The organism is Streptomyces sp. NPDC058464, from assembly GCF_042721035.1.
Lineage (GTDB): Bacteria > Actinomycetota > Actinomycetes > Streptomycetales > Streptomycetaceae > Streptomyces.
In genome coordinates this window covers 86,441-141,738 of sequence record NZ_JBHXMA010000032.1, presented here as the reverse complement: position 1 = coordinate 141,738, position 55,298 = coordinate 86,441, and the positions used below count along the sequence as shown (strand labels likewise).

The following is a 55,298-nucleotide window of genomic DNA, read 5'->3' as shown; positions in this document are numbered from 1 at the left end:
CCCAGCAGTCGTGGCAACAGCCCTCGCCGCAGGCCGGTCCCTACGGCCCGTACGGCGGCCAGGGGGGTCAGGGTCCCTACGGCGGCCAACCCCCCCCCCCCCCCCCCCCCCCCCCCCCCGGGCGGGGGGGCGGGGGGGCGGGCCCCGCCCCCCCCCCGACCGGTCAGGACATCATTCGGATCCGGATATCCTGCGCCACATCATCTGGCCGAAGTCCTCGGCATCCTCTTCGGTTCCGGTGTCCCCGAAGCCGGCCATGCGGTATTGGTGGTACGTCTCGTGGAAGAATGTCACCACGGCTTCCTTGATGCTCCGCAGGCCCTTGTTTGAGATCTCGATGATCGGCAGACCGTTCCGGCCGAGATGGGGGCGGTCGCTGTACTTGGGTGCAGGGCCCAAAGAGTGCGGGCTGTTCCCCTCGGCCAGGCCACCCGTGTTCTGATCGATGATCCGCTCTTTGTGAACGACATCGTACTTGTCCCACTCGGAGGGGTAACCCGCCCGGGCCAGCGTCTCCTTGAGCCTGCCGAGGCTCACCACCGGTCCCTGCGGGTACTCGTTCGGCTTCTTGTCCGGCTTGCTGCGATAGGCGTTGCCCTGCTTCGGCTCAGACCCCGGGCTCGGCTCGTCCCCGCTCCGGGCGCCGGATTTCCCGCTGCCCCCCGGCTCCTTGCCGCCCTTGCCGGTGCCGGATTTCGGCGTCGACGGCGCGTCGCCGGCCTTGGGCGTGGTGGGCGCCGGGTCGGCCGGGGTGGTGGTAGGCAGGTCGCCGGAGAGGAGTCCCTTGACCGCCCCTACGAGGTCCTCGCCCTCCGACATGGCGGCCTTGACCGCCTTGACGGCCTTGATTCCGCCGCTGACCGCCTTGTAGGCGCCGTAGCCGTCGGCGGCGAAGGTGCCGACCACGCCGGTCCACTGGCCGGCGACGTAGGAGGTCGAGCCGGTGTCGACGCCGAAGAGGTTGCCCAGCGGGTGGTCGTCGACGTAACCGGTGTGGCCGAGCTGGAACGGGGTCTCGTTCGAGTACCCGGTCCAGCCGTTGAAATACTGGTTGTCGCCGTTGACGATGCCGGCGAACCCGTTCCACCCGTCGGAGAGGGTGTTGACGCTCCACTGCCACGGGTCGCCGACGACGCTGTCGCCCACACCGCAGAAGAAGCTGCCGACCGCGCCGCCCCAGTCCGAGTACCAGGCCAGGCCGTTGGGGTCGCTACCGGAGACAGGGTTTCCGGCCGCGTAGCCGTAGCCGCCCATCTGGTTCGGGTCGTCGTTCTCGAAGACCGGGTCGACCGACAGGAAGCGGCCGTTGACCGGGTCGTAGTTCCGTGCTCCGAGGAGGCTCAGGCCGGAGTTGGCGTCGGCGGGCTTGCCCAGGTAGCCGTGGTTGTCGGCCCACCCGGTCGGAACGGCGCCGCGCGGGTTGCCGTAGGGGTCGAAGGCGCGCCGGGTGATGGCCAGCGTGCTGCCGTCCACCTGGAGCTGGGCAGTGCCCTGCGGGGTGGTCGGCTGGTAGCTGATGCCGCCCTTGCTGGAGCGGACCGTCATGGTGCCGTCCGGAGAGCAGTAGTAGCGCAGTCCGGTCACGGTCTTGGTGGCGGTGTCGAGGCTGAGCTGCTCGTTGCCGCCGAAGAGGTAGAGCGTGTTGCCGCCCGGGCCGCGCTGGATCAGCAACTGGCCATCGGCGTCGTAGAGGTAGCCGGTCTTCTTGCCGTCGGTGGTGGTGGCGGAGGTCAGGCCCTCGTCGTTGTACTCGATCCCCTGACTCCCCGGTCGGGCTCCGGTGGTGGTCCGGGTCTTGGTGTTGCCCGCGTCGTCGTACTCCGGGGTCAATACGGAGGTGCCGGTGGTGGGGTTGCGGGTGGTGACGGTGGAGACCGCGTTTGGCCGCTTGGCGGGAGTTGTGCCGGCGCCCGGGTAGGCGAGCGTCTGGGTGGTGTCCTTGGCCGTGTTGCCGGTGACGTCGTGCGCGACCTGCTGGGTGCGGTCACCGAGCTGGTTGAACTGCCAGTCCGTCCAGTACGGGGCCGGTCCGCCGACGGTCGAGGGGGACGGGGCCGACGTGGCGCATCGGGCGAGCTGGCCCGCGGTGGCCTGGGTGAGGCCCTTGGTGTCCGTCCAGGCCGTGGTCAACCGGTCCTGCGCGTCGTAGGCGAAGCACTGGGTATCGGCGGACCGGTCTGCGCCGCCGCTGGAGCGGACGTCGGAGACCGCGGTGATGTTGCCGGCCTGGTCGTAGCCGTAGGTGGTGTCCGAGATCGGGTTGGCTGTGTTGGTCTGGAGGGTGACCCGGTTGGTGGCCAGTCGCCCGGTCGCCTGGTCGTAGGTCTGCGCGGTACGCAGCTGCTTGGACGGGGTGCCGACGGTGGTCTGGAGGACTTCTCCGAGCGGGCTGTAGTTGACCGTGGCGACATACGGCCGGCTGGGCGAGCCCATGCTGACCAGGCCGCCTTCGAGGTTGTAGCCGTAGCCGACGGTCTCGGCCGGCAGTCCGCCGTCGGCGCCGTACGTGGTGGCCGCCAGCAGGCCGACGTTGTCGGTGTTTTGCGGCTTTCCCGTCGAGGTTCAGCCGGTGCTCGCCTTCGTCGCGGTGGCGCGGCTTCAGGTCGTGCCGTCACTCTGGGACGTGCGTGTCCTTCAGGAGCGCGACATAGCTGCGCTCAAGCACCTCAAGGCTGACTGGCGACCGGACAAGGTCGAGGCGGTGTATGAGGCGGCGCGTGATCGCCGTACGTGGATTCGCTCTTGACGGTTGGCCGGGTTACAGCCAACTTTCGCGGAATGTGGCCTGTTCACGTCATTACCCGCCGGTCCCTGTTGAGGGCGCCGCTTCTCTCCCGCATCCTGGAAGGCTTTCTGTCGAGCCATGATCTGGGGGGATAGATGTCTCTTCACTCTGCACTCCGTGCGAATGATCCAGAGTCGGTCCACCGAACGCGCCAACTCATCGAATACATGCGCGAAATTGTTCGCGGGTCGTACAAGCCGGTGCGGGACTGGCAGAAATATCCGGAGGTTCTCTGGCTCTCCGGGCTGCCGGACGACAAGCTCCGGCAACGCCCCGACAGCGACCGGACGCTGCTCAAGGTGGCCCACCGCCCGCCGCGCCCGGCTCCTGTCCTGCCCGAGGTGCTGGCGGGGTGGGTCGATCCCGAGGCCGCCGCCACCGCGACGCCAGAAGCCCCGCCGCTGGCCGAGTCGGGACCGGGCCAGGGCTGGCAGGAGGACGAGAACGGAGACCTGTTCGAGGTCTTCGAGATCCGCCGGGAGGACGCGCACGACGTGCTGCGCGCCTACGGGCGATGGCTCGACGCGTGGCGCAAGTGGTCGGAAAAAGAGCGTGTCGACCGGCCCTACCGGGAACTCCATCAGCAGCTGTACCGAATGGCGACCAGGGTTCAGCAGGACGGCGAGGAATACGAGGCGGTACTGGGTGCCGGATTCCTGACCATCGGGGCCGCACGTCCGTCCGCGCGTATCGCTCGGCACATTCTGACGGCGCCGCTGGTTCTCACTGTGAATTCGGCGGACATGTCCATCACCGTCGCAGTCGCACCCGGAGATCCCGCGCGGCTGGAAGACGGCGAGTTCCTCGGCGCTGACGAGGGCTACAGCACCCGTCTGCTGAGCCCGCTGCGGGACCGTGTCGACGCGGACGGATTCCATCCGTTGTCCCGTGACTGCCAGGACGTGCTCGCCGACTGGTCGGAGAGGGCGTTCGGCACCGATCGCGCGGCGGCGTTCCACCGTGGCTGGGGCCGCCCGTCCGCCGACCCGATGCTGCCGGTGCCCACGCTCGGGTTCGCGCCGGCGATCATTCTCCGCCAGCGGGGCCAGGGCGCCCTCGTGAACTTCTACGACGGCATAGCGAACCGCCTCGCCCAGCCCGGTGCCGTCGCTCCCCTGGGTCTTGCGCAGTTGCTGTACCAGCTGGAAGCGGAGGACCGCAGGCTGTGGGGTACGGCGGGGGGTCCTGACGTGCCGCCCGCGCTCGGCCCCGACCCGCTGTTCCCGCTGCTGTCGAACGAAGCCCAGCGGGATGTACTGAGGCGCCTTCAGACCGATACGGGCGTCGTCGTCCAGGGACCGCCCGGCACCGGAAAGACGCACACCATCGCCAACCTGGTTTGTGCCTTGCTGGCAGACGGCAAGCGGGTGCTCGTGACGAGCGAGAAGGGCCAGGCGCTGAAGGTCCTCCGGCAGCAACTGCCGGCCGAACTGCGCAGCCTTTGTGTCCTCCAGGGCGACCGGCGCCAGGACGGCAGCGACGACCTGGAACAATCCGTGCGCGCGCTCTCCCAGCTCAGTGCCACCCAGTCGAAGGAGCGTCTCGACGCGAGGATCAAGAGCCATGAGGCGCTGCGCTCGGAACTGTTGGACACCCGCGCGCGGCTCCGTGACGAACTCCGCGCTGTTCGTGAGGCGGAGTGGTACGAACACCCCGACGTGGCACCCGGTTACCGGGGGCGGCTCGCGGAGATCGTGGAGACCGTCACTGCCGGTGCACCGAAGTACGACTGGATGCCCACCCTGCCCGCCTCGGCACCCCGAGAACCTTCGCTGAGTCAGGACGAGGCACAGCGTCTGCTGGGGCTGGTGTCCCGGCACGGAGCCGGAGTGCTGGACGAGCATGCCGCCCGTTGCCCAGACCCCGCGGACTTCGTCGCCCCCGTGCTGTTCGAAGAGGCGGTCAACGCCCTGGACGTCGCTCTGCGTGCCTGTACCGGACCGTCGTCCGACCCGCTCGCCCTCGAACTCGCCGCTCAGGGAAGCGAGTTGATCACGACGCTGGTCGAGCTGCTGGACGCGGCGGAACACGCGCTGCAGAGCGAGGGCCTGCCGGGGGACCCGGCCGCTTGGCCGCCCGAGGAGTGGACCACAACTGCCTTGCAGGACGGGATGGCAGGCCGGCGACAGCAGTTGTGGGAGGGGGTACGCCACTCGTCCGCCCGTGCCTCAGATGTGCAGAGCGTGCTTCAGCACCTGCCCTTCGCCGTGCTCGACGTACCCGATGTGGCGCTTGCCGAAGAAGCGCGTCTGATCGCCGCTGGCAAGGACCTCGAACAGTACCTGCGCGGTGGCGGAAAGCTGCGCAAGCTGGCTCCGAAGTCGGTGCAGAAGGAAGCCGAAGTCCTTTTGCGGGACTGCCGGGTGGACGGGCGGCAGCCCAGCACGCCGGAGGAGATCTCCGCTCTGGTGGCCCATCTGGCGGCTCGCCAGTGCGTCCGGCAGCTGAACGAGCGCTGGCAGAGCGTTGGCGTGCCGGGGGCCGAGGGCTCCACGGAGGTGGCTCTGTCGCAGCTGCTGGACCGGGTGCCGACGCTCCGCGCGGTCGACGGGTTCACCCACTCCGTGCGTGAGCTGCACGACGTCCTGCTCAAGGCCCGGATCAAGGCCACCGTACGCACGGCACAGCAGTGGGACGACGTCCGTACGTCGGCGAACGGTGCGGAACAACTGCTCCGCGCCCGTGCGGTGGAGGAGAGGCTGCGTTCCATCGCCGAGCAGCTGCCGCGGCCCGATGCCCGCGGAGTGGCCGAACTGGCGGAGGTGCACCGGGCCGTCACCTTCCGAGATCCGCGGGCGTACACGTCCGCGATCGACGCGCTGACCGAGGCCTTCCACCGGGAGGCCGATCGCCGTCAGGCTCGCAAACTCCTGGACCGGTTGTCCGAGGACCATCCCGAACTGGCCCGGCGTTTCGCCGAGTCCCCGGCCGAGACGGCTTGGGAGACCCGCCTCATGGACCTGGACGGAGCCTGGGCGTGGCGGCGAGCGCGCACCTTCCAGGACACGGTGCTGGCACCTGGCAGGGAAGCCAAGCTGGAAGGAGAACTGCAGGCAGCCGAGACGCAGTTGGGGAGGACCGTAACCCAACTGGCTGCCGACCGGGCGCTGTACCACTGCCTGGACCGGATGACGGCCGGACAGAAACAGGCACTCAGCGCCTACGCGTCGGCCACGGCGAACGCGGGCAGGGGCATGACGGCACTCGGGAAGCGGCACCTAAAGGCCGCCCGCTCCGCGATGCGTGACGCGCGTGCCGCGGTCCCGGCATGGGTCATGCCGATCAAGCAGGTGGCCGAAATGATCGATCCCGAGCCGGACGCCTTCGACGTCGTCATCGTGGACGAGGCGAGCCAGGTCGGTCTGGACGGGCTGATGCTGCTGTGGCTTGCCCCGAGGATCATCGTCGTGGGCGACGACAAGCAGTGTGTCCCGTTCTACACGGGCGGCAAGCACGAGCGGCTCAACGAACTCCTCGACTCGCTCCTGCCCCATCTCACCGACTGGCAGCGGGACGGGCTCAGCCCCAAGTCCAACCTCTACGACCTGCTGTCGGCGCGCTTCAGCGAGACGATCCGGCTCACCGAGCACTTCCGGTGCATGCCGGAGATCATCAAGTGGTCCTCCGCCCAGTTCTATCCCGACAACGAACTCGTGCCGCTGCGCCAGTACGGAGCGGACCGGCTGCGGCCCCTCGAAGTCGTCCATGTCCAGGAAGGCCACTGCGAGGGACGGCGAGAGACTCTGGTCAACCGGCCCGAGGCCGAACGCATCGTCGCCAAGCTGCTGGAACTCGCGGAGGACGAGGCGTACGCGAAACGGAGTTTCGGAGTCATCGTGCTCCGTTCCGGACTCCAGACAAGGCTGTTGGAGAACCTCATCGACACGCGGATCGACTCCCCGATCCGGGACCGGCACAACATCCGTGTCGGCACGGCCGAACAGTTCCAGGGAGACGAACGGGACGTCATCCTGCTCTCGCTGGTCGTCGACGCCGACAACATACGGCTCGTGAACGGCCCAGGTGACGGGCGGCGGTTCAACGTGGCCGCCAGCCGGGCCAGGGACCAGATGTGGCTGTTCACCTCCGCTACACCGGATCAGCTGAACAGCAGGGACTTGCGCCACTCCCTGCTCACCTACATGCAGGCGCCGCCGGAACTCCAAGGCACCTCTCCCGGCCTGTCCGCCGTCTCGTCCGACGAGCCGTGCGATCCGTTCGAGTCCCTCTTTGAGCAGCGGGTCTTCCGCAGGATCAAGGAACGCGGCTACCACGTCGTCCCCCAGTGGAAGGTCAGTGGCAAACGCATCGACCTCGTCGTCGTCGGAGAGACGGGCCGCCTCGCCGTGGAGTGCGACGGCAGTCCGTATCACTCCACGCCCGACCAGATCCGCGAGGACTACGAGCGGGAGCGCGAACTGCGCCGGGCCGGCTGGCAGTTCTGGCGCATACGCAGCAGCGAGTTCGCCCTGTCCCCGGAGGATTCGCTGACCCCGCTGTGGAAGCGCCTCGACGCTCTCGGCATCCGGCCCGGAGTCACCGAGGAGGTCCAGGGTGATGCGGGAAGCAGCTGGGCCCCGGTCGAGATGGATGAGGCCGACCCCACCACCGACGAACTCGACGCGATGCCCGATGAGGATGCGTCCGTGTCTCTCGAAGGAGCCTGAAGTGACCGAAATCTTCGACGACAGCACACTGACCGAGATCGCCCACCTGATCTGCGGGGACGAGCCGCCGCTGCTCTACCGGAAGGGCTACCAGATAGCCGAGTTCTTCCAGCGCGCGGGCTGGGACGACGTTCCGGAGTATGCCGGCACACCGAGGCACAAGTGGGCCAAGGACCTCCTGAAGGAGCGTCAGGAGGACGGCACGGACGAGACCGAGCGCGCCATCCTGCGCCTGGCGAACCGCCTTGAGTACTACAACCAGCAGCAGGAGTACCAGGCCACGCTGAAGCGGCTCAACGAGATACTCGTGCTCGACGGACGCCGCATCGGCGAGGAGGGAGGCCAACTGGTCCTGGTCCGCTGCGAAGCAGGATTCGAGGACGAAGTACGACAGCTGGCGCGTGTCGAGCTGAAGGTCTCCGTGACAGAGGTCGTGAGCGACCCGGAACTCGCCGCCACCGTGCAACTCCGGCTGGACGAGGCACGCACCTGCTACGAGCACGGCGCCTACACGTCGGCGGTCATCATGCTGGGCAGTCTTCTGGAGGGCGTACTCGCGCATGCCGCGCAGGTCCGCGCCGCGGGCGTACGCATGCCCAAGCCGTTGGGGAAAATGGGGCTGAACGACTTCGTGGAGTTCGCGTACGAGAACAAATGGATCGAGCACGACGCCAAGCTGGCCTCGGAGCTTGTCCGGCACTACAGGAATCTCGTCCATCCCCTGGCGGAGAAACGGACCGGACACGTACCGAACCGCGACACGCTCGATATGTGCTGGCCGGTGGTGAACGCCACGCTGAACGATCTCGCGGCGACGGCAGCAGCGCCTCCCGCTCCGCCTACTCCGCGTGCCCCCGCAGAGCGAGGTCGTGGTCGCAATCCCAATGCCTCCCCACAACGCCCAACACCGGCCTCTGTCGCTCGTCGCCATCCGGGTGGTGGAACGACAGCGGGCGCATGAACCGGGGGTGCGCTCGATCCAGCGTGGGCGGAGAAAGCGCGGAGTGGCTGACGGTGCCTCCTCCGCCCGCGCAGAACATAGAACACTGAGACTGAAGGCGGGTTACGTCGAGGCGTCCTCAGTGCTCGTGCTCTTCCTTACGAGTTGGCGCGTGATAGCGGGTGAGGCGTGTTTGGCCTGGTCGTGGCCTGTTTTCAGGTAATGGTGGGGTCGGAGACGAGGCCGGCGATCGCGCGGTAGGTGTCGGGGAGGCGGTCGCGGCGGTGGGTCCAGCGCGTCAGTTGCTTCCAGCGTTTGTGAGACCCGGCCGGGACCGAGTCCTCTCGCTTGCGATCCTCATGCTGGACGCACATGGTCGTCAGACGGGGGAGTTCTCCACCCTCCTCAACCCGGGCTGCGACCCCGGCCCCGTGCACATCCACGGCCTCACCCCGGCCCGTCTCGCCGGCGCTCCCACCTTCGAGGAGATCGCACCGCAGGTGGGGGCGCTGCTCGGCAAGCGCGTCCTGGTCGCCCACAACGCGCAGTTCGACTACGACTTCCTGGCCCACGAGTTCGCCCACGTCCGTTCCTGGGTGCCGGTCAGCAGACGGCTGTGCACGCTGGCCCTCAACCGCCTGGTCGGGCCCGCGACGCCCGATCTCAAGCTGGGCACGCTCGCCGCGCACTACGGCGTGCGCCAGGAGAAGGCCCACGACGCGCAGGACGACGTACGGGTGCTCTCCGGCATCCTGCGCGGCTCGCTGAGCGCGGCCGAGCGCCTGGGCCTGTCCCTGCCGCTCCTGGACTGCCCGCCCCGCCAGAACTACAAGCCGTACGTCCCCAAGACACCCTGCGCGTACCGCAATCCGGGCCCTCTGGAACCGGGCGGACTCCTGGTACAGGGCATGAAGGTCGCCATCACCGGGGACACCAAGGTCTCCCGTGAAGAGTTGGTCGCCCGCTCGGTGGCGGCCGGGCTGAACATGATGACCTCGGTCAGCGGTCAGACCAGCGTCGTCGTCACCAACGATCCCCGTGCCGCATCCGGGAAACTGCGTCGCGCCGCGACCGAGGGTGTCCCGCTCGTGGATGAGCCGGCCTATCTGCGGCTGCTGGAGAGTGTGCAACCTGGCCAGGCCAAGGGCACCGCTCGGCAGCGGCCTGTGGCGGAGACTCCCGTGCGCCCGCCCACTGCACCGCCCGGGTCGACGCCGAGCGTGCCGGCACAGCGGACAGCCCCACCGACCGTATCCGCTGCCGGCGAGGACCAGTCGCTCACCGGGCGCCGAATCCTGGTCGTGGGAGGCACCCACCAAGAGGCCGCAGAGGCACGTGCGCGTGCTGTCGGCCTCGGAGCCTCCGCGGCGGTCAACCTCTCCGCCAACGTGACCGACGTCGTCGTGCTGCCCGGTGGCGCAGCGGACCGGCGCATGACGCGCATCACCGCCCTCGGCCTCCGTGTCCACGAGGCCGACTGGCTCCGCGCACCCACGACCACGCCGATGCCCGCGCCGGCACAGAGCACGGCCGAAAACCGGCCTGGCACGGCAGCGGCACTGGTCAGGGGGGCGGTCATCGACCTGTCCGACACCGGAACGGCCTGGACAGTGGCCGCGACATGGCGTCAGCAGACCGCCTACGACCTGGACGTCGTCGCCTTCGCGGTCGACGCCCACGAACAGGTACGAGGAGACGAGGACTTCGTCTTCTACGGCGCACCCGAACACCCCGACGGCACGCTGCGGCTCGCCACGGACGGTCCGACGGAACAGACCGTCACCGCCGAACTGGAGCGCCTGCCCCTGGAGATCCACCGGATCGTCATCGCCGCTGCGATCGACGGTGCCGCGACCTTCTCCGACGTCGGGGCCGTCGAGATCACCGCCACCTGTGGGATCGGCGCGGCCCCGAAAGCCCAGGCCACCCTCGACGCCGCCACCACCGAGCGCACCATGATCCTCGCCGAGCTCTACCGCCGAGGGGAGGGCTGGCGGCTGCGTGCCGTCGGGCAGGGTTACGACCACGGCCTGGCCGACCTTGCTCGCGGCTACGGCGTCGACGTCGCCGAGTGACCGATTGTCCCCTTCGAGGGCCGGGCCCTGAGGGAGCTATCACCCGTCCGTGTCATTGCAGGGGGCGACGGAGCGGTGTGGGCTGCTCTCATGCATCGCTGGTCCTCTTTGAACGAACGGCAGAGCGCACTACTTGGCTGACTCGCCGAAGATCCCGGAGGCTGGGATCCGGGTGAGTGGCGGTCGGCCTACGCGTTGCGTGACCGGGGACTGTTGACGGTCAGGCGCAGCGGACACGAAGCGCATCTACTGGTCACCGAGGCCGGGACGTTCTATCTCCGGAACGGCCATCACCCGGACCATCCCGCGCGCGGCCAGCGTGCGACAGAGGACGCGCCAGGCGGAAAGTCATCGTCTGGTCCGACTCCGCACAGCGAGCGCCCGGTCGCTTGTGCGCGACGTGCGAGGGCGACCGAACTCGTCGAACGACTTGTGGCCGAAGGGCGCGTGATCGTGAGCGATCCCGATGAGGGCGAGGTCACAGAGTGGCGGCGCGTCATCAACTGTGCCAAGCGGCACGGTCTGGAACCCCAGGGAAAGCGCATCGAGAGGAGGAGCCTTGGCCGGAGCGGACTGGAGATGTACTTGGCGACGCGCCGCAGGACGAGGGGCAGGGCGTGTGCCGAGGTGGTCGACTGATCCAGTGGATCGTCAGGGGTGTGACTGTGCCGCCGGACGGGTGGCGCGGGTCCGTGGCCGTGTGCTGGTCAGCCCCGTTTCCATGGCGGAGAGCAGGGTGAGGGCCGCGTCGAGGTGGGTGGTGTCGTGGCCGGCGGCCGCGGAGACGGCCGCGGCCCATTCCCGGCGGACGAGGGCGTAGTTGGCGCGTCCGCGCTCCGTGGTGTGGACCGTCACCCCGCGGCCGTCACCGGGGTCGGCGCGTCGTTCGACGAGGCCCTTGCGCTCCAGGCCGCCCAGGACGGTGGAGAGATTGGTGCGCTGCAGCCCGGTCGCGGCGGCGATGCGGCTGGGCGGCGCGGCGTGGTCGTGCTGGAGGTGGCGCATCACCATGCCTTCGGACGGCGACAGGGGGATGGCCCGTTCGTCGGTATAGCCGCGGAACTGGATCTCCCGGCTGATGATCAGCACGAGGTCGGCGAGCTCGGCCCACCTCCGGTCCTCGTCCGTTCCGGCCGTCGGGCTCGTCTGATGCGTCTGGTCCTCCGTCACGGCTCCAGGGTACGGGCTTGCCCGTAAGTGGTTATGAGGCCATACTCCTTATGTGCTCATAGTTATGAGCACATAATCTCATCGCTCTCTGGAGCTGTCATGACGACAACCACTACCTCCGGGCGCGCCGCCACGGCGACGCTGTCGCCCCGTTCCGCGGCCCGCGCGGGCGGCCTGCACCCGGTCGGGGTGTTCATCCTGCTGGCGGGCGCCTTCCTGCCGATCATGGACTTCTTCATCACCAACGTGGCGCTGCCCAGCATCGACGCCTCGTTGCACGCCTCGGCGTCGTCGCTGGAGCTGGTGATCGCCGGGTACGGCGTCGCGTACGCGACCCTGCTGGTCCTCGGCGGCCGGTTGGGGGACCGCTACGGTCGCCGCCGGATCTTCCTCGGTGCGCTCGTCGGCTTCGTGCTGGCGTCCCTGGCCTGTGGCCTCGCCCCGGGTGTGGCCACGCTGATCGGGGCCCGCATCGTCCAGGGCGCCACCGCCGCCCTGCTGATCCCGCAGGTGCTGGCGACCTTCCACCATGTCCTCGAAGGGGAGCGCAAGGCCCGTGCGGTGGCCCTGTACGGGGCGACCTCCGGTATCGCCGCCGTCGTGGGACAGCTGGTGGGCGGCCTGTTGGTCGGTGCGGACATCGCCGGTACCTCCTGGCGGCCGATCTTCCTGGTCAACGTGCCCGTCGGCGTGGTGGTGCTGTGCGTGGTGGCGCGGGTCGTGCCCGCCACCCGCTCGCACCACCCGGTCGGCATCGACCTGCCCGGCACCGTGCTGTTCGCCGCCACCCTGACCGCCCTGCTGGTCCCGCTGACCGAGGGCCACTCGCTGGGCTGGCCGTGGTGGACCTGGCTGCTGATCGCCGTCGCGGTCGTCCTCGGCGCGGCCACCTACGCCGTGGAGAAGCGCACCGAGCGGCGCGGCGAGGTCCCGCTGCTGCCGCCGTCGCTGCTGCGCCTGCCGTCGATGTCCCGCGGCCTGGCGATGGTGTTCGCCTTCAGCATCGGCTTCGGCGCGTTCATGTTCGTCTTCGCCCTCACCGTCCAGAACGGCCTGCACGCCGACGCCCTGCACGGCGGCCTGGCCATCCTGCCGATGGCCCTGCTGTTCTTCGCCGGTTCCCTGCTCGCCCCGCGTCTGCTCACCCGGTTCGGCAGGGCCGCGCTGTCCGCCGGCGCCGTCGTCCAACTCGCGGGGCTGGTCTCACTGGTGGCGCTCCTGCTGGTGAAGTGGCCGCACGTCAGCCTGTGGGCCATGGCACTGCCGCTCGCCCTCGTCGGTGCTGGTCAGTCGATGCTGTTCGCCGGCCTGTTCCGCAGTGTCCTCGCCGACGTCCCCACCCACCTCGGCGGCATCGGCAGCGGCGTGCTGATCACCCTGCAGCAGAGCGGCCTGGCCCTCGGCGTGGCCACGCTCGGCACCCTCTATCTGACCCTGGCACCGCACGGCGTCCAGCACGCCTTCGCCGGTGTCGAGTACGTGCAGATGGGCATCGTTGCCCTGCTCGCGGTCGGTGCGGCCGCCCTGCCGCGCTTCTCCCCGGCCGCGGCGTCCGCCACCCCCGTCGTCGACGCCTGAGGCCGGGCATCTCGGAAGGGACCAGTGATGAGTCTTCTCGACTTGTCGCGATGGCAGTTCGCCATCACCGTCATGTTCCACATGACCTTCCCGGCGATCACCGTCGGCCTGTCGATCTTTCTGTCGGTCGTCCACGGCCTGTACTGGCGTACCGGCAAAGCGGTCTACCTGCAGATGTTCCGGTTCTGGCGGCGCATCTTCGCCGTCGGCTTCGCGATCGGCGTGGTCGCCGGAGCCGTCATCACCTTCCAGATGGGCCTGAACTGGGGGGTGTACGGGGCCAGAACCGGCCCGGTCATCGGTCCGATCATCGGCATGGAGGTTGTCACGGCCTTCTTCGTCGAGGCGGGGTTCATCGGCGTCCTGCTCTACGGCGAGGGGCGGGTGCGCAACGGCACCGTGTTCCTGTCCACCGTCATGGTGGCACTGGGCACCGTCCTGTCGTCGACGTGGATCATCGCGGCGAACTCATGGATGCAGACCCCGGCCGGCTACCAGGTCGTACACGGCCGGTTCGAGCCCACGGACTGGATGCGGGTGATCTTCAACCCGTCCTTCCTCTGGCGCTGGCCGCACATGCTGGCGGCGGTGCTCATCTCGGCCGCTTTCTTCGTCGCCGGGATCTCGGCCTGGTATCTGGTGAAGGGGCGCGCGAAGGGCTTCGCCCGCCGCTCGATGTCGATCGCTCTCGGCGTCGCCGCGCTGCTGATGCCGGTCCAGCTCTACCTGGGGGACAACGTCGCCGGACACCAACTTCCGCACCAGCTGTCCAAGTTGGAGGCGATCGAGGGCAACTGGGGCAACGGCGACACCGGGTTCGTGCTGTTCGCGATCCCCGACCAGCAGGCCGCGCGCAACATCGCCGAACTCGGCATCCCGTGCCTCGGCAGCTATATCGCCAAGGACCTCACCTGCGGGACGGCCATGCCCGGTCTGAAGCTCACCCCGGCAGCCGACCGGCCGGACATGGCCGCGACCTTCTGGGGCTTCCGCGTCATGTTCCTGGCCGCAGTGCTGATGTTCGGCACCGTGTTCGCCGCCACCGTCCTGCGCATCCGCAACCGCCTGTGGACGGCGAGACGCTTCCACAGGTTCGTCCTGTGGACCACGCCGGCGGGCATCCTGGCCATCCTCGGCGGCTGGGTCACCGCCGAAGCGGGACGTCAGCCATGGATCGTCTTCGGCCGCCTGCGCACCTCGGACGCGGTCTCCCACCTGGCGCCCGGCGAGGTCCTGTTCTCGGTGATCGGCTTCTCCGCGCTCTATCTGTTCATGCTGGCGGCGTACGTCGCCTACATCGTGCGCACCCTGCGCATCGGCCCTGAACGCGACGACCCTCGAAACGAACCCTCACCGCAGGACGGTCCCGTTCCGGTCGCCGAACTGCCCACACCGCTCGCCCCGAGGGAGGTGGCGGCGCGATGACCACCACTCTCTGGTCGCTGACCGTCCTGCTGTGCCTGGTGATGTACGTCGTACTCGACGGGTACGACCTCGGCATCGGCGTGGCCACCCTCTTCGAACGCGACCCCGCCCACCGGCGGCACCTGCTGGAATCCGTCGCGGTGGCGTGGGACGGCAACGAGACCTGGCTCATCCTCCTCGGCGTCGCGCTGTGGGCCGGCTTCCCGCTCGCCTTCGGCACCCTCCTGCCGCACGCCTACCTGCCGATGACGCTGATGCTCTTCTCCCTCGTCGTGCGCGGCGTCGCCGTGGAGATGGCCTCCCAGGCACCGCCGGCACCCCGCTGGACGACCGCCTTCGGCGTGGCCTCTCTGCTGGCCGCGTTCGGTCAGGGCTTCGCCCTGGGCACCTTGACGTCGGCCGTGCACCTGCGCGGGGACACCGTCACCGGGCCGGCCTTCGGCGCCTTCAGCTGGTTCTGCGCGCTGTCGGGGGCCGCCGTCACGGCCGGGTACACCGCCCTGGGCTACGCCTACACCAGGCTCAAGTCGGCCGGGCTCCTGCGGGAGTCGGCGGCCCGACGCGGTGCGGTGGCCACGGCGGTCGCGGGAGTGCTGCTGGCCGCCGTCCTCTTCGCCCTCGACACCACCGACGCACCCCTCGACCTGCGTACCCCGGCACGCGCGTTCGCGTTCGCCGGTCTGCTGCTCTTCGCCGCCGGAGGTGGCGCCACCGCACTGGCCGCGTTCCTGCGCAAGCAGCGGTCGACGGCGGCGGACGCCCTGCCGCTCGGCGGACTCGTGACCGCCACGGTGTCCGCGCTGCTCGCCCTGGTCGTGGCCCGCTACCCGGTGGTCGTGCCCCCGGACCTCACCGTCGGCAGTACGGCCGGGCCCCACACCACCATGGTCTTCGTCCTGGTCGGCATCGGACTGAACATCCCGCTGGTGCTGGCCTACAACGTCTTCGCCCACCGGGCCTTCGCCGGGAACTCCCACGCCGGGGAACCTCCGGCTCTCGTCACAGGAGCACGCTCATGACCATCCGAAACCCCGGTGGTACGGCGCCCCCGCCCGCGCCGGTCCGTGTCCTGCTGCGCGTACTCGCCGCGGTCGTCTGGACCGTGCTGGGCCTGTTCGCCTACTTCGTGTGCCAAGGGATGTTCGGCGGCTACCGGGAGATCCACTCCGGGCTGCTGACCACCCTGGGCATGGTCGCCATCGCGGTCACCGGCGGTATCGCGTGGATCGTCGACGAACGGCGCCCTCATGGCGACGAGTGAGACGAAGGGGCCGGACGGCGGCGAGTGGCTCACCGTGTGTGCCGCGCCCGGACGGCACCTGTTCGACCTGTCCGGTGCCCTCCTGACGTTGGAGGCACTGTTCACGATCACCCGCTGGGGCGCCCTGGCGTGGCTGGCCCAAGGGGTACTTCGAGGGCGAGCCGTACAACAGCAGCAGGCCCTCGTGGCCTTCGCCGTCGCGGGCACCTTGGCCGCGGTCGCCGCCTGGGCGGCCGGCGGCCTCGCCGACCGGGGCGCGCGTGCCGTCGCCACCGGGGTGCGGCAGCGGCTGACGGGCGCCCTGCTGCCGACCGCCGCTCGGACCGGCGACGTCGGCCCGGCCGACGCCGCGTGGGCGATGGTCGAGCTGGCCGACGACATCGCCGACCACCACGCCCGGACCGCACCGCTGCGCCGGTCGGCCCCGCTGTCCATGCTCGCCGTCCTGGCGGTCACCGCCGCGGTGCACTGGCCGGCCGCGGTCGTGCTCGTCCTGACGACCGCGCTGCTGCCCCTGAACATGCGCCTGGCCGGGCTGTTCGCGCAGGCCGGCGCGGACCGGCAACTGGCCGCGACCCAGCACCTGAACGCCGTGGTTCTCGACAGCTTCCGCGGTATCAGGACCCTGCGCGAACTCGGTGCCGTCGGCCGGCGCGGCCGGACTCTGGGCACGGCGGCCGAGAGCCTGAACAAGGCGACGATGAGCGTGCTGCGCCGTGCCTTCCTGTCCGGGATGGTCATGGACGTCGTCATCACGTTCTCCATCGCGGTCAACGCCACCTACATCGGGCTGTCCCTGCTCGGTTACGTCCAGGTACCGCACGCCCCACGACTCACCCTGTTCTCCGGGCTGCTGGTGCTGCTCGTCTGTCCGATGTACTTCGCCCCGATGCGGGCGCGGGCCGCCGCCTTCCACAGCCGGGAACGCGCCGCGACCGCGGCCGCCGCGATCCGCGACATGGTGCGGGCCACTCCGGTCGAGACCCACCGGGCACCCCGCCCGGGACCGACGGAGTCCATCGGGGTGTCCCTGACAGCTGTCCGGTTCCGCCACAGCGGCGCCGACCATGACACCGTCACCGCCGACACCCGCTTCGCCCCCGGCACCTGGACAGCGATCACCGGTGCCTCCGGTTCCGGCAAGAGCACGCTGCTGTCCCTGGTCGCAGGTCTGCGCGCCCCGTCGGCCGGACAGGTCCGGTGGCACACCCCGTCCGGGTGGCAGGCACCGGTTCTCGGCGGCTGCGCCTGGATCGGGCAGCGGACCGTACTGCTCGACGCGACGGTCCGCGACAACATCCGCCTGGGCCGCCGGGACGCCACCGAGCGGGACATCCGGCGGGCGATCGACGCCGCAGGGCTGAACCCCGTGATCGGACGCCTCCCCGACGGGCTGGACACCAGGCTCGGCGAGGGCGGCCGGGGCGTCTCGACCGGAGAGGCCCGCCGGATCGCCATCGCGCGCGCCTTCCTGCGCGGCGCCCGGCTCTGGCTGCTCGACGAGCCGACCGCCCACCTCGACACGGACAGCGAGCGCGCCGTCGTCGCGGCCCTGCGGCGAGCCACCGAGGACCGCACCGTCATCGTCGCCACCCACTCCGTCCCGCTGGCCGCCGCGGCCGACACCGTGCTCGCCATCGAGGACGGCCGCCTCCTGCCCGACGCAAGGCCGGTGAACGCGTGATGAGCAGCACGAACGTCCCTGGGCGGGGCGCGCGTTCCCGCGCGGCCGCCGGGCTCGCGCTCGCCGTCGTCGCCGAACTGTCCGCCACCGGACTGCTCGGCCTGTCGGGCTGGTTCATCAGCGCCTGTGCCGTCGCCGGCGCGGCCGCCTTCAGCTCGTTCTCCTACATCGCCCCCAGCGGTGGGGTACGGGCCTTCGCCGTGGCCCGTATCGGAGGCACCTACGGCGGACGGCTGGTACTGCACGCGGCCGCACTGCGCCGCGTGGCGGCCGCCCGTGCCGGTCTCTTCGACCGGGCGGCGACCTCCGACCGGGAACAGCTCGACCGGCTGTGGTCCGGCGAGCTGCTCGATCGCACCATGGCCGACACCGAGAGCACCGGGGTGGCGCTGATCGAGTCCACGGCGCCGGTCCCCGTCACCGCCGCGATGACCCTCGGCGCCGCCCTCGCCGTGGCACTTGCCACGTCCATCACACCGGCGGCCGTACTCGCAGCCGGAGTCGTGATCATGACGGTCGTCGCCCATCGTCCCCCCGGCACGGCAGGCGGAGCCGAAGCGAGGCTCCGCAAGGAGCTGCGCGCCGAACTCGTCACGGCCGTCGACGCATGGCCGGAGATGGCCTCGCTGGGCGCCGCCGAACAGCTCGCAATCCGTACGACGGCGAAGTTCACGCGTCTCGACGCCGCGCGGGCAGCGGCCGGGCGGCGCAGACTGCGTACCGGGCTGGCGATCGCTCTGGTCGGCGCGACCACCTTGACCGCCGTCACCGCTCCCGGGATCGGCAGCGCACCGGATCCCGCCACGTTCGTGTTCGTCGCCCTGCTGGCGCTGGGCGTGCTGGCCCAGGCCGAACAGTTGGGGAGCGCCGCCGAAGCCCGGGGCACCGCGGCGGCCGCACACCGCAGGCTCACGGCGAGCACGCGGCCGGACACCGCAGACGTGCCCACCGCCGCGCCGCCGATACGGTCCTGGTCCACCGGCGAGGGCATCGGCTTCGCCGACTACGCCCTCCCGCCGATGCCCTCGCGACCGGGCCGGGTGCTCGGTGCGATCGTCCGCCGCGGCACGATGCTCGTCGTCACGGGCCGTTCCGGCAGCGGCAAGAGCACTCTCCTGCACGCCCTCGCCGCGTCGCTGCGACAGCCGGCCGACGGCGATGACAGCCGTCCCGCGGTGGTCGCCGTCGCTGCCGACGACTACCTCTTCACCGGCACCCTCGGATCCAACTGGCGCCTCGCCGACCCGGCCCTGACCGACGACGAGATCGACCGACGCCTCGCCGAACTGCGCCTGACCGACAACGGACTGACCGCCGCCACCCCCGTCGGCCCCGGCGGAAGGCAGGTCTCGGGCGGCGAACTCCGCCGGATCTGCCTGGGGAGAGCCCTCGCCCGCCACCCTCACGTCCTGATCGTCGACGAACCAGCCACCGGCCTGGACGACCACACCGCCCGGCACGTTCTCGGCATCCTCGCGGGCCTGCGCGACACCGCCGTCGTCATCGCCCTGCACCACATGCCGTCCAGCCTCGCGGGCGCCGGTCAGGTCGTGGAGCTGCCGCTGGACGCACGGGAACCGCCCGGCATCCGGAGCTGACGTCAGACCGCGAAGACGCTCGCAGACGAACCGTCGCACCCCGCAGGAGAAAGCATGATCACCACAGACCCCGTCGCGGAGCAGCAGGCCGGCTTCGAACCCGCCCTGGAGTTCCTCGCTCCGCTCTACTCGGCCGCCCTCCGGATGACCGGTCGCCCCGTCGACGCCGAGGACCTGGTCCAGGAGACGTACGCCAGGGCCTACGCCTCGTTCCACCAGTTCCGCCCCGGCACGAACCTCAAGGCCTGGCTCTATCGCATTCTCACCACCACCTTCCTCAACTCCCGCCGAGCACACCGGAGTCGACCGTCGCTCGACACCACGGCGGAGATCGAGGACTGGCAACTGGCCCGCGTCGGGTCGCACATGCCGACGGGGCTACGCTCGGCGGAGGCCGAGGCACTGGACCTCCTGCCGGACGCGGACGTCAAGGCCGCGCTCCAGGCACTGTCCGCCGGGTGCCGGATCGCCGTGTACCTCGCCTACGTCGAAGGCTTCACCGTCCGGGAGATCGCGGACATCATGCGGACGCCCACCGGCACGGTGCTGTCGCGGCTGTACCGGGGACGCAGTCGACTGCGGTCGCTGCTGGGGTAGTCGCGCCGCCGTGACAGGCGCCGCCCGCCCGCCACCGCGTCGAGGCGAACGGACCGTCGGCGGCAGTCAGGGCCGGGTCAGCTCGAACCAGACCGACTTGCCTCGCCCGCTGGGGGAGTTGCCCCAGGACGCGGCCAGCGCATCGACGATGAGCAACCCTCGGCCGTGCTCCGACTCTCGGTCCGTCTCCCCGGAGGCGAGCACGGGCGCCGGCAACGGTGGCCGGGAATCGGAGTCGCGTACGTCCACGCGCAGCCGGTCGGCGTACTCGCGGAGCCGGACCTCCACCTCGCTGTCGGCGTGCACCAGGCCGTTGGTGACCAACTCGGTGACGGCCAGCTCAAGGTCGGGTGAGACGGCTTCCCAGTCCCAGGACCGTGCCCGCGCCCGCAGGAACCTGCGCACGTCGGCGACCGCACGAAGGTCGTGGCGCTGGACGAATGTCCGGGCCACTCGTTGGCGTCGGCCGGCACCCAGGCCCAGGAACCGGGCGATCAACACCACAGCGTCATCGTCGCGTCGGTCGCCCCTGCCCGTGATGCCGAGCAGACGGTCGGCCAGCACCTCCAGCCGCGGTTCGCCGGGCTCCGCGAGGCAGGCGTGCAGTGCCTCGATGCCGTCGTCGAGCGGCACAATGCGGGATTGGACCAGCCCGTCCGTGTACAGCACCAGGACCGTTTCTGGGCCAAGCGGCATCCGGACGGAGTCGTATGTGGTGTCGGGCCGGACCCCGAGGGGCGGGCTCTGGGGAGGCCCCGGCGGTGTCGCGAAGTGGCGCCCGGGGCGGCCGAGCAACGGTGCCGGGTGCCCCGCGGACGAGATTTCGACGGCTTCGGCTTCCGCGTCCAGCCACACGCAGCAGCAGGTGGCGAACAGGTCCGTCCCGAGATCGGAGAGGAGCCGGTTGGTGCGGGCGAGCACGTCCGCCGGGCGGTGGCCTTCGGCGGCGTAGGCACGGATCGCGCTGCGGATCTGGCCCATGACCGTGGCGGCGCGAGGCGTGTGTCCCTCGACATCACCGACGATCAGGCCGAGGGTGCCGTCGGGGAGGTCGACCACGTCGTACCAGTCGCCGCCGATGGTTCCGGTCGTCGCCGTGACGTAGCGGGCGGCGATGTCCACTTCCTCGTGATGCGGAAGAGCAGGGGGCAGCAGTCCCTGTTGCAGTTCCTGGGCCAGTCTGCGTTCGGTCTCGAACTGCCGCGCCCGGCTGATGGACTGGGCCAGCAGCTGTGCGGCCGTGGTCAGGGCGGCTCGTTCGGGGGCACTGAAGGTGTGTCGGTGGTCGAAGCCCAGGGCGAGGGTTCCGGTGTCGTGGTCGTCGATGGTCAGGGGCAGCAGGCAGTAGGCCGAGATCGGTTCGTCCGTGTCCACGGCCTCGAAGAAGAGTGGCCGGTCAGGGGGTGGCCGTGTGCCGGTGTTCGTCTCCTCTTCCAGTGTGCCCGTCGACGCGCCGGTGAGCCGCGCCGCGAGCGCGGGGCCGACTCCGGTGTGGCTGAGCAGCCGTGGTCGTCCCTCGTCGATGACCGACACGGCCAGGCACCGGGCTCCGAAGGGCTCCATGATCCGTGCGATCGCCGCCACGAGGACATCCCGGAGGCCGGGAGCCTGGCTGAGCTCGGCGGCGAGTCTGGCGATCTGGTACACGAGCGACAGGCTCACCGACTCCAGCGGAGCGTCCTCTCCCGCTGGAGGCGCCAGTACGAATCTCGGTGGTCCGGGACGGCTCCCTCGCGGGGACAGGCCGCCGCGGAGGAGCAGAGCATGAGAGAGCTCGTCCGCAAGACTCTGGCAGCGGTGCCCCATCCCGGCCGCCGCGGCTGCCCATCCGACCGGATCGGCCCACACGAGGACGACCACCCCGAAGGACCGCCCCTCGTCGTCGACCAAGGGAGTGGCGATGATCGCGTACGGGAACGGCATGTCCGGGTGGACACCGCCGGGTGTCTGTGTCCGGACCCGGACACACTGGCGGCCGGTGCGGTAGGCGACGGGTCCGGCGTACCGGTCGTCGTCGACCGGATGGCGGTCCGCCACCGTGAAGATCGACAGCGGGTCGCCCACCACGACGACGTTGGCCAGTGTCCGACCGTCTTCCAACGGGACCATCGCGGTGGCAGTGGTCGCCCGAAGTCCGTGCACAGCGCCCTCCAGCGCCGTGGCGAGCATTTGGTCCTCGGCGTTGAGAGCCATCACGGGGTTCGCCGCTCTCGCGAGACTTCCCTCGTCTTCCATGGCTGCTCCAGAGGGCTGATCCCCTCGTTCGAGGCTATACCGCGCAGTCTCGGCGTTCCCCTCGACCGGTCCCGCCCGTCGAGGCCCGGGCGACGGCGTCCGCGTGGCGCGTACGCGTCACCCTTCCCGGCTCTGTCCCGCCCCTGCGGCCGTCGCGGTCCTGCGGTGAGGGTAGCGCGGGGAAACCAGCTCTGACCTCGGTTGACGGAGCGTTTTCCGCGCACAAAGATGCGCCGGCTCGTCGTTGACCGGCGATCTGCGGCAGGGCCAGGGTGAGGGGGACATCGGATTCCGATCGTCTGTTTCCGGTCACCGAAAGCGTGCGGGAGGCCGCGATGCTCCAGACACCAACCGAGGAACACACGGAGTGCCCGAACGCGTCGGAAACGGCTGCCATCGACGCGACCCCGACGGGGACGGAGACCTGTCGCGTCCTCTGCTTCCAACGCTGCCTGTGGTGCCTCACCCCGGACTACCGTCGTTCGTTCTGCCGCGTCTGCGGATCCAGGGCCTTCGGCCGGGAGCGCAGCGCGGGCGCCGGCGGTGTGGTTCGCCGTGTCGGGCACAAACCGCACAACACCTGGCTCGTCGCGATGGACGAGGGCTTCACGGTGGTCTGCCAGGTCGTCTCCGCCGCGCCGGTCGTGGTCGCGATCGGTGCGAGGGTGCGGGTCGTGCGAGCCGTCGCTCCTCTCGATCGGGGGCTTCCCCGCGTCGAACTCACCTACCGGGCAACCTCCTCGGCTCGCTGGTGGTGAGGGCAACGGCTCCTCCCATGTCACGTCCGGGCAGGCGGCACGATCAGAGAGGAGGGTGCGTGGGCACCCAGTACAGCGCGTCGGGCCCCAGGGCCGGAGCGACCGACGGAGCGGGGCGCGGGGCGCTGGACGGTCTGTGCATCGCCGACTTCTCCAGGGTGCTCGCGGGGCCCTACGCCACGATGCTCCTCGCCGATCTCGGCGCCGACGTGGTGAAGGTGGAGCGGCCGGGCATCGGCGACGACACCCGGACCTGGCACCCCCCTGCGGACCAGGACGGCACGTCGACCTATTTCCTCAGCGTCAACCGGAACAAGAGGTCGGTCGTCCTGGACCTGACCACGGAGGCCGGCCGCGCACAGGCACGCGCTCTGGTCGCCGCGTCCGACGTGCTGGTGGAGAACTTCCGCCCCGGCACGATGGAGCGGCTGGGCCTCGGGCACAGGGAGCTCCGCGCACGGCGACCGGAGCTGATCTACTGCTCGATCAGCGGCTTCGGCAGCGGTGCCGGCGCCGCGATCCCCGGGTACGACCTGCTGGTGCAGGCTGTCGGCGGTCTGATGAGCGTGACCGGGGAGACACACGGGGAGCCGGTGAAGGCCGGCGTGGCCCTGGTCGACGTCATCACCGGCCTGCACGCCTCGCTCGGGATCCTCGCCGCCCTCCGGCACCGGGACGCCACCGGCGAGGGGCAGCTCGTGGAGGTGAACCTGCTCGGCTCGCTGCTGTCCGCGATGGTCAACCAGGCGTCGGCATTCGCCGTCGCCGGCGTGGTGCCGGGCCGCATGGGCAACGCGCACCCGAGCATCGCCCCGTACGAGACCTTTCCGACCGCCGACCGGCCGATCGCCCTCGCCGTGGGCAACGACCGGCAGTTCGCGGCGCTCGCCGACGTCATCGGGGTTCCCGGTCTCGCGCTCGACGACCGCTTCCGCACCAATGCGGTCCGGGTCGCCCACCGTGCGGAGCTGCGGGACGTCCTGACCCCGCGGCTCCGCGCCGCCGGCGCCGACCACTGGTCGGCCGTCCTGCTGGCCGCGGGAGTGCCTGCCGGGCCGGTCAACACCCTGGACGAGGCGTTCGCCTTCGCCCGGAAGCTGGGTCTTCCCAGCGTTGTCGACATCCCTGCCGCACCCGCTGATGAGGCAGCAGGCAGGCCGTCCCGCCAGGTCGCGCACCCCATCGCGCTGAGCACGACCCCCGCGCGGTACCGCCTGCCCCCGCCCCAGCTGGGGCAGCACACCACGGAGATTCTCCACGGCCCGTCCGGCCCGTCCTACGGCTCGCGCCGACCGCACCTCGAACGAACCCATGACCAGAACAACCCATCATGATCCAGGAGCCCCTTATGAGTAGCGGCAAGCCGCTGAAGGACCCCCTCGACCTGTTCGACCTCTCCTGCGTCCTCTCCGACGAGGAGCGGGAAATCCAGTCCACGGTCGCCAAGTTCCTCGCCGACCGGGTCCGCCCGCATCTCGCGGAGTGGTTCGAGAACGCCCACTTCGCCCGTGAACTCGCTCCTGAGCTCGGCAAGTTGGGTGTGCTCGGCATGCACCTCGACGGCTACGGCTGTGCCGGAACGAACGCCGTCAGCTACGGGCTTGCCTGCCTGGAACTGGAGGCCGCGGACTCCGGTTTCCGCAGCTTCGTCTCCGTGCAGGGTTCGCTGTCGATGTTCTCCATCTGGAAGTGGGGTTCGGAGGAGCAGAAGCAGGAGTGGCTGCCCCGGCTCGCCGCCGGTGAGGCGATCGGCTGCTTCGGCCTGACCGAGCCCGACTTCGGCAGCAACCCTTCCGGGATGCGCACCCGAGCCGTCCGCGACGGCGTCGACTGGATCCTCAACGGCTCCAAGATGTGGATCACCAACGGCTCCATCGCCGATGTGGCCACCGTCTGGGCGCAGACCGAGGACGGCGTCCTCGGCTTTCTCGTGCCCCGGGGCACGCCCGGCTTCACCACGCAGGACATCAAGCAGAAGATGTCACTGCGCGCCTCGATCACCTCGGAGCTGTACTTCGACAACGTACGGCTGCCCGACTCGGCACGGCTGCCGCTCGCGGAGGGCCTGCGCGGACCGCTGTCCTGCCTGAACGAGGCCCGCTTCGGCATCCTGTTCGGTGCCGTCGGCGCCGCTCGCGACTCGCTCCAGACGGCCATCGAGTACGCCGACTCCCGCGTGCAGTTCGACAAGCCGATCAGCGCCTTCCAGCTCACCCAGAAGAAGCTCGCCGACATGACCGTCTCCCTGGGCAGCGCCGCACTGCTCGCCCTCCACCTGGGCCGGCTGAAGGACCAGCACCGCATCCGGCCCGAGCAGATCAGCGTCGGCAAGCTCAACAACGTCCGGGAAGCGATCGCCATCGCCCGGGAGTGCCGCACGATCCTCGGGGCCAACGGCATCTCCCTGGAGTACTCGCCGCTGCGCCACGCCAACAACCTGGAGTCCGTGCTCACCTACGAGGGCACCGGCGAGATGCACACGCTGGTCGTCGGCCAGGCGATCACCGGCTACCCGGCGTTCCGGTGAAGGTGGGCCATTCGGCAGAGGCGGGCTGCTCGCCCGTGTAGGTTCCGATCTGACCTGTCGGCCGAGACCGTGTTGACAAGGGGACTTCGGACCTCGCGACGGCCAGGAGGTGCCGCGCGAAACGGGAGAAAGCGGACCGCCATGACGCGCTATCTGCGGCCACGTGCCCTCCTGCTCGGTGCCGTGCTCGTCCTCGCCCAGCTTTTCCTGGGCCCGTCGACCGCCCGCACCGTGACCATCGGGTCCGGTGTGGACTGCGACCGGATCTGGCAGACGCCGGAGGGCAACGGCACGTTCTACGAGACCAACCGCACCCGTATTGATCCCCGTCCGGGCCATGACTGGCCGGTCGGCTCCCCGCGGTCGGTCGGGATGGACGCGGCGGTGCTGGAGGCCGGCCTGCACCGGCTCGGCCGGGAGCGGTCGGTGTTCAGCGCGTTGGTGGTGCGGCACGGCAGGCTGGTGGCCGAAGGGTACTTCCACGGCAGCCGCCGCGACCACAGCAACAACGTCCACTCGGTGTCCAAGAGCGTGCTCCAGGCCCTGATCGGGATCGCGGTGCGGCGGGGTTTCATCGGCAGCATCGACGACCCCGTGCACCGGTACCTGCCGGAGTACTTCGCCGACGCCCCGGCCGAGGCGCGGCGGATCACACTCCGGCACCTGCTGACCATGACCGCCGGGTGGGAGTGGCAGGAGGACGAGACGGAATACACGGTCGAGAGGCGGCGCGACTGGGTGAAGGCGATCGTCGAGCGGGACCTCGAGCGCGAGCCCGGCACCGCCTTCACCTACAGCTCGGGGAACACGCACCTGCTCTCCGCGGTACTCCAGCGGGCCAGCGGCCGCAGCACCTGCGAGTTCGCCCAGCGGTACCTGTTCGATCCGCTCGGAATCACTGCCGAGCACTGGGGACGGGACCCACAGGGGGTCTACTCGGGCGGCTACAACCTCTACCTGACACCACGGGAGCTGGCGAAGTTCGGGCTGCTCTACCTGAACCGAGGGCGGTGGCAGGGCCGACAGGTGGTCCCACGGGAGACGGTCTCGCAGTCGATGCGGCCCGTCGTCCGTGTCGGCGACGGGTACTCCTACGCGCACGGGTGGTGGCTCCGTCGGATCGGCGGCCGCACCGTGCCGTTCGCGTGGGGGTACGGGGGCCAGTACATCTACCTGCTGCCTGCGGCGGACGTCGTTGTGGTGGTCACAGAGAACACCCGCGAAGGCCACGAGAACGTGGACGTGGACCTACGCGTCTTCCTGGAGGACTACGTCCTTCGATCTGTTCGCGGGCGGAGATGAGTGTGGCGACGCTCCGGCCTCCCATCTGTGGGGCCAGCGACTGGCCGACCCCGGACTGGGTCCCGCGGGGATCACCGTTTCGGGCCGGATCCGGAAACATCGCCTCGCCCGGTGCCGGCACGGCCTCGCCGATCCGGCTCTGGACCACCTGCCGGTCGGCGCTGTCGGCGCGCGCGGGGGTTTCCCCGACCCGGCCCACTTCAGCCACGCCTGCAAGGCGGCGTACGGCATGAGTCCGCGTACGGTGCGCGCAGTCCGTCATTGACGTCTTCCGCGTCCGGGAGTGGCTCCGTACCCCGCCGCACAGGACACCGCCCGGCACGCGGTTCAGGGCCTCAGGCCGACTGGTAGTCGAAGAATCCCTGTCCCGACTTGCGGCCCAGCAGACCCGACTCGACCATGCGGCGCAGCAACGGGGGAGCGGCGTACAGCGGTTCCCGGTACTCCTCGTACAGCGCCTCGCCTATCGCCGCCACGGTGTCCAGACCGATGAGGTCGGCCAGATGCAGCGGGCCCATGGGGTGGGCGCAGCCGGCGGTCATGCCCGTGTCGATGTCCTCCGCCGTCGCCGTGCCGGAGCCGACCATGCGTACGGCGGCCAGCAGGTACGGAATAAGCAGGGAGTTCACCACGAAGCCCGCGCGGTCCTGCGCGACGATTGTCTTCTTGCCCAGGATCCCGTCCGCGAAGTCACGCACGCGCGTTCGCGTGGCCTCGGAGGTGTGGAGCGAGGGGATCACCTCGACCAGCGGCATGACGGGGACGGGGTTGAAGAAGTGCAGGCCGACCACTGCTTCGGGCCGTCCGGTGGCCGCCGCGAGCCGGGCGATGGGGATCGATGAGGTGTTGCTGGCCAGGACGGCGGCCGGGTCGGCGAGGATGCCGTCCAGTCGCCGGAACAGCGCCGTCTTGGCCTGCTCGTCCTCGACGGCGGCCTCGATGACCAGATCCGCTCCGGCCAGGCGGGAGAGATCGGCCGTGGCCGAGATTCCCGCCAGAGTATGGGCGCGGTCCCGGGAGGTGAGGGTGGAGCGTTTCTCGGCCTTGAGCAAGGAGTCCGCCACACCCGTCAGTCCGGCCCGGGCCCGGTCCTCGGTCACGTCGCACAGCGTGACACGCAGTCCGGCCCGGGCGCAGACCTCGGCGATGCCGCGGCCCATCTGTCCGGCGCCGACGACGCCCACGTGCTTGATCGATGTCATGTTCCTCCGCCTGTCCTGCGTGCGGCGGCGGTCGCCGATCGCCGCCCCGATGGTCTGTGCGTGTCGAGCGTAGGACGGCGACAACCCCTCTGACCTGCTCCGACGGTGCGCCATCCGCGCACAGACGTGCGTCGGACGGGTATGGTCCGGCGCCTTGAACGGACTGCGCGCCCGTGACTTCTGCCGACTGCCTCACGACGCACGACCCGGGCCGGCCGACCGCATGCTGACGGCGCGTCGGGCTTCTGCCGACGCCCGCCGAGGACGTGTCCTTCAGGTGGTGACCGATGCGGCCGCGGCCTCCCGCAGCCGGCGGCACACGGCGCGCACCGCGGGCGAGGTCTCCCCCCGGCGGTAGGCGCCGACCAGCCGGGTGGTCAGCCGTACGTCCGCCAGCGGACGGTATGCCACCCCGGGGATCTGGACGCGGCGCAGTGACTCGGGGACCAGGGCCACGGCCAGACCGCCGCCCACCAGCGTCAGAGCCGCGATGAAGTCCCGCACCGGGGGAGCACACCGCGGGCTGAACCCTCCCCGCTCGGCCACTTCGAGGATCTGGTCGCGGCAGCCGTACTCCTCGTCGAAGTGCGGGGCCGCGAACCGCTCGTCGCGCAGCTTCGCCGCCGGTACCGCCTCGTACGCCGCGAGCGGTGCGTCGGCCGGCAGCGCCAGGACGACCTCTTCGGTGAGCAGGCAGGTGGCTGTGACCTCGGGCGGGTACTCGGGCCTCCAGCGCAGGAAGCCGACGTCGATGTCCCCGCAGGCCAGCGCCTCCAGCTGGGCCGGGGTCTCCAACTCGCGGACCTCCACGGTCAGATCGGTGCCGAGGGCCGCGCAGCGGGTGAGAACGTCGGTCAGCACACCGGAGAACGCGGCCGAGGCGACGTATGCGATCTGAGCGTGTCCCAGCTCTCCGCGCCCGGCCCGCCGGCCCACCGCCACGGCCCGGGCGGCCTGGGCGAGGGTGAGCCGTGCCTCTTCGAGGAACAGCTGCCCGGCGCCGGTCAGGGCCGGGCGGGTGCGCCGACCGCGGTCGATCAGCCGTACCCCCAGATGTGACTCCAGGGCCCTGATCTGCGCGCTGAGTGCCGACGGCGCGAGGTGCAGCCGGTCCGCCGCCCGCGCGAAGTGCAGTTCCTCCGCGACGGTGACGAACGATTCCAGCCAGCGCAGTTCCATCGGCTCCTCCGTCCTGCCGTGCCTGTGGGGTGGCACCCCGCGGCGGAGTCAGGGCAGAGCAGGACCGCCGCGGGGTGAGTATCGGGGATCTGGGTCAGGGGATCACGACGTAGTTGCTGAACCCGCCGTCGAGGTCCGTCGCGCGCCCCGAGATCGCTTCGTTGACCTCGGACAGCGGGAAGGGCTTGGTGATCAGGTACGACAGGTCCAGAGCCCCGGTCGCCACCATGTCGGCGACCTCCTGGCCCTGCGCGGTGCTGAACCAGTTGGAGCCGATCAGCTGGACCTGCTCGTCCATGAGCCACTTCACGTCCAGGGGCAGCCGGTCGGCGACACCGCCGACGTTGACCACCCTGCCGCCGCGGCGGACGCCCTGCATGGAGTCGAGCATCGTCTCCACAGGGGCCTTGGCACCCAGGGCGCTGATGACGAAGTCCGCCCCCTCGCCGCCGGTGCGGGCCTTGGTCCACTCGCCAACGGAGCGCTCGCCCAGCCGCATGACCTCGATCCGGTCCGGAGCCAGTTCCCTGACCCGCTTGAGCAACTCCTCGTTGCGGCCGGTACCGAGGACCCTGGAGACCCCCGAGGCCAGTGCGAGAAGGGTGGAGGCGACGCCCAGGGTGCCGGTGATCCCGTCGATCAGCGCGACCTGGCCGGGGCCGGCCGCGGCGTACCGGAGAGCCCGGTGGGCGGTGCCGATGTAGCCGAGCTTGCCGGCCTGCTCGAAGGTCATGTTGTCGGGGATGTTGACGATCGAGTTCTGCGGTGCCGTCATGTACTCGCAGAAGCCGCCGTAGGGGTAGAGGTCGAAGATCCGCTGGCCGTCGCGGGAGGTGCTGAAGTAGCCGTTCAGGGTGAAGTAGCGGCAGCGGCTCAGCTCGCCGCCGCGGCACACCTGGCAGCTTCCGCAGGACCGCAGCGGGCTGACATAGACCCGGTCACCGGGCTTGGTGTTCAGCACCGCCTCGCCGACCGCCTGGACCACGCCGGCGGGGTCCAGGCCGAAGACCGCGGGCAGCTTGGGCAGCGGCTGGTGCGGGTACCAGGTGGGCCAGTTGTTGATCACATTGGCCATGTTCGGCACGATTCCGCATGCCTTGACCCGCACCAGGACGTCGGTCGGACGTGGGGTGGGCACGTCGATCGTGTCCACGGACATCGGCTCACCGAGCGCGTGCAGTCGTGCAGCGAGCATTTTCGCCATTGAAATACTCCTTGGAACTGTTCCGTCCCAACCATCGGGGGCCGGATGCTTTCTGTTCGGCGACCGAGGCGGCGGAACGGCGGCTCGGTGATCACATCTCGTGCGTTGACGGGCCGTACGGCGCCGAGAACTACGAGTGCGGGAACGGGTTGGGGTAGTCGTCCTCAAGGTCGATGTCCAGCAGGCCCATGACGCGGACACCGGAGTTGTACCAGGCGATGGACAGCGCGAGCTCGATCATCTGCTTCCGGGGCAGGCGCTCGGCGGCGGCGCGCCACGTCTCCTCCGTGACGTCGACCCGAAGCGTGGACTCCTTGGCCAGGAGCATCACCGCCTTCTCCGTCTCGTCGAACACGTCGGCCGTCTCGAAGTCGCCCACCGCGGCGATCTGTTCCTCCGTGAGTCCTGCCTTGATCCCGTGCGAGTGGTGGTGCGCCACCTCGTACGCGGACCGGGTCACATGTCCCACGGTCAGGATCGCCAGTTCACGGAGTGCGGGGCTGAGCTCACTGGCCCGCAGCGAGTTGGCGTAGGTCAGAAAGCCGTCCAGCTGTTCGGGCGCGCCCGCGAGGGCGAGGAAGATGTTCGCCGTCGGTACCTTGCGTTCGGCTTCCAGCCGGTCGTACAGCGGCTTGTGCGACTCGTCCGCGTCCTCGCGGCGCAGATAGGGAACTCGTGCCATGGCGTCTCCTCGGGGGCGGAAGGTCAGTGTGCGGACTGTTCGAGCAGGAACCGCTCCAGCGTCATCGGCTGCGGAGCCTCGGCCGGCGGGGTCTGCTTCACCCCGACGAAGGGCGACGCCTCGAAGTACCACTTCTCCAGCGCCGGAAGCCCCCAGCGGACATTGGTGCTCAGCGATCCCGCGTCCCAGCGCACCGGCTCGACCTCGGTGTCGATCGTCTGGTAGTGGCTGTTGAAGACCTCCACCCGGTGGCCGTCGGGGTCGCGCAGGTAGGTGAAGAGCATCCCGCCCGGACCGTGCCGTCCCGGGCCCCGCTCCACACCCTCGCCATAGCCGAGGATGCCCGCCCAGTCGCAGGCGGTGAAGATGTCGTGGCTCTCGGAGACGGTGTACGCGAAGTGGTGCAGGGCCGGGCCGGTGTTCTCCACGATCGCCAGGTCCAGACAGGTGCCCTTGCGGTACATGAACGCACTCAGCAGCCTGTCGCCGTGCGCCAGGTACTCGGAGTTACGGAAGCCGAGTTCGCCGTAGAACGCGGTCAGCTCGTAGGTGTTCGGCGCGAAGGTCTGGAAGTGGTCCAGCCGCTGGGCGCGGGCGCCCTTGTGGTGCTCGAAGTCGATGTGCAGCCGCGGGCGCGTCTCCATGTGCGCGCAGAGTTCCAGCGGTGTACCGACCAGATCACTGACGTGCAGGGTGCGGCCCTGGTGGGGGAGATCGACCCACTCCGCGGGCAGCCCACGGTCGCGGAACCAGTCGTACGCGATGTCGAGATCCTCGTCGAGGAAGACGCGGAAACCGATCCTCCGGCAGGAACCCGCTCCCTCCTCGTCCAGCTCCAGCACGAGGCTGTGGTGGCATGCCTCGGCGAGGCCGCGGAGGTAGCAGGTGCGCTCGTCCTCGTCGCTGACGACGAGTCCGAGGGCGTTCACATAGAAGTTCCGGCTTTCGGCGAGGTCGGCCACGGTGAGACGCACATGGCTGGTTCGGGTGATGTTGAAACTCGGGCGCAGATTGACGGGGGGCAGCATGCTGGTCTCCGTGCTCCGGTCGGCTCTGGATTTAGCTTGCTTCAATACTTCGGGGTCTTCTTACGGCCTGCTCGTGGAGGGCTCGGCATCGGCGAAGGTGAAGGCGGACCAGCCGCTGAACTCCGCGGAATCGCCGAGGGACTCCTCGATACGCAGCACCTCGTTCCACTTGGCCATGCGCTCGGAGCGCGTGAACGAGCCCACCTTCAGCTGACCCGCGTCCCATCCGACGCTCAGGTGAGCGATGGTGACGTCCTCCGTCTCGCCGGAGCGGGCCGAGACGATCGTGCCGAAGCCGGCGTCCTTTCCGGCCCGCAGTGCCTGGAACGCCTCCGTGACGGTGCCGGCCTGGTTGGGCTTGACGAGGACGGCGTTCGCCGCTCCGTCGGTGGCCGCCGCCTCCACCCGCTTGGCGTTCGTGACGAGGTAGTCGTCGCCGATCACCTGGCAGCGGTGGCCGTAGCGGCGGGTGAACTCCACCATGCCGTCGGCGTCGTCCTCACCGACCGGGTCCTCGACGGACAGGATCGGGTACTGCTCGATCCAGCCGCCGAGCATGTCGATCAGCGCCGCTGTGTCCAGGGTGCGGTCGTCGAGGGCCAGCGTGTACCGTCCGGCGCCGCCGAACTGGGAGGCCGCGACGTCCAGCGAGATGCCGACCTGCGCCGACGGCGTGAAACCGGCGGTCTCGATCGCCCGGGTCAGCGTCTCCAGGGCCTCCTCGTTGGTGTCGAAGGCGGGCCAGAAGCCGCCCTCGTCGGCCACGCCCTGGGCCTTCCCCGCCGTGCGCATCAGGCTGCCGGCCGCGCGGTAGATCTCCGCCGTCCAGTCCAGGGCTTCGGAGAAGCTCTGCGCCGCGGGGCAGACCACCATGAAGTCCTGGACGTCGACGCGACGGTCCGCGTGGGCGCCGCCGCCGAAGATCTGGATCTCCGGCAGCGGGATGCGGACCGGACGCCCGCCCGACAGGTGCCGCCACAGCGGCACGCCCGCCGACGCGGCAGTGGCGTGCAGGACCGCCATGGAGGTGGCCACGATCGCGTTGCTGCCGAGACGGCTGCGGTCGGGGGTGCCGTCGAGGTCCACCAGGAGCCGGTCGACGGCTTCCTGGTCGGTCGTGTCGAGGCCCAGGAGGGCGGGTGCGATCTCGTCGTTCACCGAGCCGACCGCGCGACGGACGTCGAGCCCGCCGAAGCGGTCCCCGCCGTCGCGCAGGTCGAGCGCCTCGCCCTGGCCCGTGGAGGCCCCCGCCGGTGCGATGGCCCGCCCGATCGCACCGTCCGCGAGGTGGGTCTCGACCTCGACGGTCGGCCGGCCGCGTGAGTCCCACACCCTGCGGCCGTGGAGTTTGGCGATCCGAGCGTCTGTCATTGCCGTGTGACCTTTCTGAGTTCGGACGATCGAGGTGGTGCGGGACCTGCGCCGGTCGTCGCGGTAGGGAGGCATCGCCGCGAAGAGCGGGGCAGAGCCCTGGGAGGGGCGGCCGACCTCGCGGCGCGGTACCCGCAGCGGCGTGCCGGCAGGGCGGGGGCGAGCGAAGTGTCGTGCGGCTCTCTTCGTCGCGGCGCCGGGCCGGCCTGGGAGTGCGGGTGGGAGGACGATGACGAGGATTGCCTGACCGCCGCAGCTCAAATGCTAACGATAGCGCAATCGTGCGTAGTGCTCGTCCCTGTGTCAAGGGGGAGGTGAAATCTCTTTCGCGGACTGTCGGGCGCGGGTGCCGTCCCCTTGGCGCGTCTCCGAGTGAATGCTATCGTTCGCATAAATGGCCCGCTCCGAAGACTCCGGCGGACCTGCGCTCTTCCTGGACGGACGGACAGCACAGGTGGGCGCGGGCCCGCCGGGCCGGACCGCGGCCGAACCGAAAGCGAGCCCGACATGACAGCCGAGCCCTCCGCGCCGCCGATGGCCCTCATCACCGTTGTGGCCAGCACCCGTCCCGGCCGTGTGGGCAGGTCCGTGGCGGACTGGTTCACCTCCCGGGTCGTGGAGTGCGACGAGTTCGAGTCGCACCTGGTCGACCTGTACGAACTCGCACTTCCGTTCTACGACGAGCCGCACCCGCCCGCCCAGCAGCGGTACACGCAGACCCACACCCGCGCATGGAGCCGGATCGTCGATGCGTCCGACGCCTTCGTCTTCGTCACCCCGGAGTACAACGGCGGCTTTCCGGCGCCGCTGAAGAACGCGTGGGACTACCTCGTCGTGGAGTAATGGCACAAGCCGGCCGCGTTCGTCAGCTACGGAGGTGTCTCGGCCGGCACCCGGGCGGTGCAGATGGGCAGGCAGGTCGTGGCGAACCTCAGGATGCTGCCGATCGCCCCGACCGTGAGCATCCCGTTCGTCGGCGAACACGTCGAGAACGGGGATTTCCGGCCAGGCAAGATCCATGACGCCGCGGCCGGGCAGGTGCTCGACGAGCTGGCGCGCACGGCCCGTGTCATGCGCCGGCTGCGCGGCGGAACCTGTTGACCCGCGCCGACGATAGGGAGGCGCCCGGAGAGGATCGCTCCGGGCGCCTCCCTACGCGCGGCCGACGCCGCGCCGTGGTCAGCCGGATGTGGCCGGGGCCCGGTCGCCGGGTGGCGCGGTGCTGCCGCGCAGGATCAGTGATCCGGGGGAGAGGGACGTGTACGGGCCGTCGTTGCCCGGCTCGGTCTTGAGCCGACGCATCAGCCACAGTGCGCAGCCGGTGGCCATCTCCTGGATGGGCAGACCGACCGTGGTGAGCCCCGGGCCCCACCAGGAGAACCCGGGTTCGTCCCCGAACCCGACCACGGACAGCTCCGCGGGCACCTTCACGCCCTGTTCGGACAGTTCCTCCAGGACTCCCAGCGTGAGCTGGATCGACCCCAGCACGAGCGCGGTGGGCGCATCCGGGCCGGCCAGCAGCCGGCGCACCGCCTCGCGGCCATGTCCTACGGACGACGGCGGCCCCAGCTCCACGCGCCCCGCGCCCTCCGTCAGCCCGCCTTCGCGCAGGGCGCTGCGGAAGCCGCGCAGCCGCTCCGCGCCCGTGGGCAGCTCTTCGGGGCCTCCGAGGTAGGCGATACGGGTGTGGCGCTGGGCCACGAGGTGGGCCGTGGCCTGGCGCAGCGCTTCGTGGTCGTCCACACCGAACCACTGCGACCCCAGCGAGGTGTGGCGGCGCAGCAACTGCAGGTGCGGCAGGGCGCGCAGGAGCTTGACGGACTCGCCGTGAGGGCGCGCCGTGGGCACGATGATGACGCCCGCGACGCGGTAGGCGGACAGCTCCCGCAGATGGCGCAGCTCCACCATCCGGTCGTCGTCGGTCTCCGAGAGCATGAGCTGGAAGCCCTCGGCCGCCACGTTCTTGGACAGCTCGTGCGCGATGGTCGAGTAGAAGCTGTTGCGGATGTCCGGGATCACCAGCCCGACCACGTTGCTGGACGCCCCCCGCATCATCCGCGCCGCGCGGTTGCCGACATACCCCATCTCCGAAGCGGCCTGCCGGACCCGGAACTTGGTCTCCTCGCTGATGCGCGGATCGTCGGCGAGCGCCCGGCCGACCGTCGAGACGGAGACACCGAGCCGCTCGGCGATGTCCCTGGTGGTGATCACGTGGAGGGCCCCTTCGAGCTGCCTGGTCCTGGTGCGGTCGCTTCCGTGTGCCAACGATAGCGCTGCTGTCGTGTTCCGCGGCCGGATGAGTGGGGCGCCGGATTGATCATCCGCTTCGTGCTAACGTTAGCATTGCCGGCTGGGCCGTGCAGCCGCCCCCGGCTGCCCAATTGCGGAGGTCTCCCTTGCGAATCGTCAGGTATGCCGTCGGTGCTGCGCGTCACTACGGAGAGCTCGAACCCGGTGACACCCGGATCTCCAGATTCGAAGGCGATCCGTTCACCGGGTTGGCTGCTACGGGGTGGGTCGACGATGTCGGCGATGTCGTCGTTCTCCCGCCGCTGGAGCGGCCCCGGGTCTTCGGGTTCGCCTACAACTACGCCTCGCATGTCGAGGAGACCGAGCGTGAGATTCCGGAAGTCCCCGTCTGCTTCATGAAACCGAGCACGTCTGTCATTGGACCGGGAGACGCCATCGTCTATCCGGCGGACGGTGAACTAATTCATTTCGAGGGCGAGTTGGTCGTCGTCATCGGAAAGAAGGCCCGCCATGTGAAGCCCTCCGAGGCCCATGAACACATCCTCGGCTACACGTGCGGCAATGACGTCAGCGACCGCATCGTCCAGCGCAAGGAAAGCGCGTTCGGGACGCTGCTGATCGGGAAGGGGCAGGACACCTTCGCTCCCCTCGGGCCGGTCATCGCGACCGGACTCGACCCGTCCGGCCTGTCGCTGACCACCCGTGTGAACGGGACGGTCATGCAGTCGGCGAGCACGGCAGACCTGCTGCTCGCCGTTCCCGACATCGTGGCCTACCTGAGCCGGTACCTGACACTGCTGCCCGGTGACGCGATCATGACCGGAACGCCGTCCGGTGTCGGGCCGATCCGCCCCGGGGACGAGGTGGAGGTCGAGATCGAGGGAATCGGTGTGCTGCGCAACCCGGTTGTGGCCGAGGGCGCCTGACTCCGGATCCCCGCCGTAGGCCGAGCCAGGGCCTGCCCGCACCGATCGGTGCGGGCAGGCCCTGGCGTGTACGGGGTGTCTTCCGTGTCCTGAGCGGACCTGATGCGGTCGCCTGCGGTTCGCCAGTGCCGCCAAGGGGCACAGGGGACTGCGTGACCGGCCACGATGACGCCGCAGGCGAATGACGGAGCAGCGCGGCAGAGCCGGCGGAGCGCTCAGCGGTCCGCGTTGTTGAACAGTGACGGGCGGACGAAGACGAGGGCGACGACACCCACCAGCGGCAGGAAAGCGACCTGCAGGAGCCCTGCCCGGCTCCAGCCGAAGGACTCGACCAGGGCGGCGAACAGCAGGCCCGAGAACGCGGCCGTTCCGTAGTAGCTGGTGACGAAGAGACCGGACGCGCGGCCGATCTGTTCCGGGCGGACGGCCCGCTGCATCGCGCTGTTGGTGTTGGGGTAGATGAAGCCCAGCCCGAAGGCGCCCATGAGGAAGGCGAACGCGCACTGCATACCGACGCCGGCCCGGGTCTCGTAGATGCATAGGGCGATGGCCGAAACGGCCAGCAGGCTCCCGATCAGCAGGGTGCGCTGGTTCACGCGGTCACCGAGCCAGCCGCCGAGGACGGCTGTCATGCCGCCGAAGCCGAGAAGACTCATGGCGAGAGCCGCCTGCCCGACGGTGTAGTGCAGCGAGGTGATGAGATACGTCGGGTAGAGGCCGAGGAACCCGTAGATGGCCACACCGCTGACGACCGAGTGGAGGGCCAGCGCGATGGTGTTGCGGTTGTAGGCGGAGGCCGGCATGTACTCGTAGGTCCTGGTCGAGACGGCCTTCTCGACGGCGCGTTCGGTCAGGCCGGCTTTCACGAGGAAGAGGGAGGCGGCGGCGATCAGCAGGCCCGCGGTGCCGAACAGGTAGAAGGGTGCGTGCCAGGTGCCGTGCAGGTTCATGAGCCGGACGCCGATGAGCGGGGCGATGAAGACGCCGGTGGAGTAGCCCGCGCCGATGATGCCGAAGGCCAGGCCCCGCCGGTGGGTGAAGAAGGCGCCGATCGCGGCGAAGATGGCGGCGGACTGCATGCCCTCGCCGAAGCCGGAGACGACGCGGTACACCGTCATGTCGGCGAAGCCGACGGCCAGTGGCGTGGCCATCGTGCCCAGTGAGTAGACCACGATGCTGACGAGCAGCACGGTCTTGCGCCGGAAGCGGTCCAGGAGGTAGCCGGCGGGCAGCCCGGCCAGGGCCATGCCGAGGGTGAAGTTGGTCGCCAGCAGCCCGCCCTGTTCCAGGGAGAAGCCGTAGTCCTGGCGGATGTCGGGCAGCAGCGGGGGGAAGACCTGACGGTCCATCGCGTTGACCATGTAGGAGAGGACCACCAGCAGGAAGCCCACTCCGATCATGCCCTTGGAAATGGGCACGCGGTTGCTTTCGTGTGCGCCGGCGGCAGGCGCTGTTCGGGTGTCGGCTTGCGCTGCGTGAGTCATAGCGGCTCCTGAGGAGGAATTGCCACGGCGGGGCGTGGCGGATGCCTCGCCGCACGGGGGTGTGCGGCGATGGCGAGAAGCGGTGAGCTGAACACGGACACGGGTCGGCGACGATGATGTGATCGCCGATCGGCGGAATGGGGGCGATGAGCCGCAGTGCGGTCGGACGCCGCATGCGGAACTCGGTCGTATATCGCCCGTCGGGGACGTCCGTGGCTATGACGTCGTCGACAGCCGGACCTCGTGCGGACCTATATCGGTCACGCGGTCGGCGTTGGCAGAAACCATGAGGGGAAGTACTCGGCGCGTCAAGACGCGGGCGGAGGATTTCTTCGACGGTCCGCGTTTTCCCTGCGATGGCCGGGTTTTCGTGCTTGTCCGTGCGTGCCGCCGGGGTGTCGGCGACGGGGTTCGCACCCGAGCTCTTGACGTGCCGAAGGACGCTGATGCTATCGTTAGCATCATGTGGCTGTGACAGATTGATGTGACGTGCCCCGGCATCTCGTGACCCGTTCCGGGGACGCAAAGCGGCGCCCGAACCGACCACAAGTCGGCGAGCGCAGGCACCCCCACCCGAGCTCAGTGACCCTCTCCACCCCGCCCACGGCGGCCGACGGCCTCATCGGACATGCCCTCGGCCGCCCTTCCGGACGATGTTCGAAGCCGCTTGACCGGACGCGCAGGGCGGGACGCCCGGCCGCCCGAGACGGCCGCACGAATCTGCGAGGACGACCTGCCATGAAACCACCGAGCCGCCCTGGCACCGTGCTGCTCACCGACCACGCCTGGCCCGACGACGCCGTCGAGCGATCCGTGATCGAGGGCGCGGGCCACACCCTCGTGACCGGCCCCGCCGACCCCGCCTCCGCCGAGGCGATCGAGGAGCTGGTCGCCGAGCACCGGCCCGCCGGGATCCTGACCTGCTGGGCGCCTGTCTCCGCCACCGCGATCGGCATGTCGCCGGAGCTGCGGATCGTGGCCCGACTCGGGGTCGGCCTCGACAACATCGCCGTCGACGCCGCCACCGCACGGGGCGCGTGGGTGACGAACGTTCCCGACTACTGCGTCGAGGAGGTCTCCGACCATGCCGTCGGCATGGTGTTGGCCTGGACGCGCGGCCTGACCGTGTTCGACCGGGAGGTCCGCGCGGGCCGCTGGGACCCGGCGAGCGCCCGGTTGCGCCGGCTGTCCGCACTGACCTGCGGCGTCGTCGGGTACGGGCGGATCGGACGGGCCACCGTGCGCAAGCTCGGTGCGTTCGGCTGCCGGATCCTGGCCCACGACCCGTACCCGCCCGAGGACGCCCCCGGGGTGGAGATGGCGAGCCTGGAGGACCTGCTGCGCCGCAGCGACGTCGTGATCCTCCATGTGCCGCTCACGCCCGGCACGCACCACCTCATCGGTGGCGAGCAGCTGGCGGCGATGAAGCCGGGCGGGCTGCTGGTCAACGTCAGCCGCGGCGGTCTGGTGGACACCGACGCGGTCACCAAGGCACTCGACAGCGGGCAGCTGGACGCAGTCGGCCTCGACGTGCTGGAGAGCGAACCCCAGGTTCCCGCCGAGCTGCTGGACCAGTCCGGCGCGCTGCTCACCCCACACGTCGCCTTCTCCTCCGACGCCTCCGTGACAGAACTGCGCCGGCGCGCCGCCGAGGAGGTCGTACGTGTCCTCGCGGGCGAGGCACCGGAGCACCCCTGCAACAACCCCGGCGGCCGACCCGCCGGACCGGGCGGCCTGCGATGAGCCCGGCCTCCGCGCCGGCGGGTCCGGACCCCCTGCTGACCGATTTCCTGACCGCCCACGAGCTCGCCCGGCCCGGCGAAGTCGCACACTGGACGCCGCTGGCCGGCGGAGTCTCGTCCGACCTGTGGCGGGTGGACCTGCCGGGGCGCTCCCTGTGCGTCAAGCGGGCGCTGGCCCGGCTGCGGGTCGCGGCCGACTGGGAGGCACCGGTCTCGCGCAACGCCTACGAATGGGCGTGGATGCGGTTCGCCGCCCGGCGCCGCCCCGACAGCGTGCCGGAGCTGCTGGCCCACGACCCCGAAGCCGGCGTTTTCGCGATGGCGTACCTGCCGCCCGACCGCTACCCGGTGTGGAAGGCGCAACTGCTCGGCGGCGAGGTGGAGGTGGCGACCGCGGCGGCCGTCGGAGAACTCCTCGGCACCCTGCATGCGGCGAGCGCGGGTGATGCTGCCGTTGCCACCGAGTTCGCCACGGACGACAACTTCCATGCCCTGCGCATCGAGCCGTACCTGCTGGCCACCGCGGCGGCGCACCCCGCTCTGGGCGACATCCTCCGGGGCCTCGCCGACCGCACGGCCACCACGCAGCTGGCCCTGGTGCACGGGGACGTCAGCCCCAAGAACATCCTCGTCGGCCCGGCGGGCCCCGTACTGCTGGACGCCGAGTGCGCCTGGTACGGGGACCCGGCCTTCGACCTGGCCTTCTGCGTCAACCATCTGCTCCTGAAGAGCCTGGTGGTGCCGGGGCGGCGCCGTGAACTGCTGCAGTCCGCCCGGGTGTTGACCGAGATGTATCTCCGGTGCGTCGACTGGGAGCCCCGCCCCGCCGTCGAGGAACGGGCCGCGACACTGCTGCCGGCTCTGCTGCTCGCGCGCGTGGACGGCAAGTCCCCGGTGGAGTACCTCACCGACGACCGGCACCGGTTGCTCGTACGCACGGTGGCATCGGCCCTGCTGCGGGCGCCCGCACCAGCGGTGGCGGACGTTCTGGACGCCTGGGGAGCGGCTCTCGATGCCCCGACCGGGTCCGGACTGCTTCGCTGACCGCCTGACAACCTACGGAGAGACCCCCATGCGCAGAGTCGTCACCGGTCACGACGAGAACGGCAGATCGGTCGTCGTCAGCGACGGCCCCGTCCCGCGCAGCCGGGAGTTCACCAGCCTGCCGGGCTGGGTGTCCCGTCTGCCCTGGGCCACCGAACCCGGCGCGACGGTCAGCCGGACCGGGGAGGATCCCACGCCGAAGGTCACCAGCCTGCTCCCGGCACCCGGCGGCACCCGGTTCATCGTCCTGACCTTCCCGCCGGAGACCGCGATGGCCGACCCGGCTTTCGACCCCGTCGCCTTCGACACGGAGCAGCGGGCCGACTCGCCCGGCATCGCCGAACTCATCGAGCCCGACGGCATGCACGCGACGCCGACCGTGGACTACGGCATCGTGCTGCAGGGCGAGATCGTTCTCGAACTCGACGACGGGTACCGCACAACACTCGTGGCAGGGGACGTCGTGATCCAGAACGGGACGCGCCACGCCTGGCGCAACCGCAGCGGCCGACCGGCCACGATGGCCTTCGTCCTCATCGGCGCGGAAGCCGACCACTGACGTTTCGGCCGAGGCTGACGGTTATCTCCTCACCGCCGCCCTGTCCTCGATGAGGGCAGGGCGGCGGTGCGTTTCCCGTACCTGCTGTACTGCGATACCGCTACCGCGCGCGGCCGCGATGTCGGTCATGAGGCTCGTTTGACGCTCTGGGCGCCCGAACCGGGACAGTGAGCCAAGAAGCGGGCTCTGACCTGGTCTTTTCCGGGACCCGCGTAGGCCGACATCTTTCCGATGACACTTCATGTGGAGTGCGTCGCGATCCTTGAACCGGCTGCAAAGGGCGCCTGACCTGCGGGTTTAGGTGGTGCGCGCTATGTGCGGCGTGGGCGTTACGGGCGATATCTTGACGCTGAAATGACGCTCGTGACGCTCGCTCTGATGGGGCGTCAGAAGTGCTGGGGCGCTGGTCAGGTCGCTGGTAGTGGTTGAGGAGCATCCGTCCGATAGAGGTGGGGCTTGATCTCCCGTAGCGGTGCGTGGAGGTGCTGGAGTGAAGCGCTGACATCGCACCAGGGGGAATCGGCTGATGCAGCAACTCGGTCGGCCGGTGGCCAAAGTCCTGCCACTCGTGCAGCGAATGGGAGGGGTGGGGTGCTGACCTGGGTTTTCTCGGTGATATGTGCATCGGCCTGGGAACACTCCTCTCCGTAGTTCTCACGGGTCAACGCCGTTTCCCAGGCTCATGTGCACTGGATGTGCCCTGGGCTGCTCACTCGCCGACTGGGCTCGGGAGCTGAGTGGCTGAGCTGATGCGGGGCTGTGACCTGCGGAAACTTCGGCGTTGAGGTGTCTGGCCTGGGGAAACACCCCTCCGTGGTTCTCGCGTGTTCACGGGAGTTCCCGGCCTCATATGTGCTGGGTCCGTGCCGGCGGGCCCTTCCCCGACAAGTGCTTGGCGGCCAGGTCGTCGGCAGGGGAGTCGATGGCTTCGTGAACCACGAACTGGTTGGGGAGTCGTTCGAGGGCGTCAGGGGCTCGACGGTGCCCGGAGCGCTCAGGTAGCGAGGGCCAGGACGGGCGCACGGGTGTGGAAGGATCGGGTCCGTGAATGGGCTTCCCCCGTCCGGTGCGGGTGCGGCAGGCGGTGGTGAACTGCGGCGTGTTCTGGAGCGCTTCGACATCGGCGTCGTAGTGCGCCGGATGGAGGCCGGGTTCGGCCGGTTGCCGGCCTACACCGGCTTCGAGTGGCCGGTGGACCGTACGGCCGTGGTGCGCTGGAACGTCGACCTCGTACTGCGCTGGATGGTCAACGGGACCCCGCCGGACAGTTACCTCCGGTCCGAACTGCATGAGTTCCTGCGCGTCCGCGCTGTCGCCGGCCAGCCGATCGAGGACAGCATCCTGGTCTACCGACGTGGTGCGCGGATGTTCTGGGAGGCGCTGCTCGACCTGGCGACCGACGAGGACCGGGCGGTGCTCGTCGCGGAGTGGGACACCGTCTGGGGCTGTCTGGAGGACTACCTCGACCTGGTCGTGGACGTGTTCGCGCGGGCGTACGCCGACCAGCAGGACGTGCCGTCCACGGCCGGTGACCGGCGCGCCCGGGCCCTGTTCGACCGGTTGTGCGCGCGGCTGCCGGTCACGATCGAGGACCGGGACCGGGCCGCCCGGCTCGGGTTCGAGCTGGCGGAACCGTACCGCCCCTTCGCCGCCCTACTGGCCGGGGCCACGGTCACCGGGCAAGCCGATCTCGCCTCGCGGCTGCGTACGGCAGGGGCGCTCGCGTTCACCGAGGGGGTCCGGGTGGCCGGGCTGACACCGCCCGGGTTCGGCTGGGCGGCGTTTCTCGAAGACCCGCGGCTGATCCTGGCCCAGGACCCGCCAGTCGCCCGCGACCGGCTCGGCGCGGCGGTCGACGGCCTGCGCGCGTTGCTCGCGATCGCGACCCGGTCCGGGCGCCGGGGCCGGGTACGCGCCGACGACTACCTGCCCGAACTGCTGCTGGCCGACTCCCCGGAAGCCTCCGACCGGATCGCCCGGCGGGTCTTCGGTCCGTTGGAACGGGCCGAAGCCGTGGATCTGGCGGACACTCTGCGATGCCTCGCCGTCCACGGCTTCGACAGCACTGCGGCAGCGGCAGCGCTGCCAGTGCACCGCAACACGCTGCTGTACCGGATGGGCCGGATCGAGAAGCTGACCGGTCTGTCTCTCAAGGACCAGCGGGACCGCACCCTGGTGCTGCTCGCCGTCACCTGGGAAACCGTCGCCCCGGCCCTGCAGTCGGCCTCGGGGCGGTCGGACGTCTTCGACTAGGTCCTGTCCCTCCACGGGGGAACCGTCCGGGAAGACCGATCGGCCGAAGTGGGCCGGCCGCTGATCAGTGCGGGTTCCGGGTCGCAGAAACCGCCGTGGCGCGACCGGTCCGGGACCGTGACCGAGGTCGAAGGCCGGGCGGAGGGCCGACCCCGCGGCGGATGGAGTCAGGCCGGTCGGGCGATGCCCCGGATCCGGCGTGCCAGGCCGAGTTGCATGGCGCCGAGCATGATCAGCCACAGCCCGGCCAGGAAGGACAGCGTCAGCAGCGACAGCCCCGGCCAGATAAGCAGCGTCAGGCCGGCCAGGACACCGAGCACCCCGATGAAGACGTTCCACGCTCGTCCGGGCAGGCCGGGATGGTCGACCGCCGCGAACACGGCGGTGAAACCGTCCACGATCCAGTAGACGCCGAGCAGCAGCCCCAGCGCGAGCACCGTGATCAGAACGTGCCGGATCGCGTACAGCCCGAGCAGCAGGCTCACCACGCCGAGGACCGCGGTGAGGGTGCGGGCGGTACCGGTCTCCTCCAGGCTCGCCGATCCCACCAGCCGGAAGACCCCGGTGGCGATCAACTGAGCACCGAGGACCATCGCGAGTACGACGAGGGTCGGACCGGGCCACGCCAGGGATATGACACCGATGACGATCGAGACCAGCCCGTAGAGCAGATGCCAGGTCCAGGAACCGCCCAGGCGGGCGATGGGGCTCTTGTTCATGCCGCGAAGCTATCGGCGCTCCCGTTGGGCGAACTCCCAAAAACCCGCCGGGCCTTCGTGCCCTCGCACAGGGCGGAAGGGCGTTCAATGGAGCGGACAGAACGCGCATTCCGAGGGGTCCTGTACCGGTGTCCGTCACGCGCCGGACGCCGGCCGCGGTCCCGGCGCGGCCCCGGCGGGAAGTGGCCGCCGGGGCAGTGCCCGAGCGTCGCGGAAGCTGTCCGGAAAGACCTGTTCCAGTTGCCTACACCGGGAGTGCGAGGACATGGCCGGTCCCGTTGACTGGGAAAGCTTCGCCGTGATGACCGGAGGCGCCAGCGGCGCCCTCACCGGCCTGTTGTTCGTCGCGGTGTCCCTCAACGCCAATCGGATCGCCAGACACCCGGTGCTGCGCGCGATCGCGGCGCAGACCCTCGTGTTGTTCCTTGCGCCGCTGGTCATGGCGACGATTCTGCTGGTGCCCCGCCAGGCCGACTGGGCCCTGGGCGCCGAACTCGTGACCGCCGGGCTGGCCGGAGGCCTGAGCCTGCTGGCCATCGGGCGACGCAGGCGTGCTCCGGTCACCGCCGACAAGCGACTGACCGGCCTCTTCGACCGCCGTGACACCAGCATCGTCGTCATGCTGCTGTTCGTGGCCGGCGGAGCCGTCCTGGCGTCCGGCAGGCCCGCCGGGCTCTACCTGCTGCTGCCCGCCTCGCTCGTGGCGTTCGTCAGCGGGGTGCTGAGCGCATGGAACTTCCTGCTCCCGCCGCCGGACTTGCTGTAGCGGTCTCGCGCCGACGGCCCGTGCCCGACGCGTGCCGACAGCACAGGGGCCGACGGTGACCACGGCAGCGGCCCCCCGTCCGTCGGTCGTCGGCCACCCCCGTCCACCGGTGGTCGTCAGCCCCCCGCCCACCGGCCGCACCGGACATCCCTGTGCGCCACATCCCTGTGCTTCGGCCGCCACCGGCTGCCATGCGTGGGCTGCCTCCCCCATGTACCGGCGAGAACCGGTCCGCACCGAGCATCTGGAAGGTAACAGCCATGTACGCCACGCCCCGGGCCGGCGTCGGGCCCGCGGCGGCCGGGCGGCTGCGCAACGTACTCCACGACCTGGACAGCGAGGCGCTGGCACGGCAGTTGGCCCGCGATCTGAGCGACACCCCGGCCGGACGAATACCTGGCCATGGCTCCTGGGCGGGAGCCATGGAGCACATCATCCGCCGCAGCCTGGAACTGGTCAGGAACTGGCTGCTGAGCGGACAGGAGCCCGGCGGGGACGTGCTGTCGGACCTGTACGAGGCGGCGCGCGAGGCGGCGCGGCACGGCCTCACCGTGGAGGACGCGATCCGTGCCTGCTGCGGTGCGGCGCGGGCGGTGCGGAGCACCGTGACGGAGGCAGGCCCGCCCGAGGGCGGTGCCTGGCCGCCGCCTCACCTGGACGTGCCGTGGGCGTTCCTCGACATGGCCCTGACGACCGTCACGCGGGCGTTCGCCGACCAGCGGGACCTGCCGTCCGCCGACGGCGACTCCCGGGCGGCGACGCTGTTCGCCCGGGTCTGCGCCCGGTCGGCGACGACCATCGAGGACCTCGACAGGGCGGAGCGGCTGGGTTTCGAACTCGCCGGCCCCCACTGCCCGTTCGTCGCCGTGATCGACGGTGGCTCGGCCGCCGCGCACGCCGGCCTGGCGGCGCGTCTGCGGTCCGCGGGTGCTCTCGCCTGCACACAGGGGCACCGCGTCGCCGGGCTGACCGGTCCGGGCTTCGACTGGGCGGGTTTCCTCGCCGACAGCACGCTGATCCTCGCCGCCGAGTCGGCCACCGGCGCCGCCGGGCTCGCGGAAGCGGTGGGCAACCTGCACGACCTGGTCACCCTGGCGGGCCGGGCCGGACGCCGGGGACGGATCCGCCCTGACGACTTCCTGGCGGAGCTCATGCTCGCGAACTCCCCCCGGCTGGCCGAGGACATCGTGCGGCGGGTTCTCGGCCGACTGGACGCCGAGGACCCCTCCGGGACGTTGTCGCAGACGCTGCGGTGCCTGGCCGCGCACGGCTTCAACCGGACTGAGGCAGCGGCAGCGCTCCCGGCCCACCGCAACACCCTGCTCTACCGCATCAACCGGATCGAGAAGCTGACCGGCCTCGACCTCGACCGGCACGCACACCGCGAACTCGCCCGGCTGGCCGTCGTCTGGAGAGACACGACAGGCGGCGACACCCTGGCCCGGCCCGAGTGAGAGTCGGCGGAGGCCGCCGGATGCACCGACGGGGCCCGGCCCGGCCTCGGAACAGGCTCAGGGCGGCCGGTGCCGGACGACGACGACGCGCCCCGGCACCGCTCGCGGTCGGCATCCTCGACTTCCCTGTCGTCAGGGGTTGTTGCCGTGCACAACAGCCGGTCGAATCCTTGGCCCCGTGCACAGTGCGAGCGGTGCCACGCTGGCGGCGGCAGGACAGAACCGGCCGGGGCGTCCGCCCTGACGGCTGCCGTAGCGAGGGAGGGATGCGGGCATGGCTTCCGCACCGAACACGATCGTCCTGATCCACGGCCTGTGGATGACGCCGCTCGCCTGGGAGCACTGGGCGGCCCGGTACGAGGAGCGGGGCTTCACCGTGCTCACGCCCGGATACCCCGGGATCGAGCCGGGGGAGGCCGGGGTGGCGGCGCTCCGCGAGGACGCCTCGGCGATAGCCGGTGTCGGGGTGCGCGAGGTGCTGGATCATCTCACCGCCGTCATCGGGAAACTCGACTCCCCGCCGATCATCATGGGGCACTCGTTCGGCGGGACGTTCGCCCAGCTCCTGGTGGGCGCCGGGCTCGGGGCGGCCGGAGTGTCGATCGACGGCGCCGCGGTCAAGGGCGTGAACGCGATGCCGTTCTCGGAGCTCCGCTCGGTCCTGCCGGTCCTGAAGGACCCGGCGAACGCACACCGGGCCGTCCCCCTGACGGCCGAGCAGTTCCACTACGCCTTCACCAACACCCTGGACGAGGACGCCTCCCGGCGGGCTTACGACCGCTACGCCGTGCCGACGCCGGCCCGCATCCTCTTCCAGGGCGGCCTCGCGGCCCTCACCCCGCACGCGGCCACGACCTTCGACTTCGCCGACGGTGACCGGGCGCCGCTGCTGTTCGTCTCCGGCGGCAGCGACCACATCCTGCCCCCGGTCGTCCAGCGGCAGAACTACGAGAGGAACGCGAAGCACTCGACGGCGGTCACCGCTCACACCGTCTTCGACGGCCGCGACCACTTCACCTGCGGCGAGCCCGGCTGGGAGGCCGTCGCCGACTTCGCCCTCGGCTGGGCACTGAGCCCGCGCGCCGGAGTCCTCGACGCCGGGCCCGGCGAAACCCGCTGACCGGACCCGGACCCGGGTACACCGGCTGAGAACGGAGACACCCCCATGTCGAAAACGGTGGCCGACGGCCTGTGGGAGATGCTGGTCAGCGCGGGCGTACGGCGCTGCTACGGCATCGTCGGCGACGCACTGAACCCGGTGGTCGACGCGATGCGCCGCAATGGTCAGGTCGACTTCGTGCACGTGCGCAACGAGGAGTTCGGCGTCTTCGCCGCGGTCGCGGAGGCGAAACTGACGGGGCAGCCGGTAGCCGTGTGCGGGACGGCAGGCCCAGGAGTGGCACACCTGATCAACGGCATGCTGGACGCCCTGAAGGAGAAGGTGCCCGTCATCGTCCTGGCCGGCGACACCGAAACCGGACTGATGGACAGCGAGACCGTCGAGGAGCTGAACCCGTACCGGTTCTTCGCCTCCGCGGCGGTGTACGTGGGCCGGCTGGTCAATCCCGGCCAGCTCCGCACCGTCGTCACCTCCGCGGTGACGGCCGCGGTGACCCGGGGCGGCCCCGCCGTCGTCGCACTGCCCGGAGACGTCGCGGCGGCGCACGCGCCGAAGGACCGCTACGAGATCCGACTGCCCCGACCGGTACGCGCGCCGGCCGGAGCGGAGGACCTCGCCGCCATGGCCGGGCTGATCAACGAGGCGGGCACGGTGGCGGTTTTCGGCGGCCAGGGCTGCGCCGGGGCGCACGCGGAGGTGACGGCGCTGGCCGGAAAGCTGGGCGCACCGGTCGGCTACTCCCTCAAGGGCAAGCAGTTCCTCGAACACGACAACGCGAACGCGGTCGGGATGACCGGTCTCCTCGGCTACGGCGGCTGCCATCACGCGCTCCAGCACGCGGACGTGCTGCTGATGCTCGGCACCGACTTCCCGTTCAGCAGCTTCCTCCCGCACGGCGGGACCAGGATCATCCAGGTGGATCACGACCCGGAACGGCTCGGCCGACGCGTACCGGTGGACCTGGCCGTCACCGGCGACGTACGGGCCACCGTGACCGCGCTGCTGCCACTGGTCGAGCCGAAGTCCGACGGCGGGTTCCTCGCCCGCTGTGTGGAGGAGACCGAGCGGTTCCACCGCAGGATGCGGCACTACGAGGAGAAGGGGCCGCGGATCAGGCCGATCAGGCCGGAGTACCTCGCCACGGTCCTCAGCGACCTAGCCGCCGACGACGCGCTGTTCTTCGCCGACACCGGCACCCCCATCGTCTGGGCGGCCCGGCACATCAGGTACGGCCCGGAGCGGCGGCTGTTCGGATCCTTCTCCTGGGCGTCGATGGCCACCGCCTCGCCCGGCGCGTTCGGGGCACAACTGGCCTTCCCCGGACGGCAGACGATCGCCCTGTGCGGCGACGGCGGGTTCACCATGCTCGCACTCGGCGACCTGCTCACGGAGGTACAACGCCGACTGCCCGTCGTCCACATCGTGCTGAACAACAGCGGCCTGGACTTCGTCAAGATCGAGCAACAGGAAGCCGGATTCGTCCCGTTCGGGACCGACTTCGCCAACCCGGACTTCGCTGCCGTCGCCGAGGCGATGGGCGCCAAAGGCATTCGCATCGAAGACCCCGGTGACGTGGCGGACGGCCTCGCGGCCGCGTTGGCCCACACCGGCGGCCCGGTCGTCGTCGACGTCCTCGTCGACCCCTACGCCCTCGCGGTCCCCGCCCACGTCCCCGTCGGCACAGCCGCCGGATTCACGCTCAGCGCGGCACGGCAGATCCTCGCCGGCCGCCTCGACGACGTCATCGACACCGCCACGCACAACGCCCGGATCGTCTGAACGGCCGCCCGGTCGACGGAGGAAGACTCACCATGACAGACACGAACGACTCCCCGCCGAACGCACCTGACGCACCTGACGCGCCGCCCGGCGGCTGGCGCGAGATCTATCACGGCGGCTCACCGGAGGCCGAAGAGGCCCACTTCCGTGACCTGGCGGACGTCGTCGTCGGCGTCCAGCGGACGAACAAGCGGAAATCCGGCTCGCAGGTCTCCCGCCGCACGTTCCACGCCAAGATCGTCGTCGGTGTGGACAACGCCGAACTCGCCTTCCGGACCGATCTGCCCGCCGACCTGTGGGCCGGAGACTTCACCGCCGGGGCCCGGCTGCCGGCCGTCGTCCGGCTGTCCAACGCCAGTGGCACCGTCCGGCCGGACGGCAGCCCCGACCTCCGCGGCGCGGCACTGAAGCTGACCCTCGCCGGTGGTGGCGAACACGACCTCCTCATGACCAGCTACCCGGTCTCCCACGCCCGCGACGCCACCCAGTTCGTGGCGATCGCCAGGATCGGCGCCGGTCCCAAACCCCTGGTCCTGCCGCGCATGCTGGCCAAGTTCGGCCCTTCGGAGACCGCACGCGTCCTCCGCAACCTCAGGCAGGCCAACCGTCCCTCGCCCGGCCTGGCCCTGGAGTCCTACTGGAGCCGCGGGGCCGTCCTGTGGGGCGCCACCGGACCCGTCAGGTTCCGCCTCAGCCCACTCGGCCCACTCGACGGCCCCGTCCCGGCGTCCGCCCCGCCGCCGGACCCGGCCGACGGCCTCCAGGCCGACTTCGCCGCCCGGCTGAGCGACGGGTCGGTCCGGTTCGCCCTGCACATCCAGAAGTACGTCAGCGAGAGGCTGACACCGATCGAGGACGGGGCGGTCGAATGGAAGGAAAGCGACTCGCCCTGGCTCGCCGTGGCCATCCTGACGATTCCCGCCCAGAACACCCGCGACGCGCAGGGCCGGGCCACCCGCGACCACGTCGACACCCTCGCCTTCAACCCCTGGCACGCCCCGGCGGAGTTCCGCCCCCTCGGCAACCTCAACCGCGCCCGCCGCACGGTCTACGCGGCCAGCGCCAGGGAGTGGCACGCCCGGTAGCGGGTACGCCGAATCCTGACCCGCCCTCCTCCACACGCTGGTCGACGGCATGGGGCGGCCCGGATCACCCACCCGGACAGGCAGCTGCGACTCGGCCGCCGGTACGAGGAGAGGACCGGGCCGCCACCGAAGAACCGGAAGCAGCCCCGGGCCCTCCCACCCACCAGACGGAAGGGCCTCTGACCACGTATTTCTCTGTGCCCCCGGCAGGATTCGAACCTGCGACACCCGCTTTAGGAGTTCGATCTACGACCCCCTCTGAGGCAGTCGACGGCTGGTCCGACGGTCGTCCAGGGGTGCCGCTGTTTGCCGCCCTCGGGCCCCGTTGATGTCAGCCTGGTTCAGTCGGGTAGATGCCGTTGGCTACGAGCGCGACAACGTCATGTTCGTCGAGTTTTTCGACAGAGACAACGGCGCCGGACTCGGCGCCGGCCGCCAGCCCGGGCGTACCGGCATCGCCGCGGATCTGATCCGCGGCGGCACCTCGCCTCCCCGGCGATGAGGAACGAGTCCGCCCGCGAGCACGAACCGGGCAAGGTGTCCGATACCACGCCGTTCGGGCCGTGGGGGTTTCGACGTGGACCGAGAGGGGTTCGCATGCAGACAGACGGGCGACGAATATCCGAGGCACTCGCCGACGGCGATCAAAGGACCGGTCGGGCGCCGGCGTCACGGCTGACCGTGTTCGGCTGGGCCGTCGCAGCGGCAGGGGGCGTCGCGGCGGTTGCCGTGGCCGCCATGACGCTGTACAGCGTACGTTCGGTACTGATCAAGGCAGTCATCGGGCTGTTCCTCGCCGTCAGCCTGGACCCGCCGGTACGCTGGATGGTCGGGCGCGGAGCCCGACGCGGGCACGCGGTCGCAATCATCTTCCTCACGACGCTCGTCCTGACTGCTCTGTTCCTGTGGGCGTTTCTTCCCCCGCTGCTGAGCCAGGGCACGGGCCTCACCTCCGACTTCCCCGGCTACCTGGCGCATCTGCGCAGGCAGTCGCCGGCCCTCGCCCGGCTGGACGACCGCTTCCACCTGCTGGAGCACATCACGGCATGGGCCAGGACAATGCTCGATCGAGCCGGACACAACGCCTGGACGTATGGGCAGCGAGCGATGGGCGCCCTATCCTCGGCCCTGCTCGTGGGCGTACTGACCATCTATTTCATGCTCGACCTGCCCCGGATACGGAAGGGGCTGGTCGCCGCCTTCCCGCAACGGCACCGCCGCAAGGCCGACGACGCCGTTGCCGTCGTCGCCGACAAGGTCGGCTCATACATGATCGGAAATTTCGCCATCTCGGCGATCGCCGGAGTCGCCACGTTCGTCGCTCTGACTGCCCTACAAGTGCCGTTCGCGGTTCCGCTGGCGGTCTTCGTCGCACTGACCGACCTGCTCCCGATGATCGGCGCGACGCTTGGCGCTGTGGTCTGCATCGTCGCCGCCCTGGCCACCACCGACCTGTGGCCGAACACCATCGTCGTCGCACTGTTCTTCGTCGTCTACCAGCAGCTGGAGAACTACCTCATCGCACCGAGGGTGTTGCGCAACGCGGTGCAGATGCCGGCCCTCGCCGTGCTGCTCGCGGCGCTCATCGGCGGAACGCTACTTGGACTCATCGGCGCGCTGATGGCGATCCCCATCGCCGCTGCCGTCAGGGCCATCACTGTCCCGGCGCTGCGAACCCGTCGGCAGGACAGCCTCACGACGACGCACGAAACCCCCTGACGGCCCCCCTCGGGCACCAAAAAGGGCGAGGCCCGAAGACCTCGCCCGAAACCACCGAAACCCCAGCTCAGGGCCACACCAAGCAATACGGCTGATGCCCCGCCTCCTGCAACCGATGCGAGAAGGTACCGAACCCCTCAAGTACCGAGGTCGGCCACCTTGATGAGGTGTCTCTACGTATCGGCTGCGCACAAGATTAGATTCGTCCCTCTCCTGACATCTTCGAGTTCCGTCGCTGTCTCCTAGCGGAGAGAGGTCCTGTCTGGCTGTGACGCTCGTTTGACGCTCCGAGTGTCGGGCAGCCCCCTCTCGCGGGCAACAAACCGCATCTGACCTGCGCGTTCTCGCGGAGGCATGGGGTTCGACACGTTTCCGATGACGCATCGCGTGGAGTGCCCCGCGATTCCGGAGCTGGTCGGGAAGGGCGCCTGACCTGCGGGTTCGGGTGGTGTGCCCTATGTGTGGTGTGGGTGTTACGGGCGATATCCGGACGCTGAAATGATGTTCTCCGAGGTGTCTCCTGAGCCGGTACGCGAAGTGCCTGTACGACCGACGGTCCATCAACGACCGGGGCATTGAGGGGCTTTTGGGCTCATGCGATCAGTTGATAGCGATATGTGAACTTGGCTCCGACCGTAGTTCCGTGACGCCCTTGTCGCCCCCCGGCAGATGCCCGGTTCGGACGACCCATGCGTCTGTCCGAGCGTCTTGCGGGCGTGCCTTGAACGGGGAGACATGCGCTGAGGGTATGCCGTTTCGAGCAAGGTGCCCTTGGGACATGCGAGGAGATCAGCTGTGTACGCAGTGGTTCGGCGGTACGAAGGTGTGACAGATCCTGCCGAGGCGGGGCGCCGTGTGGACGAGGGGTTCGTCACTCTCCTCCGCCAGGTCCCCGGCTTCGTGGCCTACTACTGGATCGACGCCGGGGCTGGGGTGATGGTCTCTACCAGCGTCTTTGAAGACGAGGCCGGAGCCGAGGAGTCGGTCAAGAGGGCGGCGGACTTCGTACGGGACAACCTCACGTCGCTGCTTCCCAACCCTCCGCAGGTCACGGCCGGCCAGGTCGTGGCTGCCGGACAGTGAACTACGGCCCGCTCCTGCGGCGGCGTGCGCGATGTCGGCGATCTGGGTGGAGTCGGCGCCGGGAACACCGATACGCAGTTGTACGGCCAGGGCGGTCAGGGCATCGATGCCGCCCTGCGCGCCGTGAACGGCGATCTCGCACTGCTGCCGCTCACGATGAGTCTGGTCATGGGGCTCCTCCTGGTCGTCACGGTGAACTACTGGCACCTCGTACGGCGTACGCCACCGCGGAGTCCGGGTCGGCGATCGCCAAATGAAGGCGAACGCGAGGAACGGCACGGACCGGTGGGGTGCGCGCCCCCCGGTGGACACGGGCGAGGAGGTGGTGGCAGCCCCTTTGGGGAGGGCCACGCGAAGGCCTTCCTGACGTCCTGACGTCCTGACGGACGGATCCCGTTGAGGACACTTCGCCGATGTCCTTGGTCTCATGCGCCGTACCGGGGGCCGGATGTCAGAAGAGCGCCGCGGCCGGCCAGATGCTGCAGGCCGCTGTCGGAGCCGGCCGTGCAGGTGCGGGACGCTGGGAGACTTGCCGGTCACAGCCTGAGGGTGAACCAGGTGGTCTTCCCGCGTTCGTCGGGGCGGACGCCCCAGCTGTCGGCGAGGGTGTCGACGAGGACGAGACCGCGCCCGGATTCGTCGTCGTGGGTGGCCAGACGGGGTTGGGGCAGGTGTGGGCTGAGGTCGCTGATCTCGACGGCGCACTCGGAGACGCTGCGGCGGAGGCGGAGGACGACAGGACCTTCCGCGTGCTGGACGGCGTTGGTGAGGATCTCGGAGACCAGCAGTCGCGCGTCGTCGGCCCGTTGGGCGCAGCCCCAGGCGGCAAGCGTCTCGACCACGAAGGAGCGGCCCGCGGACACCGCGGAGGCGGTGGCCGGCAGTTCTGTACGGGCGGTGTCCAGCGGGGCGGCGGGGAGCTGGGTCAGGAGCAGGGTGACGTCGTCGTCATGGCCCTCGGCGTCGGGCAGCAGCGCGGTGAGGACGTGGTCGGCGGCGGCGTCGAGGCTGCTGGTGCGGGTGAAGGCGTCGTCGAGGGCCGTGGTGAGTTTGTCGATCTGGTGCTCGATGTCGCTGCCGGGGGTCTCGACCATTCCGTCGGTGTACAGCACGAGGGTGGCGCCGGGCGGGATGGCCGAGCTGGACTGCTGATAGAGGATGTCGCCGACGCCGAGAGGCGCGTTCACCGGTGCGGGAAGTCTGCGGCAGCCGCCTTCGGGATCGGTGACGAGGGTGGGCAGATGACCGGCGGAGCACACGGTGACGGATCCGGCGTCCGGGGCGATGACGAGGTAGCAGCAGGTGACGAGCTGGTCGGGGACGTCGAGGTCGGCGACGACCGCGTCCAGGGCCTGCATCAGCTGACGGGGCTGCATGGCGGTCTTGGCCAGGGCGTGGGCGGCGGAGCGCAGCTGGCCCATGACGGACGCCGCTTCCAGACCGCGGCCCATCACGTCGCCGATGAGGACCCCGACCCGGCCGGCGCCGAGCGGGATGAGGTCGAACCAGTCACCGCCCACGCCGGCGCCCTGGGTGGCGGGCCGGTAGCGGCTGGCGGCGGCCAGGCCGGGGATGGCGGGCGGGGTGCCCATGAGGCTGCGCTGCAGGGTGAGGGCGATGTGCTGCTGCTGCCGGTACAACTCGGTGAGTTCGGCCTCCGCGCGCTTGCGGTCGCTGATGTCGCGGACGATGGCGCAGGCGCCGACGACGGTTCCGGCGGTGTCCCGGGTCGGCCACAGGGTGACATCGACATCGAGCAGGGCGCCGGTACTGGTGACCCGGAGCGTTTCGAAGTGCTCGATCTTCTCGTCCTGTCTCAGCCGCTCCAGCAAGTGGGTGATCTCGTCCTTGCGCTCCGGCGGTGCCAGCATGGACACGTGCTGCCCGATGGCTTCCTCGGCCGAGTAGCCGTACAGGCGCTGGGCGGCGGTGTTCCAGTAGGTGATGCGGCCGTCGAGGGTCTTGGCGAGGATCGCGTCCTGGGAGGACTCCACGAGCGCGGCGAGCTCGGTGATCCGTGCCTCGGCGGCCTTTCGTTCGCTGACGT

The 55,298-nt window shown here is 70.1% G+C and carries 39 protein-coding genes and 4 pseudogenes; 29 read left to right on the top strand and 14 right to left on the bottom strand.

Annotated elements, in window-relative coordinates:
- Positions 1-171: 171 nt before the first annotated feature.
- The gene (locus ACFWPQ_RS35570) at positions 172-2,433 is read right to left on the bottom strand and encodes an RHS repeat-associated core domain-containing protein (protein ID WP_384044151.1); all 2,262 of its coding nucleotides are present in this window, start codon (positions 2,431-2,433) and stop codon (positions 172-174) included.
- Positions 2,434-2,506: 73 nt separating this feature from the next.
- Between ACFWPQ_RS35570 and ACFWPQ_RS35565 the strand changes: the two genes are divergently transcribed.
- The 3 genes from ACFWPQ_RS35565 (at position 2,507) to ACFWPQ_RS35555 (ending at position 8,413) form a co-directional block, all read left to right on the top strand.
- On the top strand, positions 2,507-2,746 hold the full coding sequence (locus ACFWPQ_RS35565; protein ID WP_384044148.1) for a hypothetical protein: 240 nt from the start codon (positions 2,507-2,509) through the stop codon (positions 2,744-2,746).
- Positions 2,747-2,952: 206 nt separating this feature from the next.
- Positions 2,953-7,452 (top strand): AAA domain-containing protein, encoded by a 4,500-nt coding sequence (locus ACFWPQ_RS35560; RefSeq protein ID WP_384044145.1) that lies wholly within the window; start codon positions 2,953-2,955, stop codon positions 7,450-7,452.
- 1 nt (position 7,453) lies between these two features.
- Complete coding sequence (locus ACFWPQ_RS35555; RefSeq protein WP_384044142.1) at positions 7,454-8,413, top strand: hypothetical protein; 960 nt, start codon at positions 7,454-7,456, stop codon at positions 8,411-8,413.
- A 194-nt stretch (positions 8,414-8,607) separates the two neighbouring features.
- Here the strand turns inward: ACFWPQ_RS35555 and ACFWPQ_RS35550 are convergent.
- Positions 8,608-8,712: pseudogene (locus ACFWPQ_RS35550) on the bottom strand (transposase); the annotation flags it as partial.
- Here ACFWPQ_RS35550 and ACFWPQ_RS35545 point away from each other — a divergent pair.
- Positions 8,710-10,467, top strand: a pseudogene (locus ACFWPQ_RS35545) (TerD family protein); the annotation flags it as partial. The pseudogenes ACFWPQ_RS35550 and ACFWPQ_RS35545 overlap by 3 nt on opposite strands.
- A gap of 651 nt (positions 10,468-11,118) precedes the next feature.
- Here ACFWPQ_RS35545 and ACFWPQ_RS35540 read toward each other — a convergent pair.
- The gene (locus tag ACFWPQ_RS35540; RefSeq protein WP_384044139.1) at positions 11,119-11,637 is read right to left on the bottom strand and encodes a MarR family winged helix-turn-helix transcriptional regulator; all 519 of its coding nucleotides are present in this window, start codon (positions 11,635-11,637) and stop codon (positions 11,119-11,121) included.
- Between the two features lie 99 nt (positions 11,638-11,736).
- On the opposite strand from ACFWPQ_RS35540, the gene ACFWPQ_RS35535 reads away from it, so the two are divergent.
- The 7 genes and pseudogenes from ACFWPQ_RS35535 to ACFWPQ_RS35505 all read left to right on the top strand — a co-directional run.
- Positions 11,737-13,215 (top strand): MFS transporter, encoded by a 1,479-nt coding sequence (locus ACFWPQ_RS35535; RefSeq protein WP_384044136.1) that lies wholly within the window; start codon positions 11,737-11,739, stop codon positions 13,213-13,215.
- 27 nt (positions 13,216-13,242) lie between these two features.
- A complete protein-coding gene (locus ACFWPQ_RS35530; protein WP_384044133.1) occupies positions 13,243-14,640 on the top strand; it encodes a cytochrome ubiquinol oxidase subunit I in 1,398 nt (465 codons plus the stop codon).
- The gene (locus tag ACFWPQ_RS35525; protein ID WP_384044130.1) at positions 14,637-15,659 is read left to right on the top strand and encodes a cytochrome d ubiquinol oxidase subunit II; all 1,023 of its coding nucleotides are present in this window, start codon (positions 14,637-14,639) and stop codon (positions 15,657-15,659) included. The genes ACFWPQ_RS35530 and ACFWPQ_RS35525 overlap by 4 nt, the downstream gene beginning before the upstream one ends.
- Complete coding sequence (locus tag ACFWPQ_RS35520; RefSeq protein WP_384044127.1) at positions 15,656-15,901, top strand: hypothetical protein; 246 nt, start codon at positions 15,656-15,658, stop codon at positions 15,899-15,901. The genes ACFWPQ_RS35525 and ACFWPQ_RS35520 overlap by 4 nt, the downstream gene beginning before the upstream one ends.
- Positions 15,888-17,585, top strand: a complete 1,698-nt coding sequence (locus tag ACFWPQ_RS35515) for an ABC transporter ATP-binding protein/permease (protein WP_384044124.1) — start codon at positions 15,888-15,890, stop codon at positions 17,583-17,585. The genes ACFWPQ_RS35520 and ACFWPQ_RS35515 overlap by 14 nt, the downstream gene beginning before the upstream one ends.
- Positions 17,585-19,183 carry an ATP-binding cassette domain-containing protein gene (locus tag ACFWPQ_RS35510; protein ID WP_384044121.1) on the top strand — a complete coding sequence of 533 codons (1,599 nt, stop codon included), beginning with the start codon at positions 17,585-17,587 and terminating at the stop codon, positions 19,181-19,183. The genes ACFWPQ_RS35515 and ACFWPQ_RS35510 overlap by 1 nt, the downstream gene beginning before the upstream one ends.
- A gap of 54 nt (positions 19,184-19,237) precedes the next feature.
- Positions 19,238-19,774, top strand: a pseudogene (locus ACFWPQ_RS35505) (sigma-70 family RNA polymerase sigma factor); the annotation flags it as partial.
- Positions 19,775-19,846: 72 nt separating this feature from the next.
- Here ACFWPQ_RS35505 and ACFWPQ_RS35500 read toward each other — a convergent pair.
- Positions 19,847-22,015, bottom strand: coding sequence for a SpoIIE family protein phosphatase (locus tag ACFWPQ_RS35500; protein ID WP_384044119.1), 2,169 nt, complete (start codon positions 22,013-22,015; stop codon positions 19,847-19,849).
- 335 nt (positions 22,016-22,350) lie between these two features.
- Here ACFWPQ_RS35500 and ACFWPQ_RS35495 point away from each other — a divergent pair, with 335 nt between their 5' ends.
- The 5 genes from ACFWPQ_RS35495 to ACFWPQ_RS35475 all read left to right on the top strand — a co-directional run bounded on the left by ACFWPQ_RS35495 (position 22,351) and on the right by ACFWPQ_RS35475 (position 26,867).
- Positions 22,351-22,773: a hypothetical protein gene (locus ACFWPQ_RS35495; protein WP_384044117.1), complete on the top strand. Its 423-nt coding sequence runs from the start codon at positions 22,351-22,353 to the stop codon at positions 22,771-22,773.
- Between the two features lie 59 nt (positions 22,774-22,832).
- Complete coding sequence (locus ACFWPQ_RS35490; protein ID WP_384044114.1) at positions 22,833-24,107, top strand: CaiB/BaiF CoA transferase family protein; 1,275 nt, start codon at positions 22,833-22,835, stop codon at positions 24,105-24,107.
- Between the two features lie 14 nt (positions 24,108-24,121).
- The gene (locus ACFWPQ_RS35485) at positions 24,122-25,300 is read left to right on the top strand and encodes an acyl-CoA dehydrogenase family protein (RefSeq protein WP_384044111.1); all 1,179 of its coding nucleotides are present in this window, start codon (positions 24,122-24,124) and stop codon (positions 25,298-25,300) included.
- A gap of 141 nt (positions 25,301-25,441) precedes the next feature.
- Positions 25,442-26,602 carry a serine hydrolase domain-containing protein gene (locus tag ACFWPQ_RS35480; RefSeq protein ID WP_384044108.1) on the top strand — a complete coding sequence of 387 codons (1,161 nt, stop codon included), beginning with the start codon at positions 25,442-25,444 and terminating at the stop codon, positions 26,600-26,602.
- Entirely contained in the window at positions 26,496-26,867 is a 372-nt protein-coding gene (locus ACFWPQ_RS35475; RefSeq protein WP_384044105.1) for a helix-turn-helix domain-containing protein, read from the top strand. Before ACFWPQ_RS35480 ends, ACFWPQ_RS35475 begins: the two co-directional genes overlap by 107 nt.
- 70 nt (positions 26,868-26,937) lie before the next feature.
- Here ACFWPQ_RS35475 and ACFWPQ_RS35470 read toward each other — a convergent pair whose 3' ends face one another.
- From ACFWPQ_RS35470 to eno, 6 genes are all read right to left on the bottom strand, one after another.
- A complete protein-coding gene (locus tag ACFWPQ_RS35470; protein WP_384044102.1) occupies positions 26,938-27,804 on the bottom strand; it encodes a 3-hydroxybutyryl-CoA dehydrogenase in 867 nt (288 codons plus the stop codon).
- A 273-nt stretch (positions 27,805-28,077) separates the two neighbouring features.
- The gene (locus ACFWPQ_RS35465; RefSeq protein WP_384044100.1) at positions 28,078-28,983 is read right to left on the bottom strand and encodes a LysR substrate-binding domain-containing protein; all 906 of its coding nucleotides are present in this window, start codon (positions 28,981-28,983) and stop codon (positions 28,078-28,080) included.
- 94 nt (positions 28,984-29,077) lie between these two features.
- Positions 29,078-30,178 (bottom strand): alcohol dehydrogenase catalytic domain-containing protein, encoded by a 1,101-nt coding sequence (locus ACFWPQ_RS35460; RefSeq protein ID WP_384044097.1) that lies wholly within the window; start codon positions 30,176-30,178, stop codon positions 29,078-29,080.
- Between the two features lie 139 nt (positions 30,179-30,317).
- A complete protein-coding gene (locus tag ACFWPQ_RS35455) occupies positions 30,318-30,869 on the bottom strand; it encodes a carboxymuconolactone decarboxylase family protein (RefSeq protein WP_384044094.1) in 552 nt (183 codons plus the stop codon).
- Positions 30,870-30,892: 23 nt separating this feature from the next.
- A complete protein-coding gene (locus tag ACFWPQ_RS35450) occupies positions 30,893-31,897 on the bottom strand; it encodes a VOC family protein (protein WP_384044091.1) in 1,005 nt (334 codons plus the stop codon).
- A gap of 60 nt (positions 31,898-31,957) precedes the next feature.
- The gene (gene eno, locus ACFWPQ_RS35445; protein ID WP_384044089.1) at positions 31,958-33,268 is read right to left on the bottom strand and encodes a phosphopyruvate hydratase; all 1,311 of its coding nucleotides are present in this window, start codon (positions 33,266-33,268) and stop codon (positions 31,958-31,960) included.
- Positions 33,269-33,775: 507 nt separating this feature from the next.
- Between eno and ACFWPQ_RS35440 the strand changes: the two are divergent.
- Positions 33,776-34,369: pseudogene (locus ACFWPQ_RS35440) on the top strand (NADPH-dependent FMN reductase).
- A gap of 78 nt (positions 34,370-34,447) precedes the next feature.
- Here ACFWPQ_RS35440 and ACFWPQ_RS35435 read toward each other — a convergent pair.
- Positions 34,448-35,479, bottom strand: a complete 1,032-nt coding sequence (locus ACFWPQ_RS35435; protein ID WP_384044086.1) for a LacI family DNA-binding transcriptional regulator — start codon at positions 35,477-35,479, stop codon at positions 34,448-34,450.
- A 146-nt stretch (positions 35,480-35,625) separates the two neighbouring features.
- On the opposite strand from ACFWPQ_RS35435, the gene ACFWPQ_RS35430 reads away from it, so the two are divergent.
- Positions 35,626-36,444: a fumarylacetoacetate hydrolase family protein gene (locus tag ACFWPQ_RS35430; protein ID WP_384044083.1), complete on the top strand. Its 819-nt coding sequence runs from the start codon at positions 35,626-35,628 to the stop codon at positions 36,442-36,444.
- A 215-nt stretch (positions 36,445-36,659) separates the two neighbouring features.
- Here the strand turns inward: ACFWPQ_RS35430 and ACFWPQ_RS35425 are convergent, their stop codons facing one another.
- Positions 36,660-37,862 carry an MFS transporter gene (locus tag ACFWPQ_RS35425; protein ID WP_384044080.1) on the bottom strand — a complete coding sequence of 401 codons (1,203 nt, stop codon included), beginning with the start codon at positions 37,860-37,862 and terminating at the stop codon, positions 36,660-36,662.
- Positions 37,863-38,666: 804 nt separating this feature from the next.
- Here ACFWPQ_RS35425 and ACFWPQ_RS35420 point away from each other — a divergent pair.
- The 4 genes from ACFWPQ_RS35420 to ACFWPQ_RS35405 all read left to right on the top strand — a co-directional run bounded on the left by ACFWPQ_RS35420 (position 38,667) and on the right by ACFWPQ_RS35405 (position 43,526).
- Positions 38,667-39,671 carry a C-terminal binding protein gene (locus ACFWPQ_RS35420; protein ID WP_384044078.1) on the top strand — a complete coding sequence of 335 codons (1,005 nt, stop codon included), beginning with the start codon at positions 38,667-38,669 and terminating at the stop codon, positions 39,669-39,671.
- A complete protein-coding gene (locus ACFWPQ_RS35415; RefSeq protein WP_384044075.1) occupies positions 39,668-40,714 on the top strand; it encodes a phosphotransferase family protein in 1,047 nt (348 codons plus the stop codon). The genes ACFWPQ_RS35420 and ACFWPQ_RS35415 overlap by 4 nt, the downstream gene beginning before the upstream one ends.
- Before the next feature lie 28 nt (positions 40,715-40,742).
- Positions 40,743-41,273, top strand: coding sequence for a cupin domain-containing protein (locus ACFWPQ_RS35410; protein WP_384044072.1), 531 nt, complete (start codon positions 40,743-40,745; stop codon positions 41,271-41,273).
- Positions 41,274-42,317: 1,044 nt separating this feature from the next.
- Positions 42,318-43,526 (top strand): PucR family transcriptional regulator, encoded by a 1,209-nt coding sequence (locus ACFWPQ_RS35405; RefSeq protein ID WP_384044070.1) that lies wholly within the window; start codon positions 42,318-42,320, stop codon positions 43,524-43,526.
- A gap of 167 nt (positions 43,527-43,693) precedes the next feature.
- Here ACFWPQ_RS35405 and ACFWPQ_RS35400 read toward each other — a convergent pair whose 3' ends face one another.
- Complete coding sequence (locus tag ACFWPQ_RS35400; RefSeq protein ID WP_384044066.1) at positions 43,694-44,245, bottom strand: HdeD family acid-resistance protein; 552 nt, start codon at positions 44,243-44,245, stop codon at positions 43,694-43,696.
- 265 nt (positions 44,246-44,510) lie between these two features.
- Here ACFWPQ_RS35400 and ACFWPQ_RS35395 point away from each other — a divergent pair, with 265 nt between their 5' ends.
- From ACFWPQ_RS35395 to ACFWPQ_RS35365, 7 genes are all read left to right on the top strand, one after another.
- Positions 44,511-45,011 (top strand): hypothetical protein, encoded by a 501-nt coding sequence (locus ACFWPQ_RS35395; protein WP_384044063.1) that lies wholly within the window; start codon positions 44,511-44,513, stop codon positions 45,009-45,011.
- A gap of 260 nt (positions 45,012-45,271) precedes the next feature.
- On the top strand, positions 45,272-46,465 hold the full coding sequence (locus ACFWPQ_RS35390; protein ID WP_384044060.1) for a PucR family transcriptional regulator: 1,194 nt from the start codon (positions 45,272-45,274) through the stop codon (positions 46,463-46,465).
- A gap of 274 nt (positions 46,466-46,739) precedes the next feature.
- Positions 46,740-47,585 carry an alpha/beta hydrolase gene (locus ACFWPQ_RS35385; RefSeq protein ID WP_384044057.1) on the top strand — a complete coding sequence of 282 codons (846 nt, stop codon included), beginning with the start codon at positions 46,740-46,742 and terminating at the stop codon, positions 47,583-47,585.
- Positions 47,586-47,630: 45 nt separating this feature from the next.
- Positions 47,631-49,364: a thiamine pyrophosphate-dependent enzyme gene (locus ACFWPQ_RS35380; protein ID WP_384044054.1), complete on the top strand. Its 1,734-nt coding sequence runs from the start codon at positions 47,631-47,633 to the stop codon at positions 49,362-49,364.
- Positions 49,365-49,396: 32 nt separating this feature from the next.
- Positions 49,397-50,449, top strand: a complete 1,053-nt coding sequence (locus ACFWPQ_RS35375; RefSeq protein WP_384044051.1) for a hypothetical protein — start codon at positions 49,397-49,399, stop codon at positions 50,447-50,449.
- Between the two features lie 597 nt (positions 50,450-51,046).
- Positions 51,047-52,168, top strand: coding sequence for an AI-2E family transporter (locus ACFWPQ_RS35370; protein WP_384044048.1), 1,122 nt, complete (start codon positions 51,047-51,049; stop codon positions 52,166-52,168).
- A gap of 825 nt (positions 52,169-52,993) precedes the next feature.
- Positions 52,994-53,251, top strand: a complete 258-nt coding sequence (locus ACFWPQ_RS35365) for a hypothetical protein (RefSeq protein ID WP_384044045.1) — start codon at positions 52,994-52,996, stop codon at positions 53,249-53,251.
- Between the two features lie 536 nt (positions 53,252-53,787).
- On the opposite strand, the gene ACFWPQ_RS35360 is transcribed toward ACFWPQ_RS35365, so the two are convergent.
- Positions 53,788-55,298, bottom strand: a 1,511-nt coding sequence (locus ACFWPQ_RS35360; RefSeq protein ID WP_384044043.1) for a SpoIIE family protein phosphatase, incomplete at its 5' end; no start/stop codon positions are given.

Excerpts from the sequence above, each read along its gene's own strand:
- ACFWPQ_RS35570 (WP_384044151.1), bottom strand. The coding sequence starts at position 2,433 with ATGGGCTCGCCCAGCCGGCCGTATGTCGCCACGGTCAACTACAGCCCG.
- ACFWPQ_RS35560 (WP_384044145.1), top strand. The coding sequence starts at position 2,953 with ATGCGCGAAATTGTTCGCGGGTCGTACAAGCCGGTGCGGGACTGGCAG.
- ACFWPQ_RS35535 (WP_384044136.1), top strand. The coding sequence starts at position 11,737 with ATGACGACAACCACTACCTCCGGGCGCGCCGCCACGGCGACGCTGTCG.
- ACFWPQ_RS35530 (WP_384044133.1), top strand. The coding sequence starts at position 13,243 with ATGAGTCTTCTCGACTTGTCGCGATGGCAGTTCGCCATCACCGTCATG.
- ACFWPQ_RS35525 (WP_384044130.1), top strand. The coding sequence starts at position 14,637 with ATGACCACCACTCTCTGGTCGCTGACCGTCCTGCTGTGCCTGGTGATG.
- ACFWPQ_RS35520 (WP_384044127.1), top strand. The coding sequence starts at position 15,656 with ATGACCATCCGAAACCCCGGTGGTACGGCGCCCCCGCCCGCGCCGGTC.
- ACFWPQ_RS35515 (WP_384044124.1), top strand. The coding sequence starts at position 15,888 with ATGGCGACGAGTGAGACGAAGGGGCCGGACGGCGGCGAGTGGCTCACC.
- ACFWPQ_RS35510 (WP_384044121.1), top strand. The coding sequence starts at position 17,585 with ATGAGCAGCACGAACGTCCCTGGGCGGGGCGCGCGTTCCCGCGCGGCC.
- ACFWPQ_RS35500 (WP_384044119.1), bottom strand. The coding sequence starts at position 22,015 with ATGGAAGACGAGGGAAGTCTCGCGAGAGCGGCGAACCCCGTGATGGCT.
- ACFWPQ_RS35495 (WP_384044117.1), top strand. The coding sequence starts at position 22,351 with ATGCTCCAGACACCAACCGAGGAACACACGGAGTGCCCGAACGCGTCG.
- ACFWPQ_RS35485 (WP_384044111.1), top strand. The coding sequence starts at position 24,122 with ATGAGTAGCGGCAAGCCGCTGAAGGACCCCCTCGACCTGTTCGACCTC.
- ACFWPQ_RS35480 (WP_384044108.1), top strand. The coding sequence starts at position 25,442 with ATGACGCGCTATCTGCGGCCACGTGCCCTCCTGCTCGGTGCCGTGCTC.
- ACFWPQ_RS35470 (WP_384044102.1), bottom strand. The coding sequence starts at position 27,804 with ATGACATCGATCAAGCACGTGGGCGTCGTCGGCGCCGGACAGATGGGC.
- ACFWPQ_RS35465 (WP_384044100.1), bottom strand. The coding sequence starts at position 28,983 with ATGGAACTGCGCTGGCTGGAATCGTTCGTCACCGTCGCGGAGGAACTG.
- ACFWPQ_RS35460 (WP_384044097.1), bottom strand. The coding sequence starts at position 30,178 with ATGCTCGCTGCACGACTGCACGCGCTCGGTGAGCCGATGTCCGTGGAC.
- ACFWPQ_RS35455 (WP_384044094.1), bottom strand. The coding sequence starts at position 30,869 with ATGGCACGAGTTCCCTATCTGCGCCGCGAGGACGCGGACGAGTCGCAC.
- ACFWPQ_RS35450 (WP_384044091.1), bottom strand. The coding sequence starts at position 31,897 with ATGCTGCCCCCCGTCAATCTGCGCCCGAGTTTCAACATCACCCGAACC.
- eno (WP_384044089.1), bottom strand. The coding sequence starts at position 33,268 with ATGACAGACGCTCGGATCGCCAAACTCCACGGCCGCAGGGTGTGGGAC.
- ACFWPQ_RS35420 (WP_384044078.1), top strand. The coding sequence starts at position 38,667 with ATGAAACCACCGAGCCGCCCTGGCACCGTGCTGCTCACCGACCACGCC.
- ACFWPQ_RS35415 (WP_384044075.1), top strand. The coding sequence starts at position 39,668 with ATGAGCCCGGCCTCCGCGCCGGCGGGTCCGGACCCCCTGCTGACCGAT.
- ACFWPQ_RS35410 (WP_384044072.1), top strand. The coding sequence starts at position 40,743 with ATGCGCAGAGTCGTCACCGGTCACGACGAGAACGGCAGATCGGTCGTC.
- ACFWPQ_RS35400 (WP_384044066.1), bottom strand. The coding sequence starts at position 44,245 with ATGAACAAGAGCCCCATCGCCCGCCTGGGCGGTTCCTGGACCTGGCAT.
- ACFWPQ_RS35395 (WP_384044063.1), top strand. The coding sequence starts at position 44,511 with ATGGCCGGTCCCGTTGACTGGGAAAGCTTCGCCGTGATGACCGGAGGC.
- ACFWPQ_RS35390 (WP_384044060.1), top strand. The coding sequence starts at position 45,272 with ATGTACGCCACGCCCCGGGCCGGCGTCGGGCCCGCGGCGGCCGGGCGG.
- ACFWPQ_RS35385 (WP_384044057.1), top strand. The coding sequence starts at position 46,740 with ATGGCTTCCGCACCGAACACGATCGTCCTGATCCACGGCCTGTGGATG.
- ACFWPQ_RS35380 (WP_384044054.1), top strand. The coding sequence starts at position 47,631 with ATGTCGAAAACGGTGGCCGACGGCCTGTGGGAGATGCTGGTCAGCGCG.
- ACFWPQ_RS35375 (WP_384044051.1), top strand. The coding sequence starts at position 49,397 with ATGACAGACACGAACGACTCCCCGCCGAACGCACCTGACGCACCTGAC.
- ACFWPQ_RS35370 (WP_384044048.1), top strand. The coding sequence starts at position 51,047 with ATGCAGACAGACGGGCGACGAATATCCGAGGCACTCGCCGACGGCGAT.